This is a genomic window from Gillisella vitis (assembly GCF_001541345.2).
Lineage (GTDB): Bacteria > Pseudomonadota > Alphaproteobacteria > Rhizobiales > Rhizobiaceae > Allorhizobium > Allorhizobium vitis.
This window is the reverse complement of record NZ_LMVL02000005.1, coordinates 343,792-400,662: the sequence shown is the minus strand read 5'-3', so window position 1 is coordinate 400,662 and position 56,871 is coordinate 343,792. Positions and strand designations below refer to the sequence as shown.

Below are 56,871 nucleotides of genomic sequence, written 5' to 3'. Positions count from 1 at the left end.
GCAAGGGCGATCTGGACAAGCCGAGCACGCCGGTAGCCCAGCAGAACAAGGCGGACGCGCCAACCCAGACCAAGGTGCCGGAGAAGAAATTCTTCCTCGATCCACTTCTGTGATAGGTGCATCGTGAACCATTTCCAGTATCGCGATGGCATTCTTCATGCAGAGGATGTGTCCGTTCCAGAGATCGCCAGGGCGGTCGGCACACCCTTCTATTGCTATTCCACCGCAACCCTGGAGCGCCATTACCGGGTGTTTTCCGAGGCCTTCAACGGCGTCGATTCCATGGTCTGTTACGCAGTCAAGGCCAATTCCAACCAGGCAGTGTTGAAAACACTTGGTCAATTGGGCGCGGGCGTCGATGTGGTCTCCGAAGGCGAATTGCGCCGGGCGCTGGCAGCTGGCATTCTCCCCAGCCGCATCCTGTTTTCCGGCGTCGGCAAGACCCCATCGGAAATGGATCTGGGGCTGGAGGTCGGCATTTACTGTTTCAATGTCGAATCTGAGCCTGAACTGGACATTCTCAATCAAAGGGCGCTGAAAGCCGGCAAGACGGCACATGTTTCCTTCCGCATCAACCCGGATGTCGATGCTGGCACCCATGCGAAGATTTCCACCGGTCGGAAAGAGAACAAATTCGGCATTTCCTATGAGCGAGCTCGCGCCGTCTATGCCCGCGCCGCCAGTCTCGAAGGTATCAAGGTCACCGGTATCGACATGCATATCGGCAGCCAGATCACCGATCTCCAGCCGTTCGCCGAGGCCTTCAAGCTGTTGCGCGACCTGGTGACGGCGCTGCGGGCCGAAGGCCATGTCATCGATCACGTCGATGTCGGCGGCGGGCTTGGCATTCCCTACAAAGACGACAACAATCCGCCGCCCGACCCGGCGGCCTATGCAGCGATCGTCAAGCAGCAATTGGCCTCGCTGGACTGCCGGATCGTGGCCGAGCCGGGCCGGCTGATCGTCGGCAATGCCGGTATTCTGGTGACCGAAGTGATCTATGTGAAGGACGGCGGCAACAAGACCTTCGTCATCGTCGACGCGGCCATGAACGACCTGATCCGCCCGACGCTCTATGATGCTCATCACGAGCTTCGCCCGGTGCTGCTGTCTGCGGCCAGCGCCCCGCGCATCCGCGCCGATGTGGTCGGGCCGGTCTGCGAAACCGGCGATTATCTGGCGCTCGACCGCGAAATGAGCATGCCAAGGCCCGGTGACCTGATCGCCATCGGTTCGGTAGGGGCTTATGGCGCCGTGCAATCGAGCACGTATAATACAAGACGGCTTGTTCCCGAAGTGTTGGTCAAGGGCGACCAATTCCACGTGATCCGGCCAAGGCCGAGCTATGAGGATATGATCCGGTTGGACAGCCTGCCCGATTGGCTGGCATCCTGAGTACGCCGTCATTTCGGGAGATCGCGTTCACAATTTACCCGGATGGCTGAAAAAACCACCCCTGCACCGGGCCTGCCCCTCGTCTTCGCCACAAACAATGCTATCCTGACACGTCAATGCTGTCGTGAACCGTATTGGTTGCGCTTCAAGTTTTATGCGTTGAGATGACAGGAAACCGGAGACTGCCCATGACCGCTTCCGGCACGAAAAAGAGCCAAGGGGCTTTGAACAGCGATCAGAAGCTGGCCCGCCGGCTGGCCGTGAACCGCTGGACGGCAAGGCTGGTGCTGTTTTGTGAGCGGTTGCTGCCACTCCTCCTGCTTCCAGCCTCGGTTGCCGCCATTTTCCTGTCGCTGGCCTGGCTCGGCTTTTTCCGCGAGGCACCCAGCTATCTGCGCTGGCCGCTGGTTTTCCTATTGGTCTTTGGCTTTCTCGCCTCGCTTTTGCCTCTGGCCCGTCTGCGCTGGCCACACGTCAGCGAAGCAGACCGGCTGCTGGAAGAGCGCAATCATCTGCCGCATCAACCCATCGGCGTACAGGGTGAGGAACCGGCCTTCGACACGCCTTTCGCCCGCGCTCTCTGGCATGAGCACCAACGGCGTATGGCAGCCCGGATCGCCACGCTCGATGCCGGACGACCAAAGCCTGATATCGCCCGCTTCGACCGCTTCGGCCTGCGCGCCTTGCCAGCGCTGCTTTTGGCGGTGGCCTTTGCCTATTCCGGCTCGAATGGCGCTGGCCGTCTCACCGATGCCTTTCTGCTGCAAGACAGGGACGACAACGCCCCTACCCTGCGCATCGATGCCTGGATCACTCCGCCGGGCTATACGGGCCGTCCCCCTGTTTTCCTGACGGGACGCAATGGCGATGGCACCCAGGATATCGCCATTCCCGCCCAATCGGTGGTCACTGTTCGGTTGACCGGCAGCAGTGGAGACGAACAGGCAGACTTCAAACCGGCATCCGGGGCAACGGCAGTCGCTTTACAGCCGGTCAAGGCCGACCTGGCAAACACGCCCGGCCCCTCGCCCACCGCCTCGTCGGCCACGCCAACACCAGCCCAGACGGACACCAACGCGCAGACGCTGACCCTAACCTTGGGTGAAAGCGGCACGCTAGATCTTGGTAACAGGCAATGGCCGCTGAAGGTCATTCCAGACCACGCCCCGACTATCGCCTTTGACGGCATTCCGAAACGTGCCGTCAACGGGGCACTGGAAATCGGCTTTACCGCTCGCGACGATTACGGCCTGCTGGAAGCCCGCGCCGAAATCGTCCCTGTGGATGCCGACCCGCAGGCCAGCCCGCTCTATCCCCTACCCGAGTTCAAGCTGGACCTGCCGAGCCGCAATGCCCGCGACATCAAGAGCATATCGAGCCGCAACCTGACCGAACATCCACTGGCTGGAAAGAAGGTGCGGATCACGCTGATTGCCAAGGACGGATTGGGCCAGGAGGGACGCAGCCCAGCCCATGAGATGATCCTGCCCGGTCGCAATTTCTCCGAACCGCTGGCCGCTGCCGTGGCCGAACAGCGTCAGGTGTTTGCGCTGGACACGCGGCAGATGCCCCGCGCCGTGGCGCTCAACGAAGCGCTGACGCTGCGCGCCGATGAAACCATTCCGCAGCTTTCCCATTACCTGCTGATTTCCTCGGCCCATGCCCGCATGCAGATGGCGAGCACCACCGAAGCCTTGAAGGACACTGCGGATTATCTCTGGGAAATCGCCCTTGGCATCGATGATGGTGATGTTTCGCTGGCCGAGCGCAAGCTCAGCGAGGCGCAGCAGAAGCTCTCGGAGGCACTGGAGCGCAATGCGCCCGATGCCGAGATCAAGAAGCTGATGGACGAGGTCCGTCAGGCGATGCAGGACTATATGAAGGCTCTTGCAGAACGCCAGCAGCCGCAGAACGGCCAGCAGAACCAGCAGAGCGCTCAGAAAATGCTGACCCAGCGCGATCTGGAAAACATGATGAACCAGATCGAGAACCTGGCCCGTTCCGGCAATAAGGATGCCGCCCGCCAGATGTTGCAGGAAATGCAACGGATGATGAACAATCTCCAGGCCGGACGCCCGCAGCGCTCCAATCCACAGCAGCAACAGCAAACCAGCGAAGCGCGCAAGCAGATCGACAAGCTTGGTCAGATCATGCAGGACCAGCAAAAGCTGATGGATCAGACCTTCAAACTGGACCAGGAATTACAGAGCCGGTCGCAGATGGGCGATGACCTTCAGCCCGAAGACGGTGACGGCATGAGCCAGGACAATCCGCCAACCGGCCCGACGCCTGATGGCCAGCAAAACCAGGGTCGGGGCCAAAACCAGAACCAGAATAAAGACAGCGCCGGCGAAAATCCCTCCTCACCGGATCAGATGACCGCAGAACAATTGCGCGAAGCGCTTAAACAATTGCGCCAGCAGCAGGATGCGCTTGGCAAGCAGTTGAAAGGCGTTCAGGACGGACTTGGCAAGCTCGGTATCAAACCGGGGGAAAATTTCGGCCAGGCAGGCCGGGAAATGCAGGGCGCGGGTGAAGCGCTCGGTAAAAGCCAGGGCGACCGGGCCGTGCAAGGCCAGGGCCGGGCACTGGAAGCCCTGCGCCAAGGGGCACGCGATATGATGAACCAGATGATGCAGGCCATGCAGCCCGGCCAGGGTCAAGGTCAGGGCCAAGGGCAAGGCATGGCCGAAGGCAATCAGGGCGGTCGCGACCCGCTGGGGCGGCCACGGTCGACCACCGGGCCGGATTTTGGCGAACGTGTCAAAGTCCCCGACGAAATCGACGTGCAACGCGCCCGCGAAATCCTCGATGCGATCCGCAACAAGCTGGGCAATAATGCCAGCCCAGAGGTAGAGCGCCGTTATCTGGAGCGCTTGCTGGACATGTAATGGAAGGGCGGGGAGCGGCGCTCGCGCCCTTCACGTCCACGACGCCAAGCGCCGAACGGATCTAAACCCCGTACCGGGCAAACGTCGCAAATCAACCGAAACCCGTCAGGCCGTCAAAGCCTGTGCTACGGCCTTGCGGATATCGGGAAGCGCGAACGGCTTTGGCACGACATCGATGATTTTTTCGAGCAGATCGTCGGCCCGTTCGCGCTGTTCGGCATAGCCGGTCATCAGCAGAATTTTCAGGCCCGGAAAATCCGAATGGGCGCGATGTGCCAGTTCGATGCCATCCATGACCGGCATGCGGATATCCGACAGCAGCAGATCGAAATTGCTGGTGGCCAGCATTTCGAGACCCTCGGCGCCGTCAGCCGCCTCATGGGTCTCATGTCCGTCGAGCCGCAACGCCCGGGCAACGAAGGACCGCAGGGCATCTTCGTCTTCGGTAATCAGTATCTTGGCCATATCCGCATTCCCATCTTGAAGCCTGCCACATCACCATTCGATCGAACCCGATCGACGGCTGTCATCATGCGGCATGTTGTACCAGGGCATGTGAATGCTCACGCATCCACGCCGTTACAGCACCCTCCCCGAATCATAGAGGATGCGTGGCGCTGTCATTACCCAAGCAAATCACCAGTTTTTCCTTTGCGAGAGGTAAACAACCGGCAGCCAAGACGAGAGGATGGTTAACAGTTTCTACCCGACAACCGCGACGCCGTCCCGCTACAGGACGCCAGCCGCAACAAGGCATTCAAACCATAACTAATTGTAATCAATATATTTTATTGCAAATCATGACGTTGCATCGCCGGTAACGACGCCGACAAAAGGCAATTCGCGGAAGGCGTGGGCGACATCCATGCCATAGCCGACGACAAAATAATCCGGGCATTCGAAACCGACATAATCAGCCTCGCACACTTCCTGACGCTTGACCTTCTTGTCGAGCAGCACGGCAATGGTGACATTGGCAGCACCGCGCTCATACATCAGCGTGCGGGCAAACAGCAGGGTTCGCCCCGATTCCAGGATATCGTCGATCAGCAGAACATTGCGGCCACGGACATCGCTGTCGATATCCTTGATGACCTTCACGCCCTGCGACACCGTGCCAGTGCCGTAGCTGGACAGGGTGATGAACTCCACTTCAGGCGCAATGCCGACATGATGCAGCGCCCGGATAAGGTCAGCGGCGAAGATGAACGAGCCTTTCAAGATGGAAATCACCAGAAGATCCTCGGAAGGACCATCGACAATCGCCTTGGCGATCTCGATATTACGAGCGGCGATCTGTTCGGCTGTGAACAAAGGCTCGATATTTTTTCCGCGAACGACAGGCATGGAGTCTCCAGGATTTCGCTGCCGATCTTCAGGCGACAGGTTTTTCTTTCACCCTGCCGATAGCACAATCAGGATTGCGAGGCATCCTTAGGTGCAAAGGAAAGCTTGAGTTCCGGGTTTTTTCCACCAGGATGGCGCAGCCGTGCCGCAATACCGCGACTATGGCCGACACCGATTTCCGCTGCGGGCGGGGTAATCAGCGTGGAGGCAATGAGGCGGCCATCCGAATAGAGATCCGCCCTTATATCCGGCAGGGCCTGCGTCGTCGCGGCATGATTCTCAACAATCGCATTGACCAAGAGGACCGGCATGCCTCCAGCAGTTTGCGGGGTCAGGCTGACATGGGTTATGTCGAGCGGGTTTCTGGCCGGGACCGCCTCCGTGCCGCCAATCAAGCAAAAACCACCGGCGCTGAAGAACATCAGCACGGCAAGGGCTGCAATCAACGAGGTGAAAGACCGTTCCGATAGCTGCCCCAGGCGATTTTCCAACCGGACAACATGCCGGACCGTATAATTGACCAGAGCATGCAGCACGCCCTGCGCTGCCGGCGCCTGTGGTCGGTATGAGGTCTTCATTTCCGCCTGGATTCGGCTTCGTAGCGCGCCGACGGGATCACCGACCGTGACGAATTTTGCATCGCTCACATCTTCCGCCAGCCGGAAGCCGGGGCGCGGCATGGGGCGATAGGGCCGCTCGGGCGGCAAGAGATCGATATCGGGTTCGACATATTTAGGCCGAAAACGGAATGCGTTCATGGAACCCTCGCCACAGCAGGTCCAGACATTGGATGAAAAGAACCAAGTCCGGCTTGCCTTCAACAGAGATAAAGCGCCCTTGATCGACAGCTTCGCACCAGCCAGATGCGATAGAATACGAAGGGGCATTGAAACCAATCCATCCAAGTCGTAAATTCGAATGGTTAATGATTTGTAAAAAATCGCCGGATTGACGCCGTGACAGCGCGGCGTTTACCAAATGGTAACCGGAACCGTTAAGAACTGAGCAGTCGTCAACAGGCTCAAGCCCGGGTTTATCCATTGATCCACTTCGAAAATGTCGGCCTGCGATATGGGATGGGGCCTGAAATCCTCCGCGACCTGACTTTTGACATCCCAAAGCGCTCCTTCCAGTTCCTGACCGGGCCGTCGGGAGCTGGCAAGACCACGCTTTTGCGCCTGCTGTTCATGTCGCTGAAACCGACACGTGGCCTGATTCGCAGTTTCGGCCGTGATATTACCCAGATTCCGCGCAATGAATTGCCTTTGCTGCGCCGCCGGGTCGGCATCGTCTTCCAGGATTTCCAATTGCTCGACCATCTGACGACCTATGAAAATGTCGCCTTGCCGCTGCGGGTGCGCGGCAAGGATGAGGCGAGCTATAAGCAGGATGTGCTGGAACTGTTGAAATGGGTGGGGCTGGGCGAGCGTATCAATGTTTTGCCGCCAATTTTGTCGGGCGGGGAAAAGCAGCGCGTCGCGATTGCCAGAGCGCTGATCGACCGGCCCGAAGTGCTGCTGGCCGACGAGCCGACCGGCAATGTCGATGCACCGATGGCGCGCCGCCTGCTCAGCCTGTTTCTCGAGCTGAACCGGCTTGGCACCGCCGTGGTGATTGCCACCCACGATCTGGCCCTGATGGACCAGGTCGACGCCCGGCGGATGATCCTGACTGAAGGGCGGCTCGATATTTATGAATGATCAAAAGTCCGCGCCGCAGCCGCCGAAAAAAATACCCATGACCCCGCCGCCGGCCAAGAGCCCGCCGCTGGCCAAGACCCCGACGCAGGAAAGAGCCAAGGCGCAAAGGCGGGTGGAAATGCAGGTGCGCCCCACCGGCCCCATCCTGCCGCCCTCCAACATCCAGGGCAATGCACTGATGGTGGTGATTGCCATCATGGCCTTCCTCGCCTGCCTGACGCTCGGCGCGGTGTCGATTGTCCGGGGAACGGCGTCCAGCTGGCAAAGCCAGATCTCCCGCGAGGTGACGATCCAGATCAAGCCGGACGACACTGTCAACATGGATGAGGCCTTGACGAAAGCCAAGGACCTGGCGCTGACCTTCGTCGGCACCAAGAGCGGCCAGATCGTCGATGAGGCCGCGACGGCCCGCCTGCTGGAACCCTGGCTCGGCACCGGACTGGATATCAACGACCTTCCGGTACCTCGGCTGGTCATTGTCACCATTGACGAGAACAATCCGCCTGACTTCGCCGCCATGCGCGATCTTCTGACCTCGCAGATTCCCCAGGCCTCGCTTGATGATCACCGCACCTGGGTGGACCGCCTGGTATCGATGGCCCGCACCACGGTGCTGATTGGCTTTGGCCTGCTGATCCTGGTGTTTACCGCCATGGTGCTGACGGTGATTTTTGCAACGCGCGGTGCCTTGTCAGGCAATCGGCATATTATCGAGGTCCTGCATTTCGTCGGTGCCGAAAGCCTGTTCGTGGCACGGGAATTTCAGAAGCATTTCCTGAAGATCAGCCTGAAGGGCTCTGCCGCCGGCGGGCTTGCCGCAGCTGGCCTGTTCGCGCTGGCCAGCATCTGGCAGGACAATACGCTCGCCACACCGCAAGCCGATCAGGCCACCGCCCTGTTTGGCCGGTTCGAAATCGGCTTTACCGGCTATCTCGGTATTTTCGCCACGATGATCGTTATTGCTCTGCTGACAACGGTCACGGCCAGGTTGACTGTCATGCGCGCCATCTATGAAATCGACCAGATCAGGTCGGACCCCAGCCGCAGTGGCGGGTTGCCACCCGAATGATCTTTTTATACGTCCTCGATGCGAGGATGCACCAGCATTCTCGATGCAGTCCCATTACCCACGAGCAATGATAATGCGCCAAGCAGACCCTGATAAGGATCGAGGCAGCCGGACCGCCAAACTATTCCATCGGCAGGCACCGCTGCGCCGCCTGCTGCGCTATGGCGGCTACGCCATTCTCCTGTTGATGGCCTGTCTTGTCGCTGGCTTCCTGCATTTTGCCGATGACGTCACAGCAATGATGCCGCCTGCTGAGCCCAAGGCTGACGCCATCGTCGTGCTGACGGGGGGCTATCAGCGCATCGACCAGGCTGTCGACCTGTTGCGCAAGGGATCCGGACGGCGGTTGTTGATTTCGGGTGTCCATCCATCCACTTCGCCCGCGACCATCCGCAAAATGACACAAAGCTCACCGGATCTATTTGCCTGCTGCGTGGATATGGGCTACCGCGCCATCGACACCATCGGCAATGCCAATGAAACAGCCCAGTGGATCCATGACAAGGGCTTTTCCTCGGTTCTGGTCGTCACCAGCAATTACCACATGCGCCGCAGCCTGATGGAACTGCGCCGTACAGATCATGAAACCCAGTTCATTCCCTATCCGGTCGTCACCGCCGATTTGCGCACCAGGGCCTGGTATGCTGATCCCAATGCGCTGCGCACGCTGCTGTCGGAATATGCCAAGATCCTGATTGCCTATACCCGTGATCTCGGCGGCTGGGACAATTGGCAGGGGCTTCGCACCCCAGGCAGCACCTCCCAGCAATCCTCCCAAAGCTAAAGCAAAATAATTTCCTCCTTAAACCGCAACCGGTTTAAGGAATTATCCAGCGGCCAAACCTGCGATACCGAACCATCTTCCTCTTATTGGAAAATTCGTATAGGCAGGGCCATCTCTCGGCGGAATATCTTCATGCTTGCTTTGCGGTCCCATGTTTTCAACGTGCTGTTCTATGCCTGCCTGATCCTTTGGATGGTCTTGGCCGCGCCGATCTATTTCATCTTGCCGCGCAAAATTGCCTATTCCGTCCCCAAGACATGGGCACGGTTCAGTCATTGGCTGATGAAAACCGTGGTAGGCACGACATTCGAAATTGAAGGCCTGGAGAATATCCCAGACTCCGGCTACATCCTCGCGCCAAAGCACCAATCCTTCTGGGATACCTATGCGCTTCTGCCCTGGCTGGACGATCCGGTCTATATCCTCAAGCGGGAATTGATGTGGATTCCGTTCTTCGGCTGGTATGCCGCCAAGCAGAACATGATTCCCGTCAATCGCGGTGGACGCGGCAAGGAAATGGTCAAGGTCATGCAACGCGCCGCCGTGGAAGTGCGTAGCGGTCGCCAATTGGTCATCTATCCCGAGGGTACGAGACGCCCGCCCGGCGCCGATCCCGAATACAAATTCGGCATTGCCAGGCTTTACCGCGACCTCAATGTGCCGGTCGTGCCGGTTGCCATGCATGCCGGGCTGTTCTGGCCACGGCGCAGCGTCATGCGCTATCCCGGCCACTACAAGATCCGCATCCTGCCTCCTATCCAACCGGGGATGAAGCCGGATGTTTTTTTTGAAAAACTGACAAGTGAACTGGAGACAGCAAGCGACGCGCTGCTGCGGGAGGCTGCCCAGACCAATCCGGACCTCCCCCTGCCGCAGATTGCAAGACAGCGCCTCGAAACCTTACGGGCGCAGGAACCGGCTCAGAATCCGTCATAAAGCAGGTTTGTTCAGCCCCTTGACCACTTGTTCCAGCCAATGATCGCGGATGCCCATGCTGCGGAGATGTTCCACGGTATTCTCGACATAGGCCCGGTTATCACCCGACTGGCCGCTGGCCTGCGCGGTAACCTGTACCGCCTCCTCAACAGTAATCGCTCCCGCATATTGGCGGTGGTTTCGGTCCACCACATAGCCAACGCCAAGCACCCGGCGCCCATCAGACAATTGCAACCGCAACGCTTTTTCCTGATAGACCATCGTCACCAGTTCCCGCGCTCGCAAATAGTCGAGCGTTTGCGGCCATGACGACGGACTGACACGAAAAGCCACACCATGGCAGGAGCCGCCACGATCCAGCCCCAGAACCAAGCCGGGCGCCTGTTCGGTGCCGCGATGCACGAAGGACCGAACACAAAGCGAGCGGCGAAACCCATGCGCCCTCGCACCCAGCCGTTCTTCATGAACAAAGCCTGGATTCCACATCAAAGATCCGTAGCCAAACACCCAAAATTCGTCCATATCGCTGGTCATAATGCTGGCTCCTGCTGTCTCATGGCCGAATTCTGATAGGTTCGGGTTGAAATTATCCAGCAGAAATGAATTTTTACAGCAGTCTTTGCACTGATAAACGGTGCCGGGCTCTGGTGCCTCAAAAGTCGCCTCGGTGACCGCTGGGCAAAATGGAAGACAATTGGAGAAGCGCATGGCCATGTCGAGCCGGACGAAGAGACCCAGAAAGAGATCGCGAGTTCTCTTGGTGGGCATTGTGCTTGTCCTGCTCGGTATCGTCTACACCGCAGGCTGGTTCGCCGCTGCCAATTACGCCACGACAAAACTCGAACATGCCTTTGACGGCGATAATCCGCTGGCCTCTGCCCTCGATTGCCCCGGAATGCGGATGAGCGGCTTTCCACTGCATATCGGGTTGAATTGCACCAAGGTATCGGTCAACGACAGCCGCAACGGCATTTCCGGCTCGTCAGGCGCTTTCCGGTCATCGGCGGAAATTTTCCGGCCCGGCAAGATCAAATGGGAAATCGACGGGCCAGCCATTCTGCAAACCTCCACCGGGCTTGCTGGTGCTTTTCAGTGGGACAGCTTTCGCTCCACCCTGTCGCTGGGTATGAACGGCGTCGATTCGTCATCAAGCGTGATCCAGAAATTGCAGGCCAATCTGACCGATGCCCTATCCGGCCGGGTTCTGAGGATCGATGCCACTGAGAGCCGGACACGGCTGCAACGCGATGGCGAGGACCTGGTGGGAACCGCGCTGCTGACCGACATGGATTTTGGCCAGGACGACCGCAACCCCGACCTGCCACCCATGGCAGCACAGTTGGATGTGAAATTGCTCGGCCAGGCCGGTGCCCTCGATATAGAACATCCGGAACCCATACAATTGCGAGGTCTAAGCGGCGACATCCGCAATCTGCAGATCGATATGGGCCAGGGCCGCACGATCACCGCCAGCGGACCGATTTCAATCGACAATGCAGGCCTTGCCAACGGTACGCTCAAGCTGGAAATCGGCAAGGTCGATGCCTGGCGCGATCTGGTGATTGCCGCCTATCCCGAAACCAAGGACATCGCCCGGATGGCCGCCAAGGGATTGAAAGCTGTTTTCCTAGGCCAGAATCAGGGCCAGGTGACACTTCAGATCACCAATGGCGTCGTGGTGCTGGGCTTCATCCCGCTTGGCAATATCCCACCAATCTGAACCGGCGGCGAAACGGCCTATCCGTTCGTCTTGCCATCCAGCCCGTGACGGCCGAAATCCGGCACGTCCACATCCTGGCCCGCATCGATGATCGAGCGGCGTATGGTGCGGGTGCGGGTGAACAGCTCAAACAGTTTATCGCCCTCCCCCCAACGGATCGCCCGTTGCAGATAGGCGAGGTCTTCTGAAAACCGCGCCAGCATTTCCAGGATGGCATCCTTGTTGTGCAGGCAGACGTCGCGCCACATGGTGGGATCGGACGCCGCCAGACGGGTAAAATCGCGAAAACCGGAGGCCGAATATTTAATGACTTCCGATTCCGTCACCGCTTCGAGATCGTCCGCCGTGCCAACGATATTATAGGCGATGATATGGGGAAGATGCGAAACAATCGCCAGCACCTTGTCGTGGTGCTGGGGGTCCATTTCATCGACACGCGAGCCCAGCGCTTCCCAAAAGCTCTTGAGCCGGTCTATCGCCTGCTGATCCGTATTCTCCAGCGGTGTGAAAATGCACCAGCGTCCATTGAACAGCCCGACAAAACCGGCATCGGGGCCAGACTTCTCCGTGCCAGCCAGCGGATGGCCCGGAATGAAATGCACATGATCCGGCATATGCGGCGCCATTTGCGCAATAACAGAGGCTTTGGTGGACCCCACGTCTGTGACGATGGCTCCCGGCGCAAGATGCGGCGCGATCTGGATGGCCACCGCTTCGGACGCCCCGACCGGCACCGAAACGATCACCAGATCGGCCCCTGCAACCGCCTCGGCAGCCGACGTCGTATAACGATCCCCAAGCTTCAATTCCTCGGCCCGCCGCAGGGTATCGGCAGACCGGGTTGAGACGACGATCTCGCGCGCCAGACCAAGCGCACGCACGTCACGGGCAATGGAAGAGCCGATCAGGCCGATGCCGATCAGTGCAATCCGATCAAACTGAATGCTGGTCATCACGGCTTGCTCATAAATTCGGTCAGGGCATCCATCACGCCGAGATTGGCCTCGGGCGTGCCGATAGACATGCGCAGGGCATTGGCAAACCCATAACCCTTGACCGCCCGCAGGATAAAGCCACGGCTGGTCAGGAATTCATCCGCCTCGGACGCACGTTTTCCGTCGACATCAGGAAAATGAATGAGCAGGAAATTGGTGACCGACGGCGTGACCTTCAAGCCGAGGCCATCGAAGGCTTCCGTCAGCCGGTCCAGCCACTCGAGATTGAAATCCACCGCCTTATCGGCAAAATCACGATCAAGGATGGCAGCGGCGCCCGCAGAAATCGCCGGAGCATTCATGTTGAACGGCCCGCGCACCCGGTTCAGGGCATCGAGAATGGCAGCCGGACCATACATCCAGCCGATCCTGAGCGCTGCCAGCCCGTGGATTTTCGAGAAGGTGCGGGTCATCACCACATTGCGGTTTTCAGAAACGATTTCCAGCCCGGCTTCGTAATCGTTGCGGCGAACATATTCGGCATAGGCAGCATCCAGCACCAGCAGCACATGTTTCGGCAGGCCGGCGACCAGACGGCGAATATCCGCACCCGGCACATAGGTTCCCGTCGGATTGCCGGGATTGGCGATGAACACCATCCGGGTCTTGTCGGTCACCGCCGCCAGAATGGCATCGACATCGACGCGGCAATCCTGCTCCTTGACCGTAACCGGTGTCGCGCCTGCCGCCATGATCTGGATGCGATAGACCAGGAAGCCATGCTCGGTGATAACAGCCTCATCGCCTGTGCCCAGATAGACATGGCACAGCAGGCCGAGCAACTCGTCCGAACCATTACCGCAAAGAATATTGGCCGGGTTCAACCCGTGCGCACTGGCAATCGCCTCGCGCAGCTTCACGGCCTGGCCATCGGGATAAAGCTCCAGATTGGCGGCACCCGCCTTGAAAGCCTCAATGGCTTTCGGGCTCGGACCGAGCGGCGTTTCGTTCGATGAGAGCTTGAACACTTTTGCAACGCCAGGGGCATGTTCCTTGCCGGGAACATAGGCGGCAATATCGAGGATTCCCGGGCGTGGAACGGGCTGGTTCATGGTGCTGCTCATTGACGCGATTTCCTGATTCTGACCTTGAACCTGATCCGGTTCAAATAATTTACGCAAGTAACCCGGAACCTTTATTTTGTCGAGGGCGGCAAGAGGGTCTGGCGTGTGGTTGGCACGCCTTGCGGGCTCAAAACCGGAGCAAATACTCGCCGCGATGCGCGCATGGCAACCGGCAACCCCTGATAGAGCCGTTTTTGCGCCTCGACAACGATAACACCAGCAAAAGCCGGTGACAGCATGCGTCCGAAGCGCTCGAAAGCGCTATGCATTTTCAACATGGTTCTGAGCTTCGATGGGGGGAAAAACAATGCCTCGGTGCTGGCACCAGGGGTAAAATTGGTCTCGCGCAGCAATGCCGTCAATTGGCCCCGGGAATAGGGGCGACCGGAGCCGAAAGGCGTATGCTCCATCCGCGCCCAGACCCCACGACGATTGGGTACCACCATGACCAACCGCCCGCCCGGCGCCAGAACCCGCCAGATTTCCTTGAGCGTTTCGCGTGGATTCTCGGCAAACTCCAGGGAGTGAACCATCAGAACCCGGTCGATGGAACTGTCCGGCAGCGGCAATTCCTCATCGAACACCAGCGACGTGGCCGAAAGCTCACCCGGAGGCCAGTTCACGGCACCTTGTCCGGCTGGCATGAAGGCGAATGTGCGTTCGGTATCGGCCCGAAACCGATCCAGGTACGGCACCGAATAGCCCAGCCCCACCAGCCGCTCCTCCGGCAGCCGCGCCCAGAGCGACGACAGCGCCATGGTAATGGATTGCTCGGCAGCATGGCCAAGCATGGTGTGATAGAACTGACGAAGATCGACTATATCCACATGCATGGCACAATTGTTAGCAGCAGGCTGTTGGACATCAAGGCCCCAGGCACTAGATTCTCCTCAAATCGCCTTGCAATCGCCACTGCCAAGCCCCTGTAATCGCCACCGCCAAGCCAAAGGGTCACCCCGATGAAAAGCCCGGATATCGAAATCTTCCCGTGCCGCACCGACAATTACGGCGTGCTGGTCCATTGCCCTGAGACAGGATTGACCGCATCCATCGATGCACCGGAGGAAGGTCCGATCGTGGCCGCTGCCGAAAAACGCGGCTGGCAGATCAGCCATATCTTCACCACCCATCACCACAATGATCATGTCGAGGCCAATCTGGCGCTCAAGCAAAGATATGGCTGTGAGATCATCGGTCCAGTCAACGAGGCTGTCGCCATTCCGGGTCTGGACCGGTCTGCGTATGATGGGGAAGAGTTTTTATTCGGACCGCACCGGGTCCAGGTGATTGAAACGCCAGGCCACACGGCAGGCCATGTCTGCTATCACTTTCCAGACGCCAAACTGCTGTTTGCCGCCGACACACTGTTTGCGCTAGGCTGCGGACGGCTGTTCGAACGCCCTGCTGCCGACATGTGGCATTCCCTGCAAAAGCTGGCAGTGCTGCCGGATGAAACCGCCATCTATTTCGGCCATGAATACACGCTTGCCAATGCCCGCTTCGCCCTGACCATCGACCCGGACAATGAGCGGCTGCAAGCCCGTGCCAGCGACATCGAGGCGATGCGGGCGCAAGGGCAGTTCACCATTCCCACCACCATGTCTCTGGAAAAGGAAACCAATCCCTTCCTGCGGGTGGCCGATCCAAAAATCCGCCGCAACCTGGTGATGGAAAGCAAGAGCAATGAAGAGGTGTTTGCCGAAATCCGCAAGCGCAAGGACAATTTCTGATGGCCGGTGCCGATGAGATCATCGCAGCGCTGGCCATGCAGCCCCATCCAGAAGGTGGCTGGTACAGCGAAACCTTCCGCGACAGCAAGGGTGGCGGCCAGCGTGGACATTCCACAGCCATCTACTATCTGCTGCAAGCGGGTCAACGCTCCCATTGGCACCGGGTCAAGGACGCTGCCGAGGTCTGGCATTATTATGCGGGCGCGCCGTTGGCGCTCTATCGCTGCGACGATGGCATGACGGTGGAAACGTTGGTTCTGGGCACGGACCTTGTGCGCGGCGAGCGCCCCCAGGCCGTCATTCCAGCGCTCAGTTGGCAGGCGGCGGAAAGCCTTGGGGATTATACTCTGGTGGGCTGCACCGTCGCGCCTGGCTTTACCTTCGACACTTTCGAAATGGCGCCTTCAGGCTGGAAACCGGGTCAGCCGCTTCGATAACCAGGCATACCGGTGGGCTTCAGGCGCCTGTCAGCATAAAACGTTTTGTTGCGCTGCAAAATCCGATTTTTTGGAGTGGCACCATGACGATGAATACACCTTTTGACGAGACCGTCCGGCGCGGGACGCGCTATAATAGCGGCATAATCTGGCTGCATTGGGCAACCGCGCTGCTGGCGCTCACCCTGTTTCTCTCGGCGGAAATCTGGGAATTTACGGAAAAAGGCGGTGCGCTGCGCAATGGCCTGAAGGCTGTGCATTATGGTGCTGGCATTACACTTTTCGCTGTGTTTGTGCTGCGGCTCATCTGGCGCATCGCCAGTCTCAAAACCCTGCCGGAAGAAGAAAAAGGCGTTTTGGGCCTGATGGGCAAAGCGGTGCATTATTTGCTCTATTTCGGGCTTGCCGCGCAGATTTCCCTCGGCTTTCTATGGCGCTGGTCGCAGGGCAAGCCCGTGGACTTCTTCGGGCTGTTTTCCATTCCCGATCTCATCGGTATATCGCCTGACTATCGCCATCTGCTCGGTGACATGCATTCTCTCCTCGCCTGGATCATCATCGGCGCTGCCACGCTTCATGCCGTTGCGGCGATTTTCCATCACATCGTGCTGAAGGACGGTGTGTTGATGAAGATGATGCCCGGCAGGTAGCCGTCAAGCCGCGTCTTCGATGGCTGTCTTGCGGCGAAACATGCCGCTTGCAGCTAGCGCCGCACCACCCGTGATCAGCACGCAAGCGCCAAGAATGCGCAGGTTTGCCTCACCAAAACCGAAAACCAGCAGTACCAGCGTCGATAGCAGCGGGGCGGCGTAGGACGCTGCCCCCAGAATCTGGATATCGCCGTTCTTGACGCCGTAATCCCAGGCGTAGAAGGCCGCACCGACCGGCAACAGCCCAAGACCCGCCACAGCAAGCCACTGGCTGGCGCTATCCGGCCAGACAGACGTTTCCAGCCAGAGGTGACACACGAGCGACAGCAGTGCCGTGGCAAGGCAGAAGCCGGTCACCACATCGGTGGACACCGCATCGAACCGGCGCGTCACCAGCGAGTAGCTGGACCACGTCAAGGCGCACAGCAGGGCCGCCCCATAGCCCATCGCATAGGCTGGATCGAAGGACAGGCCGTTTTTGCCGATGATCAGCACGGTGCCGCATAGCCCGGCAATTGCACCCGCCATATGATACCAGCGCAGCTTTTCCCCCGGCAGCAGCGCCGATCCAAACACGATCAACAGCGGCCAGAGATAGGCAATCAGCCCGGCTTCCACGGCAGGCGCATTTCTCAGTGCCGTGAAATAGAGGAAATGGTAGCCAAACAGGCCGGCAATCCCGACCACCCAGACCTTGGCCGGTTGTTTCAGCAGTTTCAGCCGCTCCGGCCTGACAATAAAGGTGGCAATGCCGGGAAGACTGCCGATGGCAAAGCAGACGGCCGAGAGCTGAAAGGGCGGCATGGTTCCAGACGCTGCCGTAAACAGCGCCAGAAAAGACCACATCAGGATGGCCGAAAACCCGATCAGCGTTGCCCGAACCTTCATCCGCCCCTCAATTATTTAACTGCTGATCAGGCGCCAAACCGGGTCGCAGTGATCGACAGCGTTCCCACCCGCGTTGGCACCCGCGCATAGACAGGGGCATATAAGGACATGGTTCCGGTCTTGGCAAACCAGATTTCCATATCGTTGGCGCTGCGCAGATATTCGATATCGCTGCGGCCCTTGTTAAAGCCGGATTTCGGCACATAGCGCACGGAGCAGACGATCGCCTCGCCGGAAACATTGCCCGCGGTAAACTTGTTCCTGCCCTTTGGCGACATCACCAGGTCCAACCGGCTTTCACCATCGAAAATCGGCAGGGTCCGGGAGCAGATCTTGCCATCGTCGGGCAGGGTCAGGCCGCCGACCGGATCGAGCACGGAGCGCAGATCCCCGGCACTCACAGGTATCCAGCGGTCCTTGTTGCGGTTCGGCTCAGGGGTGATGGTCGTGGAGACCACATTGCCGCCCGCATAGCGCACATCATAGACCCGCGTCCGTTTGCCCCGCGTATAGACCAGATTGTAATTGCTGGCCTGCAAATGCTTGTCATCGGCCACCTGTCCCGTCACCTTGGTCTTTGCATCGAGGCTGGTGAAGACATTGGCAATGCCCGCCGACGAAATCGTGCCGGTAATGGTGTAGCCAGGACGGGTGACCTCGGTAACGAAGGTGGCACGGGCGACAGGCAGACCAAGCAGGGTGACGCGGTATTCGTTGCGATAGGTCTCCCCTGCAAAGGCAGAGCCACTGGCGCAGACCAGCGTAGCGCCTAGCACGACAGGGGCGACCAGCAGAAAAGACAGTTTACGAACAAGCTTAAAACGCATTGCGACACCATGGCTCCAATGTCTGTTACCCCTTCATTTATGACGTTCACTATGGCAAGACCATAGCCGAAGCGTCGATAAATCCGCCCTTTTGCCAAGGTTTGTCTTGACGGGGCGGCTTCAGCTGACTATAGAACCGCAACTTTCCAATCAGACCGCGTTGGATTGCGCCCTGGGTTATTGCCCGGAAAGCTCTCTGACTGCCAATAAGAATAGGTGCATCATGTCCCGCAGTTGCGAATTGACCGGCAAGGGCGTCCAGTCGGGTAATAATGTAAGCCATGCCAACAACAAGACCCGCCGCAAGTTCCTTCCGAACCTGTGCGACGTCACGCTGATTTCCGATGCCCTCGGCCAGCGTTACCGTCTGCGCGTCTCTGCTGCTGCTCTTCGTTCCGTCGAGCATCGCGGTGGCCTGGATGCCTTCCTGTTGAAGGCAAATGAAACCGAACTGAGCATGCGCGCTCGTCTGCTGCGCCGCCAGATCGTCAAGAAGACCGCAGTCGCCGCCTGATATCAGGCAGCCGCAGCAATGACATACCGAATGGGCTTGAACGGTAAAACGTTCGAGCCTTTTCGCTTGCGCCGTTTCTCGCCAAAGTCTTTGGCTTGAGCGGCACATATCGACCCTTTCTTGTTATGGCCGGTCCGACTGTGGGCTGAGCTATAGCTGGTGGCATCTCCCAGGATAAAAAAATGCGGATCACACGTCACATCTTCGTCTACAGCATGCTCATGACCCTGGTCGTGGTTGCCTCCAACATCCTCGTGCAGTTTCCACTGTCAGGGCAAGTGGCGGGCGTGCAACTCGGTGACCTCTTGACCTATGGCGCCTTTACCTATCCGGTCGCCTTTCTGGTCACGGATCTCACCAATCGCCAGTTCGGCCCCTCCACGGCCCGCAAAGTGGTGTTTGTCGGCTTTCTGGTGGGCGTGGCGCTGTCCTTCGTCACCGGACAACCACGCATCGCCGTTGCCTCAGGCACCGCCTATCTGGTCGGGCAATTGCTTGATATCAGCGTCTTCAACCGGCTGCGCCAGCAGGACTGGTGGAAAGCACCGCTGGCCGGTTCGCTGTTTGGCTCGATACTCGATACGGTGATTTTCTTCTCACTGTCCTTTGCGCCGGTCTTCGGCTTTATCGGAGCAAATGATGATTTCGCGATAAGCTGGGCGCCGCTGCTTGGGGCGTTTTCCCCTGAAATCCCACGCTGGATCTCCTGGGCCATCGGTGATTTTACCGTGAAAATGCTGGTCGGACTGATTATGTTGCTGCCCTATGGGGCATTGATGAACAGGCTGAAGCCCTACCAGCTTGCGCGGGTTTGACCCCTGCTGCCTTACGGCAGCAGCCGGAACTCCAGCATCAGCGTCCGTTGCAGCATGAAGTGGTTGTCGTCGGAGACCAGGATCAGGCGAAGATCGCCATTGCCCATATCCACCACATCCAGGCCTTCCATATTGTCGATCTGGAAGCTTTGATCGGCGTCCAGCAGGATCTCACCATCCACCAGCGCGCCCGGCTTGATGCTGTCGCCCTTGACGCGCACGATGCGCATTCCTAGCCCGCTTGGAAACCGGAACCGGCGCTCCAATAGTAGCAGATCGCCATCCGGCAGCCATGCGCCATCTGTCACGTCGAAGTCGTCACGGCGCACCAGCTTGAAGCCGCCCGGATGCGGACCATCGACCACGCCAGCATAGAGATTGCCCTTGGCGTCCAGGCTCTCCTCAGTGATCGTCACCAGGCCACCGGCAAGCGGTCCTTGCGCGGGAGATGCCGTCAGCATTTCCAGGCTGCGATTGCTCTCCAGGACCTTTTTGGGAAAGGGCAATGGCAGGCTTTTTTCCGGCTTGGCCGTTTCAAATCCGTCGAGTGGGTATTGATCGATCCGATGGCGTTGCTCAAAGCCAACATAGATCTTGTCGCCACGGATCGCTAGGCTCTCGGCGTCCATCGCCCGTTTCGACACATGGCCGCGACCGTCGCGGTCGAGCATCGGTGCGAGTGAGACAGTGTTTATACCGGCAAGACGCCCCTTTTCATCTCTGACGATCTCACCCGAAATCCAGTCGCCCGTATCGAGGACACCGATGAAACGCTTGCCATCCGGTCGAAACCGGATCGAGGACCAAGCGCCGAACAGAGTGTCTGACGATGTCAGGTCCAGCCCACCAAGAAATTCCAGCTTGCCGAACACGGTCTGGTCCGAAGCCGGATTGAAATGCTCAATTCTCCGGCTAACAATCGTCGCGGACTCGCCTACGGCAGGGGATGCGGCCAAAACCAACATCGAGCCGCAGAAGAAAGCAGCCAAGGCTTTGCGGGAGGTCAGCAAAGGATCACGCGCACTCAGCTTGCCCGGCGGAACGAACCGCCACGCGCGCCCTTGGCAGGCTTGTCTTCAAAGAGGCCAGCCAATTGCTCGGTCATCGCACCGGCCAATTCATCCGCATCGACAATGGTCACGGCCCGGCGGTAGTAGCGGGTTACATCATGGCCTATCCCGATGGCCAGCAATTCGACCGGAGAGCGGGTCTCGATCTGTTCGATGACGGCGCGCAAATGCCGTTCCAGATAATTGCCGGGATTGACCGAAAGGGTCGAATCGTCCACCGGCGCGCCATCGGAAATCATCATCATGATCTTGCGCTGTTCGCGCCGCGCCAACAGCCGGTTATGCGCCCATATCAGCGCTTCGCCGTCGATATTTTCCTTGAGCAGGCCCTCGCGCATCATCAGGCCGAGATTACGCCGTGCCCGCCGCCACGGCGCATCCGCCGATTTATAAACGATATGGCGCAGGTCGTTGAGGCGGCCCGGCGTTGGCGGCTTGCCGCTTGCCAGCCATTGCTCACGGCTCTGGCCACCTTTCCAGGCCTTGGTGGTAAAGCCGAGGATTTCCACCTTGACGCCGCAGCGCTCCAGTGTGCGGGCCAGAATATCGGCACAGGTGGCGGCAACCGTAATCGGACGCCCCCGCATCGAACCGGAATTGTCGATCACCAGCGTCACCACCGTATCGCGGAACTGGGTGTCCTTCTCCCGCTTGAACGACAGCGGCTGCATCGGATCGATGATCAGCCGGGTCAACCGGGCCGGATCGAGATAACCCTCTTCCAGATCGAAATCCCAGGACCGGTTCTGCTGCGCCATCAACCGGCGCTGCAACCGGTTGGCCAGCCGACCGACCGCGCCCTGAAGATGGGCAAGCTGCTTGTCGAGAAAGGCGCGCAACCGGTCAAGTTCGGCCTCGTCGCACAATTCTTCCGCCGAGGTCTCTTCATCAAAGGCCTCGGTAAAGACTTTGTAATCGACCTTTTCATTGAAATCATCGAACGGGCTGGCCGGACGGCGCATTTCACCGGGTGTCTCGCTGTCCTCGTCGCCTTCCTCGGACATGTCGTCGTCGGAAATCTCCGCGCCGTCCATCTCGCCATCGTCCATCTGCTCTTCGGCAGATTCGCTTTCATCGGCGGGCGCGCTTTCAGATCCGGCGTCCTCCTCGGAGTTCTCCTGTTCTTCCTCGCCGCTGCGCTGCTGGTCTTCTTCGGATGTTTCTTCCTGCTCGGCCTGCTCCGGGTCCTCGCCGAAATCCTCGGCCATTTCCATGGATGACAGCATGTGCCGCACGACGCGGGCAAAAGCCTGCTGGTCCTCGATCACATTGGCCAGATTGGAAAAATCGCTGCTGGCCTTTTCCTCGATGAAGGAGCGCCACAGATCCAGCACCTTACCGGCACTTTCCGGTGGCTTTTGACCGGTCAACGCCTCGCGGACCATCATCACCACCGCTTCAGACAGCGGCGCATCCTCGCGCCGCTCGATGCCGGAAAAATTGGCCTTGGCATATTTTTCCGAGGTCATCGATTTCAGGTTGGCGGCAACGCCGGTCATCCGCAAGGCACCGATCGATTCCACCCGGGCCTGTTCAACCGCATCGAACACCGAGCGGGCATCCTGCCCCTCAGGTGCCATCGAGGCGTGGACTTTTTGGTCATGGCAGGCAAGCCGCAGCGCCATCGAATCGCCAAGACCTCGCGTCACCGCCAGTTCGTGGGCGGTCGGTCGCTTGGAAATTTCCGGCAGACGAATGCGCTCACCGGCAATACCCGGGCGATCATTGGCAAAAGCCACTTCAACGCTGGCATCGCCCGCAATCGAGCGCACGCAACCGGTAATCGCCCGGCGCAACGGTTCGGTATCGACCGCCGTGCCGGGTTTCGCCTGGGAATTATCGCCGCGACCTGCCATGTTCCTTAAGTCTCTTTTCAGGCGCCAAGAACGATATTGGCAGCACTTTCCTTGAGTTCGATGCCAAAGGCGCGCTGGTATTGCTCGGCCACCAGGGTCCGTTCCAGTTCGTCGCATTTGTTGAGGAAGGTGACGCGGAAGGCAAAGCCGATATCACCGAAGATCTCGGCATTTTCGGCCCAGGTGATCACAGTACGCGGGCTCATCACGGTCGAAAGATCGCCATTGATGAAAGCAGACCGGGTGAGATCCGCCAGACGCACCATCTTGGCCACATTATCGGGACCGTTCGGGGTGGCGGCAAAGCCCTTGACCTTGGCCAGGACGATATCGACTTCCTTTTGATGCGGCAGATAGTTCAACGTGGTGACGATGGACCAGCGGTCCATCTGTGCCTGGTTGATCTGCTGGGTGCCGTGGTAAAGGCCGGTCGTGTCGCCAAGTCCAACCGTATTGGCAGTCGCAAACAGCCGGAAAGCAGGGTGTGGGCGAATGACGCGGCTCTGGTCGAGCAATGTCAGGCGGCCAGAGGATTCCAGCACCCGCTGGATAACGAACATCACGTCCGGGCGACCGGCATCGTATTCGTCAAACACCAGCGCCACATTGTGCTGATAGGCCCAGGGCAGGATGCCGTCCTTGAATTCAGTGATCTGCTTGCCGTCCTTCAGGACGATGGCGTCCTTGCCGACCAGGTCGATACGGCTGACATGGCTGTCGAGGTTGACGCGCACGCAGGGCCAATTCAGCCGGGCAGCGACCTGCTCGATATGGGTGGATTTGCCCGTACCGTGAAAACCGGACACCATGACGCGGCGGTTGTGAGCAAAACCGGCAAGGATGGCCAGCGTGGTTTCCCGGTCGAACAGATAGTCGGGATCGAGATCCGGTACATAGGCATCGCCCTTCGTATAGGCTGGCACGCGAATGTCGCTGTCGATGCCGAACACCTCCCGGACGGAAACTGTCGTGTCGGGCAGGTTGGCGATATCAAGGTCAATTTTGCTCATCGTCTCTCCAAGCCGGGCGGCATCTCCCAGCGCATACAATCAAGGTCGCATACAATCAGGTCGCATACGCAATCGGATATTGTCTTCGATTAACAGAAACCCGCCTGCTTTAACAATTGATAGGCCTGAATAACAGCCCGAAAACGCTCTTCAGAACCTCTGTCTCCGCCATTTGCATCTGGATGGTGTTTTTTGACAAGCTCTTTATAGCGCCTCTTGATATCTTGGGCGGTGGCAGCCCCCGTCAACCCCAGGGCATCGAAGGCTTTTGCTTCCAGGGTCTTCAGTTTTCGCGCCTGCGGCTCAAACCGCGACGCATTGCCGCGCCCTTGCGAGACAAAGCCGAAAGGGTCCCTCATCCGCGCCTGCGCCGTGGCCGAGCCGGAGCGCTGGGTGGAGTGAATGGGCGATCCCTTGGCGGCCTTGTTGACGCCAACCGTCCAGGTGGGGCGATGGCCGGTGATCGCTTCCTTCTGGTAGCGGGCAATCTCGCTGTCGGAAAGACCGGAGAAGTAATTGTAACCCTTATTATATTCCTTCACATGCTCGAAGCAGAACAGGAAAAACTGGCCTTCGGCATTGCGCCCCACCGGCGCCCGATGCGCACCCGGCCGCTCGCAGCCATCCCACTGGCAGGTGGTGACGGGCGGTTCCGGTTCCGCACCTTTCTTGCGGCGCGTGCGGATCTTGTCGAAATATTTTGAGTCGAGTTTCATTGGCAAATTATGAGGCTTTCCCCATCTCACAACAAGAATTGACAAATCATATTGTTCTTGGCCATTTGGAGGCTTTTCTCAAAACGCCCGAATTGGTCAGCAGAATTGGACGCCACCGCATGCAGAGCCACCAGATGTCACTTCGCCAGACGATAGAGCAGAAATTGACACAGGCCTTCCAGCCCGAGCGCCTGCTGGTGATCGATGAAAGCCACCACCATGCCGGCCATCAACCTGATATAACCGGCACGGGAGAAACCCATATGCGGGTGCGCATCGTCTCAGGCAGTTTTACCGGCCTCAGCCGCCTGGCCCGGCACCGGGCTGTCACCGACCTGCTAAAGCCGGAACTGGATGCCGGCCTGCATGCGCTCGCCATTGAACCATCAGCGCCCGGTGAGGTAACGCGCTGGTAGAGATCAGCCGGGTAGATTTTCGTTCAGAAAGCCCAGCACTTCCGAAGATGGCACATCGTCGGCGACGAAAGACTGTCCGATACCGTGGGTGAGAATGAATGTCAGTTGACCGCCCTTGACCTTCTTGTCCTGAGCGATGGCATTTATCAGCGTTTCGGCAGGCGGCATATCGCCTGGAATGTCGCTGATATGGGTCGGCAGGCCGACCTCTGTCAAGTGATGCTCGACCCGCTTTGCATCGTCGGGGCTGGCCAGATTGAGCCGGGCCGAGAATTCATGGGCCAGCACCATGCCGATGGCGACGCCTTCTCCATGCACGAGGCGGCGACTGTCATAACCCGTGGCCGCCTCCAGGGCGTGGCCGAAGGTGTGGCCGAGATTGAGCAGGGCCCGGCGGCCATGTTCGCGCTCATCGGCCACGACCACATCGGCCTTTGCCTGGCAGGACAGCGCAATCGCCTGGGTGCGGGCCGCTCCACCGGCAAAGACCTCACGCCAGTTGCGCTCCAGCCAGTCGAAAAACTCCGGCTTGTCGATCAGGCCATATTTCGCCACTTCGGCATAGCCAGCGCGAAACTCTCTTTCGCTCAACGTATTGAGCACGGCGGTGTCGGCCAAAACCAGATCCGGCTGGTTAAAAATGCCGACCAGATTCTTGCCCTGCCTGGCATTGATACCGGTCTTGCCGCCAACGGAACTATCGACCTGCGACAAAAGCGAGGTCGGGATCTGCACGAACCGCACCCCGCGCCGGACGATGCCCGCCGCAAAGCCGGTGAGATCACCGATAACGCCGCCGCCAAGGGCGATCACCACGTCATTGCGCTCGATACGCGCTTCCAGCAGCACGTCGCAAACCTTGGTCAGGTGCTCAAAGCTCTTAGTCTTTTCACCGGCAGGAAGGGTCAGCGACACGGCTTCAAAGCCATCCGCCTCCAGGCTGTCCATCAGCGCGCCGTGGTAAAGCGCCCCGACATTTTCGTCGGTGACGATGGCTGCCTTGCGGCCCTTGATACGGGTGGAAATCTCCCCGCCCGCCCGTCCGAGCAAGCCGTCGCCGATCAGGATATCATAGGCGCGGTCGCCAAGCGGTACATGGACAAGACACTCTGAGGATTCGGGCCGTTCGGATACCTGTTCTCTGCTCATCGCTTGCTCCTGCCTTTGCTGACATAGGCGATCACCGCGTCCATGACATCAGCGGAAATGGCTTCCTTGCGCCCATCGCGCGACAATACGGTAATATCGGCACGCTGGTAGATCGGATAGCGCTCCAGCATCAGCTTTTCCAGCGTCTGTTTCGGGTGTTCGGTTTTCAACAACGGGCGATGATCGCGCTTGTTGACCCGCTCCCACAGCACATCCAGATCGGCTTTCAGCCAGATGGAAATGCCACCACGCTCGATCTGCCTACGGGTCCTGTCATTGATGAAGGCGCCGCCGCCGGTTGAGACGACTTTCGGCCCGGACCTGAGCAGCCGCCGGATCACCCGGGTTTCCAGCGCCCGGAATTCCGTCTCACCATAGGCCGCGAACAATTCGCTGATCGTCATGCGCGACACACGCTCGATCTCGGTATCGGTATCGATGAACGGCAGGTTCAGCTGCTGGGCCACGAGACGCCCGATCGCGGATTTTCCAGCCCCCATCAGACCGACGAAAATCAGGTTTCGACGCCCGAGCACCGAGCGGGTCCGCTCAGCAAGAGGTAGAACAGCATGGGGCATCGAGTGGGTCATCAGCCTTTTCGCAACAGGTTTACCAACCCTATTGACAAATGCCGGGGCCACGTCAAGCACTTGCCGCACATGCCGACAAGAAACAATCACCTGCATGCCCCGTGACCTCCCTTAAGTGCCAGGGGTTTAGGGTGTTATCAAGCAAAACCTGCCATGTTCGATCTTGAAACAGGAACGGCTCCAGCCGATATTGCTGATGTGTGTTGCAATGAGGGAAAAGCAGAACTGATCTTTCCCGAAGAGATAAACGACATCCAGAGAACCCAAAGTGTTACAGTAACCTCGACTGCTTCTTCTGGGAGGCACGGCACTGTACACCATGCCTTTTAAGGCAGGAGGCCGTCATCATGCCCACCTTATTCCGCTTCCTGTTCGTCATCGCCACCGTAGCGGCCATGATCTATGCGGCGATGTGGGCTCTGGTTATCTTCGTAGAACCAGGCCAGCGGGAGATCACCGCAACCATTCCCGCCGCGCAAATCAAGCCCCAGCAGCCATCACCGTAATGGCACAGACACCAAACGATAGAAACGACAGCATCCATGGTTGATCTCGGCCACGCCCGCATCGAAGCTTTCCTTGAAATGATGAGTGCCGAGCGCGGTGCAGCGGGCAACACACTCTCTTCCTATGAACGGGATCTGGAAGATCTGCATGGCTTCCTGGCCACGCGCCAAGTCAGCGTCATGGCCGCCACCGGCGACGACCTTTCCGCTTATATGGCCGATCTCAGCCATCGCGGTTTCGAAGCCTCGTCCCAGGCCCGCCGTCTGTCGGCGCTTCGGCAATTCTACAAGTTTCTCTATGCCGAAGGACTGCGCGGCGACGATCCGACCTCGATCCTCGATACCCCGAAAAAGGGCCGACCTCTGCCCAAGACCCTGTCGATTGCCGATGTCGACAAGCTCCTATCACTGGCCCAGGCCGAGGCGGAGCTGGAAGGCCCCGACCGCCTGCAAAGGCTGCGGCGTCTGGCGCTGCTGGAACTTCTCTATGCGACGGGCATGCGTGTCAGCGAACTGGTCTCGCTTCCGGCCAATGTGCTTGCACAAGAGGGCAGGTTCCTGGTGATCCGCGGCAAGGGCAACAAGGAACGGCTGGTGCCGCTGTCGCGCTCGGCCATCGCCGCCATGCAGGCTTATGCGCAGGTCAAGGAAATCGAACAGGCAGAAAAACCACCATCGAAAAAAACAGCGTCGAAACAAACAGCATCGAAACTGGGAAAATCATCGGGCATTGGCTTTCTGTTTCCCGCCGCCAGCCGCGAAGGCTATCTGCCCAGGCAGATTTTCGCGCGGGAATTGAAGGATCTTGCCATTCGTGCCGGTCTCAGTGGCGATGCGGTGTCCCCACATGTGCTCAGGCATGCTTTTGCCAGCCATTTGCTTGAAAACGGCGCAGATCTACGGGTTGTGCAAGAATTACTGGGACATAGCGACATTTCGACGACGCAAATCTACACGCATGTGCTCGAAGAAAGGCTCCAGATTCTGGTTGAGACACATCACCCTCTTGCAAAACATAGGAAAAACCACGATTAGAAGCCCGGCTAGGCGATGTGCTAAGCCCCTTTGGTTGGCACACAAATTGTCTGCAAGACAGACATGCGGCCAAGCATTGCGAAGACATTTACGGTTTCACTCCATCAAGGATGGGTGGTGAGATCAGGCACTATAGTCAAGGATTACGATGGTCGCCGCTCAGCCAACATCGTAAAGCAGGATAGAGTAACGGATCGGAACGGACCTGATGATCAACTATCTCGATTTCGAAAAGCCTATTTCCGACCTCGAAGGCAAGATTCACGAGTTGAAGAAGCTGAAGGGTGAGGATGAAAGCATCGACACCTCGGAAGAGATCGGTCGTCTGGAAGTCCGCGTGCGCGAAGCCATGGAAGAGATTTATTCCAAGCTGAATGCCTGGCAGAAAACCCAGGTCGCCCGCCATCCGCAGCGTCCGCATTTCGTCGATTACGCCTCGCGCCTGTTTACCGATTTCACGCCGCTGGCTGGCGACCGCAAATTTGCCGAGGACGCAGCCATTCAGGCTGGCCTCGCCCGGTTTCGGGGTGTCCCGGTGGCGATTATCGGCCAGGAAAAAGGCAGCGACACCAAGTCACGCCTGAAACACAATTTTGGCAGTCCCCGGCCTGAAGGGTATCGCAAGGCAATCCGCGTCATGGAAATGGCCGACCGTTTTGGCCTGCCGGTGATTTCGCTGGTCGATACCGCCGGCGCCTATCCGGGCGTCGGTGCTGAAGAGCGCGGCCAGGCCGAAGCCATCGCCCGCTCGACGGAAATGTGCCTTAACCTGAAAGCCCCGTTGATATCAGTGGTCATCGGCGAAGGCGGCTCCGGCGGCGCCATCGCCATTGCCACCGGCAACCGCGTCTACATGCTGCAACACGCGATCTATTCGGTGATTTCGCCTGAGGGTGCGGCCTCGATTCTATGGCGCGACAGCACCCGCGCCAAGGAAGCCGCCACCAACATGAAGATCACTGCGGAAGATCTGAAGGGTTTCGGCATTATCGACGATATCATTCCCGAACCGGTTGGCGGCGCCCATCGCAATCCCGAAACGGTGATCGACCGCACCGGGGAAACCATCGCGGCGGCACTGAAGGATATGTCTGGCCAAAGCGGGGCGGAACTGCGCGCAGCGCGGCGCCAGAAATTCCTCGATATCGGTCGCAACCTGTAACCGTCGAGAACGCTGCACCTTTCATGACCGTAGAATCTAGCGGGTGATGTGCCGCATAAATGTTTCAATTAAGTCTTAGAGCGACAGTCATAACCAAGGGCTGTCGCTCTAAGCTTTTTGGATACTCCAACCTTCGTGATTCAGGCGAGGCAGGAAGTGTCCACCATAGGCAATCGGCACCCATTCACACTTTAGAAACCATATTCAGGCAAGGATCGAGACTGGATCGGCAGGCTCCGACTTGATATGGTCCCGCCTGGATGATCAATGCTTCGTCGTCCCATGATAAGGACATGCTCACGCATCCTTGTTCTGACATAATGCCTTCGCCCCAATGAGACCCAGTTGAGCTCGACAATGCGCATTTCAAACGCCGCCCTGCTGATCGCCACCACCCTGCTTCTGGCAGGGTGCAACGACACCTTGGATAGCGTCAGCGAAAAGAAGATGCCGGACAATGTGTCCAACAAGGTAGAGCAGCCGTTGCCGCCTGAAATCCTCGCCTCGATGAAGGCGAAGGGCATGGAGCGCAATTCGCCAATCGCCATCCGGATTTTCAAGGAAGAAGGCGTTCTGGAAATCTGGAAGGCCAAGACTGACGGGCGTTTCGAGAAAATTGCCGACTACCAGATTTGCGCCTGGTCCGGGAAACTGGGACCGAAAGAGAAGGAAGGCGACCGGCAGGCACCGGAGGGTTTCTATGCCCTGACGCCCGCCAATCTCAATCCCTATTCAAAATATTACCTGGCGATCAACACCGGCTTTCCCAACAAATACGATGCCGTCAACAATCGCACCGGCACCAATCTGATGATCCATGGGGCCTGCTCGTCATCCGGCTGCTATTCGATGACGGATGCCCAGATCCTGGAGATCTATGCCTTTGCGCGCGATGCGTTTCGCGGCGGCCAGCAGACTGTACAATTGCAAGCCTTCCCGTTCCGCATGACTGCCGAAAACATGGCCCGGCATCGCTACAGCACCCACATGCCCTTCTGGCAGATGCTGAAGGCTGGCTATGACCAGTTCGAAGTTACCAAACAACCGCCGCAGGTTGGGGTTTGCGACAAGAAATATGTCTTCAACCAGCAGGTCGAAGCAGGCAAAAGCCTGAACGCGGCTGGTGCCTGCCCACCGATGAGCACACCACCGCAATTGTCTGCGGCGCTTGCCTCCTATAATTCTGCCTATAGCCGCGACTATGCCAAGGCCATGAAGAAATATGAGGACAAGGTCTGGTACGATCCAAGCGAAGCCGAACGCAAGGCTCTGGTTGCCGACCTGAAGAAAGGCCGCGATCTGGCCTATGCGCCGACAGGCTCGGCACTGAAGGCTGGCAAGCTGTTGAAATTGTCCGAGGTTGCCGATCCGGCCAATCCGGTCATCAGCCCACGGAAAACCGCAGCGACAGCCGCCCCGCTGTTCGCATCGCTGGACAATTCCGCCAAGACCGGTCGCTATGGCGCGCCAAGCGATCCGCAGACGGCAAGCACTGTGAACTCTGGCACTGGGAGTGCTGGTGCTGTGAGTCCTGGCGCTCCGGCCACCATCGATCCAACCCAGACGGCAACTGTCGCCCTCCCGGCCACCGGCCCGGTTCCCGTACCAAACCCGGTCGCGCCGCCGCCGCAGTCCAGCATGGTGGCTATGGATGCAGCCTCTGAGCCAGCGGCAAAACCCTTCTGGAAATTCTGGGCCGCCCGTTGACTCCGGAGCCCGAAGATATCCTGGACCTCAAAGGGCTGAAATGTCCGCTTCCCGTGCTGAAATCGCGAAAGCGTCTGTCTGGAATGGCAGTCGGTAGCCGGCTCATTGTCGAAACCACAGATCCTCTGGCGATCATCGACATCCCGCATTTCTGCCGGGAAGACGGATATATCCTGCTGTCCAGCGAGGCATCCGCGACCGGTCACCGCTTTGTGATCGGCAAACCGGACCAGATGCCCGCCCGATAAAGCAGCGTCCGAGATAACCGCCGATCAAAAGGTCATGCCCGGCACTGCCAGGGGATTATCTTCAAGAGCCTTCCGATCCGGCCGATCGATCGCCACTTTACCTGTGAAGGCATCAAACAGGTCCCGCACATAGGCTTCGTCCAGCCCATCAGTAATCATCACCAGCCGGCTCCGGCGATCGGAGGGGTCTGGCCAAGCTGCCAGCCGGTGCGGCGGATGAAAGATCGATTGCACACCATGAATGACGACCGGACGCTCCGGATCATCCTTCAGCCCGACCACCGCCTTCATCCGCAGCATTTTTTCGCCATGAGCCGACCGCAGCAGGTCGATGAACATATGAAGAGCCGCCGGATCAACCGGATCGTCATGCAGGATGGAGAAAGAGCGGATCGTCGCACCGTGACGTGTGACATCATCATGGTGATGGTGGGAATGATGATGGTCGTGGTCGTGGTCGTGGTCGTGGTCGTGGTCGTGGTCGTGGTGACGATGATCCTCGGCCTGTTGTTCTTCCTGCAACCACCGCGCCACGTCAGGCGTTTTTGTCGTCGGATCATAAAGACCATTGTTCAGGATGACCGCTTCTCCGGCAGCCGATGTTTCCGCATCGACAACGACCGCCCGTGGGTTCAGCCCGGCAATCCGGCTTTTCAACCTTGCGACGGCACCGTCATCAGCAAGGCTGGCCTTGGTCATCACCAGCCGGTCGGCCACCGCCACCTGCCGCACAGCTTCGCTGTAACTGTCCAGCGTCCTCTCGCCATTGACGGCATCAATCACGGTGACCAGCCCCTCCAGCTGAAAAGACTGCGACAGGACAGGATGCCCCATCACCGACTGCATCACCGGCGCGGGATCCGCCAATCCTGTGGTTTCGATCACCACCCGCGACAAGGCCTTGATTCGCCCGGTCTGCAAGGCATCGACCAGTTCGGCCAGTGTATCGAGCAATTCACCACGCACCGTGCAGCACAGGCAACCATCCGAAAGCTGGACGATGGAATCACTGGAGGCCTCGACCAAGAGGTGATCGATCCCCACTTCTCCGAACTCATTGATGATCACCGCCGCGTCGCGCATGGCGGGATCTTTCAGCAGCCGGTTCAGCAGCGTGGATTTGCCAGCACCAAGAAAGCCGGTCAGAATCGAAACAGGAATGCGGTCGGCAAGGGCAACCATGGTCATGACCTCATCTTATGCCAAGGCTCGAAGATGCTCAGGCATCTCGCCTTGGAAGAATTTCGAATGTCAAAATGCATCAAAGGCTTGAGATATTAAAGAAAACACGGACCGCCACGGTCCATGGCTCTCCCTATTACATTTGCGGGCGCGGCGTGGGGCGCGGAACCTCGCCCATCTGCTGCTGTTTCGCACCCGAAGCAGCCGGCGGCGGATCCGGCGGCTCGCTGCCGGGGATGAGGCCAGCAAAGACTGGCACCGGCGGCGCGGACATTTCATGGATATAGGGCGATTGCAGCTTCATCCGTCCGGTCTCGTCGCGGGTTTCGCTGCGCCGCTTGCGGGCCTCAGTGGAGCACATTTCGGCAGACACGTCATTTACAGCGTTCAAACCGTCAACGCTGTCAGGCCCTAGTGCCGAAAGGCGCGAGCCCTGTGCATTGGGTCGATCGAAATATTTCTGGAGCAGATTGGCGGAAATATCGGCGCGTGCCGCCAGGCTGTCAGCGCCCATCACCACGGTGATCAGCGTACGGCCATTGCGGGTCGCAGAGGTGATCTGATTGAACCCGGACGCGCAGATATAACCGGTCTTCATACCATCGACCCCATCGAAACGACCAACCAGCATGTTGACATTGGGATAGATCTTCTTGCCGGTATCAATCGCTTCGATCTTGAAATAGCCTGCATATTCAGGAAATTCGCGGCGAATGGTCACGGCTAGTACCGCAAGATCGCGGGCTGTGGAATATTGGCCGGGAGCGGGCAATCCATTCGGATTGACGAAATGGCTGGATGTCATCCCGAGACGAGCGGCCTCGGCATTCATCCGGGCAACAAACGCCGCCTGGCTGCCGCCGACATTTTCTGCCACGGCCATGGCGATGTCATTGGCGGATTTCACCAGCATCATCTTCAGGGCATCGTCCAGCGTCATTTTCGAGCCGGGCTTGAAAAACATTTTGCTCGGCGCTTGCGACGCTGCAAAGGCGCTCAGTGTCACCACGCTGTCCAGACGCACTTCACCGGCTCTTAGCGCCCTGAACGTCGTATAGGCCGTCATCAGCTTGGTTAGCGAGGCCGGATACCATTTCTTGAAACTATCCTGATGCTCCAGCACTGTCAGGGAGTTGACATCGACCACCAGCACAGGGTTGGCGGCGACCGTAGACGGCAGCATGACGGCACACAAAGCAGCGGCAACAAATGCGCGCCGGATCTGGCGAGGCAGCACGGACAATGACTTCTCCTTCCGGAAACTGGACAGGCCACCCTGAATGTCTCTCGCATCGGGCAACCATATGTCCTATATGTCGAACCAATGGCAAAGCCCATCAGCAACGTCAATTGCAACCGAGTGATAAATGAGCCGGACCTGCCCGGTTCAAACGCATGTGATCAGGAAAACCGATGCCAATCTTGAACCGCGCCGCAGAACTGGAAGCCGATGTCCGGCAATGGCGCCATCATCTGCACCAGAATCCGGAAATTCTGTATGACGTCCATGAGACGGCTGCCTTTGTCACAGAAAAACTGAAGGAATTCGGCGTCGACGAGGTGGTGACGGGATTAGGACGCACCGGCGTCGTTGGCCTGATCAAGGGACGCGGCGATGGTAGCCGGGTGATCGGCCTGCGCGCCGACATGGACGCGCTCCCCCTACAGGAAATCACCGGAAAACCATGGGCCTCGAAAACCGATGGCCGCATGCATGCCTGCGGCCATGACGGCCATACCGCCATGCTGCTGGGTGCTGCGAAATATCTGGCCGAGAACCGCAATTTCAACGGCTCTGTCGCCGTGATTTTCCAGCCCGCCGAAGAAGGCGGCGCAGGCGCGCTTGCCATGGTGGAGGACGGCCTGATGGAGCGCTTCGACATCGCCGAAGTCTATGGCATGCACAACATGCCCGGCATGCCGGTAGGCACCTTCGCGATCCGCAAGGGTGGAATCATGGCGGCTCCAGACAAATTCTTCATTACCATCAAGGGCCGTGGCGGCCACGCTGCCGAACCGCACCGCGCCATCGATCCGATTGCCATCGGCGCCCAGATCGTCACCAACCTGCAAATGATCGCGGCGCGCAGCGCCAATCCGGTGCGCTCGGTCGTCGTATCCGTCACCCGTTTTCAGGCGGGAACGACCCACAATATCATTCCCGAACAGGCCGAACTGACCGGTACCGTTCGCACCCATGACGACGAAACGCAGGACATGGCAGAGCGCCGGATCCGCGAAATCGTTGCTGGCATCGCCAGCGCCCATGGAGCAGACGCAGATGTGATCTATGAGCGCCCCTGCCCGGTCACGGCCAATCATCCTGAAGAAACCGACAATGCTGCCCGCGCCGCTATCGATATCGTCGGCGAAAGCAATGTTAACACCGACGTTGACCCCTCCATGGCAGGCGAAGACTTCGCCTTCATGTTGAAAGCCAGACCCGGCGCCTATATCATGATCGGCAATGGCAATACGGCGGGCCTTCACAATCCGGCCTATGATTTCAACGACGAGGCCATCGCCTACGGCATGTCCTACTGGGTCAGGCTTGCCGAACAACGGTTGGCGGATTGAACCGCTAGGAAAAGGCTTGGCTTCATCGACGGCTTTTTGTATGGAGATAAACAGTGGTTCCGTAGCTCAGCAGGATAGAGCATCAGATTCCTAATCTGAGGGTCACGCGTTCGAATCGCGTCGGAATCACCATTTTTAAGCCAAAAGCGAAATAAACGATATTTTGCAGTATGGCCGCCATATTTTCACAAGCTTTTTGGAATTAGGAACTACTATCGGTCGACCGGGCGCGGACCTGCGTCGGCTCATGCTGAAGTTATCATGCTTCAGAGGGGCTTTTGGACTTCGGAGTGTACAGGTGACCGTGAGAACTGCGAAAAACGATAGCGTCGTGACACCGCCCGCCGTTCCTGTACGTCGTGCTGCCGCAGAGCGCTATGCGCTGGTTGCCCCAACCTCGGCGGCGCGCTGGCTGTTGCTGGCCGTTTTGATGGCCAGCGCTTATTTTTTCTACGGTTTCATCGTGCCGTTGCTGGCCGCCATGGTGATCGGCTTTGCAAGCTGGCCGATCTATCGACGCATTCTGGGCCTCGCCGGTGGCAATAGGACCATTGGTGCGACGATTGCCATTATTCTTGTGGTCTCCTTCATTGTCGTTCCCATCTCGCTGGCGGGTATCTATGCCGTCGATGAGGTGAAAAGCTGGGGCGTCTGGGCCTTGAGGGCCAATGAAGTGGGCGCGCCGGTACCGCAATGGTTAATTCAGGTTCCCCTGGCCGGTTCCTGGCTTTCCGAGCATTGGGATCAATATGTCGGCCATCCCGGTGCGCTTGGCGAATTGGTGCAACTGATCAGCGGCGCCAATATCGGCACGATTTACCGTGGCCTGCTGGTGGTCGGCTCCTCGGCCTTCCACAGCTTTCTCACCTTGCTCTTCATGCTGATCGCCCTGTTTTTCGTCTATCGCGACGGGGAGCGTATTGTTGCGCAGGTGGATATTGTTGGCGAGCGGATCCTGCCCGGGCGCTGGGAACGGGTGTCGCGTCTGGTTCCGCTGACCATCAGTTCCACGGTGACCGGCATGACGATCATTGCGGTCGGTGAAGGCATCGTGCTTGGCCTCGCCTATTGGATCGCAGGCGTGCCTTCCCCTGTCACGCTGGGCATTATCACCGGCTTCATGGCGCTCATTCCCGGTGGCGCCCCCCTTTCCTTCACCCTGGTCTCGATCTATCTGGTTGCCAGTGGCTCGACCATTGCAGGGGTCGGATTGCTGGCCTGGGGAACCGTCGAGCTTTTCATTGTCGACAAGACATTACGGCCAAGACTGGTGGGCGGACCGATCAAACTCCCCTTCCTGCCAACATTTTTCGGCCTGATCGGCGGCGTCAAGACCATGGGCATGCTCGGCCTGTTCGTCGGCCCGGTGCTGATGGCGATCCTGGTGGCCATCTGGCGCGAATGGCTCCTGGAAGCCAAACAGCCCGAGTGATTGCGCTTCGGTAGCGCGTTTCGCGAAACCGTTCCGGAATTTCCGCCAGACAAAGAAGCCGATAGGGAAATCTATTTAGAAACTCAGTTGATATAGCCGAGCCTGATAGCCTTGGCGATTGCCTGGATACGGTTGACCGAATCAAGCTTGATCGTCGCCGAGCCCAGGTAAGCATTGACGGTATGGACCGAAAGTCCGAGATTTTCGGCAATTTCTTCGCTGATCCGCCCATCGCCCGCCAATTGCAAGCAGGCGATTTCCCGGTCGCTCAACGCCTCGGACGGCGCTACTTTTCGCTCGCTCAGGGATAGAATATCCATCATCAGCTTGCAGCTGCGATTATGCATGTCGATCATCACATCGCTGTCGAGATCCTCAGATCCGTTTAATGCGAAGATGACATAGCCATTGCCGACAGCGCCCAGCCGGACCGGAAAAGCAACACCCGAAAACGGCAGATTGCCAGCAGGCAGGCGCGATACGAAAGCGCCAAACTCACTGCTGATACAGAATGTGGCGTTGTCCTTGGCATTCCACATCAAAGGCAGCAGCAAATCATCGATATGGCTCAGCAGAAGTTCGCCGTAGCAGGACACAAATGCATCGCTATAGCTGCCAACCATGCCGTTTGCCGCCCAGCTCTCACATTCGCATTGCAACATGCGTTTGCGCGGCAAGCCTGAACCCGCCACCCGAAACACGGCAAAGCTGCGGGCGTTGATCGCCTTCTGCATCGCAATCAGCCGGGGGAAAATATCCCCCCGGTTCGCAGCCAGCCGGGCTTTCAGATCTGCCGCCGATCCTGTCCTGCCGCTCGACATGTCTGCATTGAATGCCATGGCTGCCTTTCATACCAACGCTTGAAGATGCCAACGCATCCCCGCCTTGAAGTGGTTTTGGATGTCTCAAGACATCAAAGACTTGAGATATCCTGAAATAGAATGCCAACCGTCACCTTGAAAGGCAGTCGGCGTTAGACCAGATTGTTGCGAACCGCGTAGGCAATCGCTTCAGAGCGAGTTTTCGTAGCAGTCTTGCGCATCACACTGGTGATGTAATTATTGATCGTATTGCGGGAAATACCAAGAATCGTGGCAATTTCATCGCTTGTCTTGCCTTCGGCAATCCAAAACAGGCATTCCAATTCGCGTTCCGTCAGCTCGAAGTCACGATCCGCTTTCTGCGACCGTCCCGTCGACAGGCTGACGCAATAGGCCGCCAACAAACCCACATCCCGCAACCGGTCCGGCGAAATTACGAATCCGTCCGGAAGAAGCATAACCAGGGCCAGCCGTGTACGACCGACATTAAACATCACTGAGCAATATTGACGGCTGGCCCCTAGGGGCAGTTCCAGGTCGTCAGGCAGGAGCACGAATTTTGCTTGCAGCAGGCCCAGGCATTTTTCAAGCTCGGTGGCCCGCGAACAGGCCGCCGACAATTCCGTGGCAACCCCACGCGCCAGATCGAACGGCCAGTCCGCCGTCACCACGAAATCCAGCCCATGTTCCTGAATAAGGTCGTAACGGGCCAGGAGATAGTGCGAAGCTCCGGCATAATCCGTCAGGATATGCATGGCGACCCGAAGCTTTCCTGCGGACGCAGCAGAGGAAAGCTGCCGGATCATCGCATCACGCAGTCTAGGGCCCTCAGGCCTGTTCGCCGTCTTCTGGCTACGGATCCCTTGATAGCCCCCAGGCTCAAGGAGTTCGACACTCATAAGGCTCCCCTTTCAAGGGACGAACGGCGACATCTCTATATGCTTTGCCACGGAAGCCGCCCATTCCGTGGTTAAGCGCGTCATTCGAAACATGCCGAATCACCATAATGTTATTGTATGTAAATAACTTCTAAACGCTACGGGGTTTAGCACAGAAGGTGTGGCTTATCCGCACCATACAAAAATGCTGCGCCGACTTTCGCTGGCGCAGCACTGTTATTGACCATGATTGAAGGATCAGGCTGCGTTTTCGACCGCCCATTTGCGTAGGATCTTGGCAGCGCGCTCTTCCGAGATTTCCACCATACGCGCCAGGCGCCGTTCCGGTCCTTCCTTGACGCGGCGGTTAAAGCCGCCATTCGGGTCATTGTCGAGGGCAAGGACATCATCGGCGCTATCGAAGCCGAAGTCAGAACCAAAGCCATCCATCAGCCCGCCGCCGGCACCAGCATCAAGACCGGGCGAGAAGTCGGGCAGTTCCAGTCCGGCAACAGCGTCGCTGCCACCCTCAAGCGCCGCAGACCCACCGCCGCCCATCGAGCGTACCATCGGCCGAATGCCCATCCAGACAACAAGGAAGGCAACGGCGAGGAAGGCAAGCGAGTTGATAATACCCGCCATGTTGCGGCTGAGGATTTCCATGACACCGGGTCCGGTTGGAGCCTCGCTCAGCAGCTGGTTCTCCAGGAAGTCCATCGCCGTCAGCGTCACCACGTCGCCGCGCTTGTCATCCAGCCCGGCAGCCGATTTGACGATTTTCTGCATTTCCGCCAGATAGGCATCGATCTTGGCCTGATCGACAGGCTCGCCGACCATGGTGGCGATACGCTGCTTGTTGACCACAACGGCCACGGACAGTTTGTCCAGCGTATAGCCGTTCTTGACGGTGGCAATCGTCTTGCTGTTGATTTCGTAGTTGGTCTGCTCTTCCTTCTTGTCCTGCTGGTCGGACGATTCAGGACCGGCACCCCCCGCTTGTGGCGCTGCCTGCGGAATATTCTGCTCCACGGTCGCTGCGGTATCGGATTGCCGCTGCTGCGACTTCTGTGCTTCCTTGGTGGTGCGGGTCGAGCGTTCGACCTTGGATTCGGGATCGTAAACCGTTTCCTGGATCTGCTGCTGGTCGGTATTCAACTGCGCCGTCACGCTGGAACGGAAATTGTCCATACCGAGAAAAGGTGCGAGAGCCTTGTCGATATTCGATTCGATTTCCTGCTGAACCGACTGGGCAACGCCGAGATTCCGGTTTGCAGTGCCGCCCGTCTCATCGCCCGATGCCAGCAACTGGCCGGTCGAATCCAGAATGGTGACATCATCGACTTCAAGACCTGGCACAGCCGAAGCCACCAGATGGCGGATCGAAGCCGCAGATTTGCGACCGGCATCGGAACCGGCTCTGATCATCACCGAGGCCGTTGGCTTTTGCGCGCCGCGCCGGAAATTCCCGACATCCGGCATGACGATATGCACGCGTGCTGCCGCAATACCGTTGATCTGCTGGATCGTCCTGGCAATCTCGCCCTCAAGGGCGCGCACCCGGGTCACTTCCTGCATGAAGGATGTCAGACCTAGGGAGCCGACATTATCGAACAGTTCGTAGCCAGCATTGGTGCTATTGGGCAGGCCGCGTTCGGCCAGCAGCAAACGGGCCTTGCCGGTCATACCGGCCTGGACCTGAATGCTCTTGCCATCGGCGCCAGTCTGGAAACCGACGCCCGCTTCAGCCAGGGCAATACTGATTTGATTGACGTCTGTCGCTTCGAGGCCGACGTAGAGGGTCTCAAAGGCAGGCTTATTGATAAAAAACGCCGCACCGATAACCAGCGCCACCGAAACGACGCCAACACCCGCAAGGGTCCATAGTTTTGTAGGTCCCAAGGACGAAAGGTTCTTGAAGACCTGGAGTAGTTGATTGAACAGATTCATTCTGTCTCGCACCGTCAAACATGAGGTTACGGCTTTTGGCCTAGCGTCACCCTAGGACGCGAAGCTTGTGCGAGCGTTTCCTGAAGCCTGCAAACCAAGCCCGATGTGCGGAAACGGATGTCCCAAAACGAAGATCGCCCCACAAAGGAGCGATCAGAACACTTTGCTATATGGATTTACGGAATTACAAAAAGTCTTTCTGTTTATTTTTACGCCTTTGCGGGCACAAACCGCCTCGCACTTTTGCTTGAAATGCTCTCTCCGGGCTGGCAGCGATCAGAAAAAATCGAAATCGCCCGCCGCTTTGCTGAGCGGCTGCGAATGACCATGACGCAGGCCATCGCCCAGTGCCTTCTGCATTTCGGCCAGCTTGACGAGGCTGAGCGCCGTCGTCATGTCCACTTTCCAGTCGTCGGACACATCCGCCGTAATGGTATCGATAAATTCAGCCAACCCGCGCGATTTCTGCACGGCAAGGTCGATACCTTGCAAGACCTTGAGCGTCTCAGCCGATTCCAACGCCTTTGATCCCCCCAGCTCCAGCAATTGCGGCTCGACTCGCTCGATCAGATAGGCAACGTCGTGAAGTTCCGTCACAACACGCATCAGAATTTCAGGTAGTGATTCTTGCACGCTCGTGGCCTCCAATACTGACTCAGGCTTCGCAGTTCTGTTCTCCCGGAACCCACCACAGACAAAATCCGCACGGCACGCTCCATTTATGCTTTTTATTCAGTCCCGCCCTGAGCTTGTATAAACGAGCGAGGGGTTGTCCGTTCCGCTCACCCGAAACCGCAGACAGGGTTCGGATGGTCATCCATTTCATACCAGCCTTGCTCGAATACATCGCGCCGCCAGCCGCATCACATACCTTAGATTGTCCTTAAAAATAGTTACGCAACCTTCATCAATATGGACTGCCCGAAAAAGAACGGAACCGTTAGAAAAACTCGATGGAGCTTTCCACCGGCTTTTGCACTTTGACCGGCCGCTGTTCCATGGCCACGGTCTTTTGCGTTTCCGCTCCTGTCAGAGGATACTGGCGGGCACGACCGCTGATCGGCCAGAATTCCAGCTTGCGGCCATGCTCGCCGCCCGTGGAAGAGCCAACCACCTTGATGCCTTCGTCTTTCAGAAACTGCGCAGCAAAGGCAGCATTCTGTTCGCCGACATTCGAGAACGTCGCAATCGTCTTGGCGCCTCCGAAAATCTTGGCTTCCAGACGATCGCGCCGCGCGCCCTTTTTCAAGAGGCCGTTGATCAGCAATTCCATCAGATGGACGCCATAGCGCGTGGCATCCCCGCCTCCCATGCCGGGATTGGCAGAGCCCGGCAGGAGGAAATGGTTCATACCGCCGACGCCGGCAATGGGATCACGTATGCATGCAGCCACGCAGGAACCCAGGATAGTTGAAAGCACCACATTCGGGTCGCTGACAACCTTGTATTCACCTTGAATAATATGGACCCTGCGAGCCGCAGCTTCGTCACTCATTTTAATGCTCCGAAAACAGCTTCAATGGCCGCCTTCATCTTTTCGATGGTAAACGGCTTGGCGAGGACGTTATTGGCACCCAATTGCGCCGCCTTCTGCACCAGCGCCCGATCCCCTTGCGCAGTGAGAATGATGAACGCTGCCTTCTTGGTGGCAGGATTGGCGCGAACAGCCTGGAGAAGACCGAGACCGTCCATCTTGGGCATGTTGAAATCAGAGATCACCAGATGATGAGGCTGTTGAGCCATGATCTTCATCCCCTGCTCACCGTCGCCGGCAGCCGTGATCTGCTTGAAACCAAGCTGAGTCAGCGCATCGCTTAAAAGCAAGCGGCTGGTCACCTGGTCGTCCACTATCAGGACCTTAATTTTTTCAGCTATTGACATTATTCATAACCTTCTTTCCGTGCGGCCGTGAGTTTGAGAATTTCTTCGCCGATTGAGCCAAGCGGCAATTGATGCTCGACGGCACCCAGTTCATGGGCAACGCGAGGCATACCATAGACCACACAGGTCTTTTCGTTCTGCCCAATGGTCCGTGCGCCTGCACTTCGCATTTTGAGCAATCCAGACGCTCCATCGCGCCCCATACCTGTCAGTATGACGCCAACGGCATTGCGTCCAGCCAATTCCGCCACCGAATCAAAGAGAACATCGACCGATGGCCGATGCCCGTTGACCGGGGGCGTGTCCAGCAAACGGCAACTGGGCGCGGATGCGTTCACCACTTGCAGATGCCGTTCTCCACCAGGGGCCAGATAGATCTTGCCAATCTGCAATCTGGCACCGTCAGTTGCTTCTTCTACCACCGGAGCGCAGAGCCGGTTCAGCCGCTCCGCAAAACTCTTGGTAAACGTCGGCGGCATATGTTGGGTAATCACCGTTGGCGGGCAATTAGGTGGAAACTTCTGCAACACGGCTATCAGCGCTTCAACACCCCCTGTCGAAGAACCGATCGCCACGATCTTGCGACCCACCCGAAAATCGGCCGCAGGCGTGGCAACCGGCGCCGCGTGCATGATCTGCCGACGCTGGGAGCGGGCCGCCGCCTTGACCTTCTCGGCAAGATCGCCGAACGGACGAGCCTCACCCGGCATCGGCTTGCCGACACAGTCGAATGCGCCAATTTCCAAGGCAGCCAGCGTCGCTTCAGCTCCGCGATGGGTCATGGTGGAGACCATGATGACAGGCATTGGCCGCAGCCGCATGATCTTTTCGAGAAATTCCAAACCATTCATGTTTGGCATTTCAATATCGAGCGTCACCACATCCGGGTTTAGCTGCTTGATGGCGGCGCGGGCCTCCATGGCATCCTTGGCCTGGCCAATGACGCTGACTTCCGGATCGGAATTGAGAACGGCGGTGATCAGTCCCCGCATGGTCGGGCTGTCATCGACGACGAGAACGCGAGCGGCAGCTATCATACTTTGCGCCCTCCGGTCTTGCCGGTATATTTGTAGGTGGTGATACCGATATTATCGAACAGGTTCTTCGGATCGCCCGACACCCGCTCGGAGTGGCCTATATAAAGATGGCCGCCCTCCGGCAGCAGCCCGGCAAACCGCGACCAGATCTTCACCTGGGTTGGCTCGTCGAAATAGATCACCACATTACGGCAGAAGATCACGTCGAACGGTCCTTTGATCGGCCATTGCGCCATCAAATTCAGCTCATTGAAGGTGATCAGCTTCTTGACCCGGTCATCGACCTGGAATTTCCGGCGCCCGCCGACATCGACATCGCGGAACCATTGCTTGCGCATGGCCGGGCTCACGGTTTCCAGCGCCGTTTCGTCATAGGCTCCGGCCCGGGCCAGCGCCAGTATCTTCGGATCGATATCCGTTGCCAATATCCTGAAATCGTAATCGGCGGCATTCGGCATCAAGGACAGGACCGTCAGGGCGATGGAATATGGCTCCTGCCCATCAGAACAGGCGGCAGACCAGATCCGCACGCGACCGCCGGCCTTGGCGCGATTGATCAAGCCCGGCAGAACCTCGGTGCGCAAATGATCGAAGTGATGGTTCTCGCGAAAGAACCGGGTGAAATTCGTTGTCAGATGCGACAACATTTCACGTCGCGCGCCGGCCCCTTCCTGGGAAGAGACAAGCGCACAATATTCACGAAATCCACGCAATCCAAGATTGCGAATATGCTTCGACAGTCTTGAATAGACAAGGGACGCCTTGGAATCGTTCAGCGCAATCCCGGCATCGGCATAGATCATCGCAGCAATTTCGTTGAGATCGCGGCGGGTCAACGGGTATTCACCACTGGCCATGATCTCGTCGTCCGATTGCCGGCTATGCGCAGAAAAGGTCGATGTCATGCCGCTTCGCTTTCAGTTTCAGAGAAAAGGCCCGCCAGCTCAATCAAACAGATCATCCGTTTGTCAATGGCGAGGATGCCTCTTGCATATTGACGCTCGAGATCAGACGAGACCTCAGGCGTCGGTTGGATCGTCTCATCTGTCACGCTCAGGACGTCGGACACGGCATCCACCAGCAGGCCGACGACCTTGGTCCTGATCTGGACCACGATAATCACATGCCGAACGGTCGGTTCTGTCCGCTTCAGCCCGAGCCGGATCGCCAGATCGACGATCGGCAGCACAGCACCACGCAGGTTGATCACGCCCATCACGTAATGAGGAGACTGTGGCAACGGCGTTGCGGGGGTCCATCCACGGATTTCCCGCACCTGCATGATGTTGACACAAAACTCCTGATTACCGACACGGAACGCGATCAACTCGCGATTTCCCTGAACCAGATTTTCGACCGCATTCGACATAGAACTATCCTGCGACGGCTAACGACATTTCCTGCTTGAGAGACTGACCGCGCGAGGCAGCGACGACAGCATCCACATCCAGGATCAGAGCCACGCGGCCATCGCCCAGAATGGTTGCCGCAGCGATGCCGGGCACATGCGTATAGTTAGCCTCGAGACTCTTGATGACCACCTGACGCTGACCCTGGATGGCATCGACCATCAAAGCGCGCTGACCGCCACCTTCCGATTCGACCAGCAGAGCAACGCCATCGATCGGGTTGGCCTGGACTGACCGGAAATTCAGGATCCGGCCGACATCCACCAACGGGCAGAAGCTGTTGCGGATCGAAATCAGCCGCTGGTTGGCGCCGAAGGAATGGATATTCTGGGCTTCCGGCTGCAAGGTTTCAACGATGGCCGTCAACGGAACGACAAGCGTCTGGCCAGCAACGGTAACGACCATGCCATCCAGAACCGCCAGTGTCAGGGGCAAGCTCATGGTGAAGGTCGAGCCCTGACCGGGCCGCGAGCTGATCGAAATGCGTCCGCCCAATGCCTGGATGGACCGCTTGACCACGTCCATGCCGACGCCACGGCCGGAAATGTCGGAAATCTTGTCCGCCGTGGAAAAGCCGGGCATGAAAATCAGATTGTCGATTTCCTCGTCCGACAAATTGGCATCGGCAGCGATAATATCGTTGTCGATTGCCTTCTGGCGGACCCGTTCGCGGTTGATACCGGCGCCATCGTCGACCAGTTCGATCACGATGCGGCCAGACCGATGCTTTGCCGTCAGCTTGACCGTGCCTTCCGGGTTCTTGCCGGCGGCAGTCCGCTTTTCGGGGGTTTCGATACCATGGTCAACGGCATTACGGATCATGTGGGTCAGCGGCTCGGCCAGCTTGTCGATGACCGTCTTGTCCACTTCGGTGTTTTCACCTTCGGTGACCAGACGGATCGATTTGCCAACCATATCAGCGACTTCTCGCACGATACGCGACATGCGCTGGAACACCGGCTTGACCGGCTGGGCGCGGATCGCCATGACCGAATCCTGGATCTCGCGGGTGAGCTGTTGCAGCTCTTCGAGACCCATATTGATCGACGACGTGCCGTTGGTGTCATTTTCGATGACGCTCTGCGACAGCATGGCCTGGTTGATGACAAGCTCGCCCACCAGGTTGATCAGGCGGTCGACGCGATCGAGATCGACGCGGATCGTTTGCCCGGCAGCCGAAGCAGCAGACTGGTTTTGCGCGGCGGCTGCGGCAGCGGCAGCAGCAGCGGCTGGAGATTCTCTCTTCTCCCTGACGGCACTGACCACTTTGGTTGCGGTATCGGCGGCTTCCACGGCCTCGGCGATCAAGTCGACGGCGCTATCGTCAACTTCTTCAGCGGCGCTATCGTCATCCAGCGCGGACAGATCGAACGGCACCGGTACCATCGGCAGCTCATCGCTCCCTTCAGCAACAGTCGCTTCCTGTTCCTTGATTTCCAGTTCGCAATCCCATTCGGCAAACTCGAAAACAGTCCGAACACCTTCTTCGCCTTTGTCGCTCTTCACCAGGATTTTCCAGGAGAAGTAGGCCTCCTCGGGATCCATGGATTCCAGCGTCGGAACGGCGCTTACATTGCAGTTCAGGCTGACTTCGCCGATGCGCGACAGATCACGCAGCAAAAGCGTGGCGTCATTGCCCTTGGCATAGAGATCCCGACGCGGCTTGAAGCTCACTTCAAGCGGAGGAGACACAATAGGAGGCTCTTCGTCGGCAAAATCGTCAAAGGAGAATGGCACGGGAGCAAAACCGCTGTCATCCGTCGCTGCTGGCGCAGGTGCAGGTGCAGGCTTGGCAACCGCCTTTGGCGCAGGTGCCGGTGCTGTGGCGGATGACGAAGGCATTTCACCCTTGGCAAGCGCTTCCAATTCCTTGACAAGGCCGCTTGAACGCGACGGATCGACGCTGCCGCCGTCACGAGAAGCATTGGTCAGGTCGGCGAGCACGTCGGCCGACTTGAGCATGACCTTCATCACTTCAATGCCCGGTTCCAGCTTATTGGATCGAACGCAATCAAGGGTGGTCTCAAAAACGTGAGCGAAGGCAACGAGATCGTCGAGACCGAACGCGCCTGCGCCTCCTTTGATGGAATGAACAGCTCGGAAAACAGCATTCACCGTCTCCGGGTCACGATCCCCATCGTTCATTTTCAGAAGACCGGATTCCAGTTCTGCGAGCTGTTCCTCGCATTCCTGGAAAAAGATCTCTTTGATTTCGTTCATATCCATCGAAGTCAGACCCCGTTAGGCGGTTACACGTTCAATCGCATCGATCAGTTTCGTCGGATCGAATGGCTTGACGATCCAGCCGGTAGCGCCAGCCTGGCGCGCACGGTTCTTCTTCTCAGCATCACTTTCGGTCGTCAGAACGAGGATCGGAACGGCGCGGTATTTTTCATTGCGGCGCACACCCTCGATAAAACCAAAACCGTCAAGACGCGGCATGTTGATATCGGTGACGATCACGTCGGGATTGCACTCTTCAAGCACTTCAAGACCTTCGACGCCGTCTTCGGCCTGGATGGTCTCAAAACCCGCATTGTTGAGGGTGACGAGAAGCATGTTGCGGATGGTTCTGGAATCATCCACGGTTAATACTTTTTTCTTCATTGCCGGATCTCCGCGATCAGTTGATCGTTGTTCAAGCCCAAGAGCTGTATGGTTTTGGTGAAAGCGTCTGACGCCTTCTTTATCGAGAAGGTTTTCTGGTCTTCTTCCCAGGTTTTCGCGCCCGAGACGAGCACCTGGGCGCAAAGCGCTCCCATCCGCTCGACACCGGATGCGTCGATTTCAATTGCTCCTCCCCGCATGGACAGAAGCTTGTCCTTGAGCTGAGACGCTTCATTCAAGTCGAGCACCGATGCCAGCTTAAGCTGCGCCGATGCGCCTTTCTTGCTCGCCATAGACTGTTTCCCTACCGTTTCTATCGACCGCCCCATAAGGGTACGAGAGTTCAAAACCTAAGCGCTTCTCCGGCACGAAAAGCTGTTTTCATCCCGAACCTTCCTCCGTTGTATAAGAGGTAGGTAAATAAACCGCTCACATCGAAAGGCCTCCTGCCCGAATCGGCACTAAAAAATCATGCCCCCCGAAGTCCTCGGGAAAAGCCGCCATCGGCAGCTCTGCCGCTTGCGCTGCTGGCACAGGGTAACCGTTCGATGGATTGGTCTGGCTGCCACGATAGTGCGTGCGCTCAATGGTGAATTGCCGCACGGTCTTGCCAAGCTCGACGATCACCGTATGCAGATCGGCACTGTCATCCGCAGCCTGGCGTGACAATTGCGCGCTTGCACGCGATGTTTCGCCCTGGGCTTCGAGCACGCACGCGACGCTATCCAGGGCTGCGGCCTGCTTGGCCGTTTCACCAGCCATCACCGAGACCGATCGATTGATATCGACAACCTGCGTCACGATGCTGGAAATCGCATCCTGGGTACGATTGACCATCTGCACCCCGGCTTCGACCTGATGCTTTGTGGCTGCAACCAGGGCCTTGATTTCCCGCGCACTGTCGGCGGAACGCTGCGCCAAAGCCCGCACTTCCTGGGCAACGACGGCAAAGCCCCGACCGGAATCACCGGCGCGGGCCGCCTCGATGCCGGCGTTCAAGGCCAGAAGGTTGGTCTGGAAGGCAATTTCATCGATGGAGCCGATAATATGGCCGATCTGCTCGGCGGAGGTTTCGATATCCGCCATGGCGGCGATGGCCTTACCGACCACCTCGCCGCTCGCCTCGACCGCCTTGACGGTCATCTCGACAGCCTGCTCGGTGAGTTTCGACTGCGCGGCGTTATGGCTGACTGTTTCGGTTACCTGCCGCAGGCTGGCACTTGCCGCATCAAGGCCCGCTGCGGCCTCATCGGCCCGCACCCCTAGCGCGGATCCTTGCTCACCAAGGGCAGCGCTGACGTCTTCCGCCGTACGGCGGCTGGCGTCCATCACGGAAACCGCAGCGCAAATGCTGTCCATCGCGCCATTGAAACTCGACACGAGATCCTGATATTCCTCCGGGACATCGGTGTTCAGCCGGCTGGACAGATCGCCCTGCGACAGCGCCATGAATGCGCCCTGGAACAAATCCGTGACGCTGGCGCGCTCCTTGCGGCGCAGATCAGCCATGTCGCGATGATGCTTGAGGCGCAATTCGTTGAAGCGCAGGGACACGGCAATCTCGACATCCACCATGACCAGGCGAATGAGCGCGCTGACCAGCGCCTGCAATTCGGCTGCCCGCTTGCGGGAGGACGGCATGAAGCCGCGATTGGCAAGATCGGCGAAGACGGAACTGACCAAGCCCTCCAGAACAACGGCATGGCCGGCAATCTGCCAACGGGGATCAAGCCCCATTCGGCTCTGGCTATCGGCCAGCACCTTGACGCGCTCGGCATAGAGAGCATCAAAACGCGCGTCGGTCATCACGTCCCAGTGGGAAACATAGAGATCATGGAGGCGGTCGATCTGCCTCTCTCCGGTAAACTGACGGGCCGCATCGGGTGCCGTCTGCAACTTGCGGAAAAACGCCCGCAGCCCCGTTTCCACCTCAGGCTCCAGCCCGACCCGATGGCGGCGCAAAAGATTGCAGGCATCCTGATCCAGTCCGGCAAAATTCAGCCGGTCCCGCAAGCTGCCCGCCTGCGATCCACCCGTCCGTTCTGCCTCACCGTGCTGAACCAATTGCCAATCCCCGCGGGGTCGGCCCTGTCGAACCAGGAACTGACCGCCATCACCTGTTAAATCGTCCGCATGGATGCGCTATACGCCGCATAACCTGGAGAACCGCTCTGTACTGGAGATACCGGATCGAAACCGGTACGGTGGGACTGGCATCATGCCGAGTGGGACGCGCAACGCGCCCATTCCTCCGTGTCCTACAATCTTTATGGTTAATTCGTTGATTGGAGGTTAATGTTTATTCGCTGCTCAACTTTACTGCCAAATTCTTAAAATTTGAATCGATTTGTGAAGGCGTAAACGTTAAATCAAGCTTGGAGCAAGGTTAAGTTGTGTTAATGTGGCACCAAGCGGCATGAAGGTCGAAAAGGTGGGCAATGATTGTTCTAGGAATAGGGGCTGCGCTGATTGCAGCAAGCACGATAGTGGTCGTATCGCTGAATGAGCGAAGCAAGTTGGCCGTCGCGACAAAGCCGACATTCTGACATATCGTGCGTTTAATCCACGCATGAAGAGCAGCTAACCTCGTAAAACTGCTGATTTTATCGTCTCCAATCGAAATATTGCCCAGATGTCTGGTCCATATCCTTGTAAAGATAGGTACGGACGGGATGTGCCATGGCAAACCGCCCGAAGTCTTCAAGGGGGCCTTTCACGGTCCACCAACGTATGCCATCGGCTTGAAGCTTGCCGCCCTGCCCATTCCCCTGTAGACGCATGGGGAACAGGTGCAATTGCCGGATATATCTATGAATACCGCCACGTCCCAGCCCCGCCGCCTCACCATTCTGGGGTCGACCGGCTCTATCGGAACCAACACGCTTGACGTGATCAGACAAATGGGCGGACGCGATCGCTTCGACATCATGGCTCTGACAGGACATGGAAATGTCGCTCTTCTGGCGGAGCAGGCACTGGTGACAGGCGCAAGGCTGGCAGTTACCTCCGATGAAAATCAATATATTGCCTTGAAAGACATGTTGTCGGGTAGCGACATTGATGTTGCAGCTGGCAGCAGCGGGTTGCATGAAGCGGCATCCCTTGAGGCCGACTGGGTGATGGCCGCCATTGTCGGCACCGCCGGTTTGCAGCCGACCTTGACCGCCGCCGCACGCGGCGCCGATATCGCGCTGGCCAATAAGGAATGCCTTGTTTCGGCAGGCGAATTGTTCATCGAGACGGTGCGCAAGGGCGGCGGCAAGATTATCCCCGTCGATAGTGAGCATTCGGCGATTTTCCAATGCCTGGATGAAAATCACCGTGACACGCTGGAGCGGATCGTGCTGACGGCCTCAGGCGGGCCGTTTCGTACCTTCACCCGCCAACAGATGGCCGATGTCAGTGTTCAAACCGCCCGCGCCCATCCGAATTGGTCCATGGGACTGAAGGTGTCGATTGGCAGCGCCTCTATGTTCAACAAGGCGCTGGAGATGATCGAAGCCAAGCACCTGTTCGATCTGACACCCGACCAGATCGAGGTTATCGTCCATCCCCAGTCGATCGTTCACTCCATGGTGGGTTATCGTGACGGCTCGGTACTGGCCCAGCTTGGCGTGCCGGATATGCGCACCGCCATTGGTTATGCGCTGAGCTATCCGAAACGCGCGGCGCTGGATGTGGACCGCTTGGATTTTACCAAGCTGGCGCGGCTGGATTTCGAAGCGCCGGACCTGGACCGCTTTCCGGCCATCCGTCTCGCCCGGACCGCCCTTGAGCGCGGCGGCTTGCAAGGCGCCGTGCTGAACGCCGCCGAAGAATGTGCCTTTGAGGCTTTTGTCGAGGAAAAGATCGGTTTTCTCGCCATGGCCGATGTGGTCGAGGATGTGATGGACCATCTATCGGGCTTGGCACCAGCGACCGTGATTGCCGATGTCTTTGCCGCCGATGCGCAAGCACGCCGCCGCGCCCAGGAGGTCATCCTGAACCAAGGCTGCACGGGTTAATCCAGAATGCTGCAACTCTTCAAATCTGCTGGATAATCTTTCTTGAGCCGATTCCGGCTTCAGGAATTAAGCAGCCACGCATACCGCAGCACGCAAGCGCTCGACATACGCGCCATCACAGCCTTCCAATGCCGTATTGCTCAGGCTGACCACGGTCAAACCGGCTTCGGGAACGATGAACCAGGTATTGCCATAGACACCTCCCCATTGCACAGCACCTGGTGGCAGGGCCGTTGCCGCTGCTGCGGAATCGGTGATGACAGCGCCGAGAAAGCTGAAACGCTTGCCAGGAAGCCCCATGGGGAGATCACCGATCTGGTTGGAGAGACACATCTGCGCAAGCTCGGGTGACATCAGTCCACCGCCACCGGTACGAATGGTTTCGAGCAGCGTCAGAACATCCAGCGCCGTACCGGCCATTCCACCACCACCGGACTGGAAAGCACGGGGATTGAAAATCCGCGAGGGGGAAAAAGCCGGACCTTCGCCGCCCGATGGAGCGGTCGCCTGCCATCGCTCCTCCATTCGCTCAGCCCGCTGTTCGCCGTCCCGGTACGGAACTGCCAACCGCGCCATATCCGTAACATGGAACCGGGCATCCTTCAGCCGCATGGGTTCACAAACATGCTCGACCACCGCCGTCTCCAGCAGGTTTCTGCCTTCGATAGAACCGAAATACTGGGCGAATGGCGTCCTGCTTGTTGTGCCTTGAACAGGAGCGACAGCCCCGCTGTCCTCGTCCTGCTTCCCTGCACAGTTCTCACCATGCACTTTGGCCACCACGGCACCGAGCAAATCGGTGCTAATCGAATAGCCCCAACGCTCGCCAGGCGCAAAAGCCAGCGGAATGGCATTATGGCGGCTGAAATTTTCCTCAACCGTCAGATCCGTATCGAGAAGACCAAGATTGATGGCCCGCTCACGCGGCAGCCTTTGCAGCGCCGGATCATAAGTCAGACCCGATGTGTGGGTGAGCAGATGACGCACCGTGATGGCGGCAAACGTGCCGGCTGGCGTCTTGGGCCGGAACCAGGGAAGATGATCGGCCACCAGATCATCAAGACCCAGCAATCCCTTGTCGATCAGAGTGAGCGCCGTGACCGCGACAAATGGTTTTGTGACGGATGCGAAACGAAAAATCCTATCGAACTGCATTGGAATACGCGCTTCCCGATCCGCATAGCCAATCGCCCGTCGCAGCAGGGGCTGTCCGTGCCTGAACACGATGACCACCGCCCCGACCAGAGCCTCGCTTGACACAGCCTCTTCCAACACACGGTTGACGCGCTCGATGATCGACATCCCATCCCTCCCCTAAAACAAAATGCGGGCCATGTGACCATGACCCGCACAACCTGCGCAAGAGTGAAATGGAAAAATCAGGCGACAGCCCGCGCCAGCGCGCAACGCGACCAGAGTTGATGCAGGGCGCCGACCAGATGATCGACATCGGCATCGCTATGCAACGGCGTCGGGGTGATGCGCAGGCGCTCGGTTTTCTTCGGCACCGTCGGATAATTGATCGGCTGCACATAGATATTGAAATTGTCGAGCAGAATATCGGAGATCCATTTGCATTTGGCGGCGTCGCCAACCAGGACCGGCACGATATGGCTGGGATTGGGCATATGAGGAATGCCGCGCGCATCCAGAAGCGACCGCAACCGGCGTACCCGTTCCTGATGGGCGAAACGCTCGATCTGGCTGGACTTCAAATGCCGGATAGAAGCAACTGCACCGGCAGCCAGCGACGGTGGCAAAGCTGTCGTGAAGATAAAACCTGACGCAAAGGAACGGACGAAATCACACAAGGCGGTCGAAGCGGTGATATAGCCACCCATCACCCCGAACGCCTTGCCCAGCGTGCCTTCAATGATCGTCAGACGGTCCATGATGCCTTCACGCTCGGCAACGCCGCCGCCGCGCGGCCCATACATGCCGACCGCATGCACTTCGTCCAGATAGGTCATGGCGCCGTAGCGATCGGCCAGATCGCAAATTTCCCTGATCGGCGCGATATCGCCATCCATCGAATAGACGCTCTCAAAGGCGATCAGCTTCGGCGCCTTAGGATCGGCGGCCTTCAGCTTGGCTTCCAGATCCTTGACATCGTTATGCTTCCAGATCACCCGTTCGCATTTCGCATAGCGGATGCCCTCGATCATCGAGGCATGGTTCAGGGCATCGGAAAAAATGATCAGGCCGGGGATTTTCTGCCCGAGCGTACCGAGCGTCGCCCAGTTGGAAATATAGCCGGACGTGAAGATCAGCGCCTGCTCCTTGCCATGCAAGTCGGCCAGTTCCTGCTCCAGCAGAACATGATAGTGATTGGTACCGGAAATATTGCGGGTGCCTCCAGCACCCGCGCCACAGTGATCGATGGCGTTTTTCATCGCCTCGACGACCTGTTCGTTCTGGCCCATGCCCAGGTAGTCGTTCGAACACCAGACGGTCACGTCGTGCTGACCGTTTTCCGTGTAGCGGGTGGCACGTGGAAAATTGCCGCGCTGGCGCTCAAGATCGGCAAAAACCCGGTAACGGCCTTCATCGTGCAGGCCATCCAGTTCGCTCTTGAAAAACGCTTCAAAATCCATTGCGCCTGCTCCAATCTTCCTGGATCTCTTTTGAGATCGTTCGGGGCAGCGGTCAACCCCTTAAAGTGATTCTAAACTGCGACAAAAGGCACCGGCACTAATGTGCGGTCCGATAACCATTGCCACCATCGCCGCCCGACGATCGATCTCTCCAATCGATACGAGCCGCATGGTCATTCAGTAGCCGACACAGATCCAAACAGACTTGATCTGTGTCAAGCTTGACGGCGCGCACAGCAAAAGTGATCCTGAACACATCAGACATTTATTATAGAATAAACTAAAACAAAATAACTTTAATAGGGGTTACCAACCATCCTCCTCGTCACTGCGTCAAATTGCAATTTAGCGGCATTCACAACCGGAATAGGAGCGGCTTTCTTCATTGATCATTGTTGTAAATCGCCTACCCTGAAAAAAAATCGTCCATGCTGACAATCTCTTTGAGACACACCTTAAAAAACAGAGCGTTTCCGGTGGACATTCGCCGCTCTCGCTATATGTTTTGGCAATGTTGGGATTCCAGCAATTGGCCAGCAATGGACAACAATCGGCAGGAAATGCGTCAAAAGACGACAAATAATGCTGCATAACAAAATATCAGCGCAGGGGCGGACACGCCGGAAGACCCAAATCTGTCCAGGAAAACAACGATCGGCGAGACCTGGGTATCCGGATAAATCCAATACGGAGATGGACATGAAAAAAGCAATTATACTTATTCTGGCAGGCTTGGCAGTCGCCGGTTGCACGGAAACCGAAAAGGGCGCCGGCATTGGCGCCGCATCGGGTGCCATCATCGGCGGCGTCGCCACTGGCAATGTCCGCGGTGCGGCGGTTGGTGCTGCCGTGGGCGGCGTAGCAGGCGCCATCATCGGTCGCGTCAACGAGCAGCCGGGCCAGTGCTACTATCGTGACCGCTACGGCCGTCGCTACGTCGACAATTGCCCACGCGGCTACTGACATCCAGCCACCGCCGGATCCAGCCGTTCTCGGCCTGGTCCGGCGGTGGCCATACAATACCGGAAAAGTTCACCGAGGAACTGTTTCGGCTATAATCGCAGATGGGAATAGCGATTTCGGAGCAAGGGGTGCGGGATGGTTTTGCTCCGGCCAGATTGAGGACTTCAGACACTGTTTATACCGAGTAGGGTGACATTGCCGAATGTCAGTAAAGCGTTTCGGAAGTCAGGCACCGCTCTGGCATGTGTCGTCGTGGGTGCGGCGGCTTTGTCGTTTCCAGTTGACGCCTATGCCTTCAAGATTTTCGGGATAACCCTGTGGGGCCGCGATGAAGGTAAAGCGGATGTTGTCGATCCCGTGCGTTATTCGGTCGATTTCCAGTCGAAAGAGGCTTCCGGCACTCCCGATGAGAAAGATGCATCCAGCGATCTGAAAGACGCGCTGGAAAAAAGCTCGCAGCTGATACAGGAGAAGGACAAGCCGGTCTCCGGCGATCTTGGCGTGGTCATCAAGGCTCGCGAGGACCGGGAGCGGCTCCTGGCCACACTTTACGAACACTCCTATTACGGCGGCATCATTACCATGACGGTCAATGGCACGCCCCTGGATAGCCTGCCGCCCAATCCCGAATTTCCCCACACGAAGCCGGTGCCGGTTAAAATAGAGGTCGAGCCCGGCCCGGTCTTTACGCTCGGCAAGGTGACGCTGACCGGCGATGCCGCGACACTTGACCCAAATGCCTATGATCTTGTGGCAGGCAAACCCGCCGGCTCCCTGGCAATTATCAAGGCCGCCAACAAGATGGCCGATGATCTGAAGGCGCAAAGCCGTCCTCTCGCCCGCATTTCCGAGCGGCAGGTGGTCGCGGACCATCAAAGTAACCGGGTGGATGTGACCATTGGTGTGTCCGCAGGGCCAGTCGCGCCGCTGGGTCCGGTTGCAGTCTCCGGCACCAAGGCCGTCGATCCCGGTTTCGTGCAGAAATATTCGAGGCTGAATGCCGGTCAGCCCTATTCGCCGGAAGATCTGCGCAAAGCATCCGACCGCTTGCGCAAGCTTAACGTCTTCTCCAGCGTGACCGTCACCCAAGCCGATAAACTCAACTCGCAGGGCGCCATTCCGCTGAATATCACGGTGTCGGAAGGCAAATTCCGCTATTTCGGAGCGGGCGCCACCTATGACACCATCGACGGTGCTGGATTGCAGGGCTATTGGGGCCACCGTAATCTGTTTGGCCAGGCCGAATCCCTACGGATCGAAGGCACGGTCAGCGGCATCGGCGAGAAAACCGATGCAACGGATTTCGATTATTCCGCTGGGATCACCTTTACCAAGCCGGGTTTTCTGCTGCCCTCAGGCACATTGGAAGCCTCGATCAAGGCGGCAACGCTCAGCACCGATTCCTATGATGCCGACACCATCACCGGCAAGCTCGGCTATGCCTACGAATTGAACGATTATGACACGGTCTCGGCGGCCACCGCACTGGAATATGCCCGGATAGACGATGCCTTTGGCCGAAACGATTATCTGACCTTTTCCGTGCCTCTCGATTATGTGCGCGATACCCGCGACAACAAGATGAACCCGACCACTGGCTACCGCGCCACGCTCAGCGCAGCACCAAGCTATGAATTCCTCGGCAGTACTGTATTTTCCAATTTCGAAGGGTCGATTTCCGGCTATCACGGACTTGGCGCGGAAGACAAGGTGGTGCTGGCGGGCAAGCTTGCGGTGGGCACCTTATTCAGCACGGGTGGCCTTGCCGATATTCCGGCGACGAGACGGTTCTTCGCTGGCGGCGGTGGTTCGGTGCGCGGCTATGGCTATCAAAGCATTTCGCCCAGAAACAGCGCGGATGACGCCACCGGCGGCCTGTCCTACATGACGGCATCACTGGAAACGCGCATCAGCATTACCGAAACGATTGGCCTGGTGCCGTTCTTCGATGTCGGGACCGTGTCCAGCGGGCATGTGCCTGATTTCTCCGATATCAAGGCAGGCGCAGGCATCGGTCTACGCTATGCGACGCCGTTCGGCCCGATCCGTCTGGATGTGGCCGTGCCGCTCAATCCCTATCCCGACGGCGACAAATACGGCATATATGTCGGTATTGGACAAAGTTTCTGACGCAGAAGCAGCCTTTCGGGACAGAAGAAGGTCGGAACAGACAGTGAGCGCACTTAAAACCCTATTCTCAGGCCTTGGCCGCATCCTCGCCTATGGTTTGCTGGTGCTGGCCGCGATGCTGGTCGTGGCGCTGACGCTGATCGGCACGACGCAATTCGGCAGCCGGTTCATCGGCGATTTCG

58 protein-coding genes and 1 tRNA gene (2 of these 59 cut by a window edge) are annotated in these 56,871 nt (G+C 58.1%); 26 read left to right on the top strand and 33 right to left on the bottom strand.

Annotated elements, in window-relative coordinates; genetic code table 11:
* The 3 genes from lptM to ASB66_RS19185 form a co-directional block, all read left to right on the top strand.
* A protein-coding gene (gene lptM / locus ASB66_RS19195) for an LPS translocon maturation chaperone LptM (protein WP_060718615.1) crosses the window boundary here: on the top strand, positions 1–113 show its 3' portion. It extends 79 nt beyond the left edge of the window; only the last 113 of its 192 coding nucleotides appear in the window; the start codon falls outside the window, past its left edge; the stop codon is at positions 111–113.
* A 10-nt stretch (positions 114–123) separates the two neighbouring features.
* The gene (gene lysA / locus ASB66_RS19190) at positions 124–1,395 is read left to right on the top strand and encodes a diaminopimelate decarboxylase (RefSeq protein ID WP_060718616.1); all 1,272 of its coding nucleotides are present in this window, start codon (positions 124–126) and stop codon (positions 1,393–1,395) included.
* Positions 1,396–1,583: 188 nt separating this feature from the next.
* Positions 1,584–4,286 (top strand): TIGR02302 family protein, encoded by a 2,703-nt coding sequence (locus tag ASB66_RS19185; RefSeq protein ID WP_060718617.1) that lies wholly within the window; start codon positions 1,584–1,586, stop codon positions 4,284–4,286.
* Positions 4,287–4,391: 105 nt separating this feature from the next.
* Here ASB66_RS19185 and ASB66_RS19180 read toward each other — a convergent pair whose 3' ends face one another.
* The 4 genes from ASB66_RS19180 to ASB66_RS26095 all read right to left on the bottom strand — a co-directional run bounded on the left by ASB66_RS19180 (position 4,392) and on the right by ASB66_RS26095 (position 6,674).
* The gene (locus tag ASB66_RS19180) at positions 4,392–4,751 is read right to left on the bottom strand and encodes a response regulator (RefSeq protein WP_015917316.1); all 360 of its coding nucleotides are present in this window, start codon (positions 4,749–4,751) and stop codon (positions 4,392–4,394) included.
* Positions 4,752–5,084: 333 nt separating this feature from the next.
* Positions 5,085–5,633, bottom strand: a complete 549-nt coding sequence (gene hpt, locus ASB66_RS19175) for a hypoxanthine phosphoribosyltransferase (protein WP_060718618.1) — start codon at positions 5,631–5,633, stop codon at positions 5,085–5,087.
* A 68-nt stretch (positions 5,634–5,701) separates the two neighbouring features.
* Positions 5,702–6,391, bottom strand: coding sequence for a hypothetical protein (locus tag ASB66_RS19170; RefSeq protein WP_081089101.1), 690 nt, complete (start codon positions 6,389–6,391; stop codon positions 5,702–5,704).
* Complete coding sequence (locus ASB66_RS26095) at positions 6,366–6,674, bottom strand: hypothetical protein (protein ID WP_147274056.1); 309 nt, start codon at positions 6,672–6,674, stop codon at positions 6,366–6,368. The genes ASB66_RS19170 and ASB66_RS26095 overlap by 26 nt, the downstream gene beginning before the upstream one ends.
* Between ASB66_RS26095 and ftsE the strand changes: the two genes are divergently transcribed.
* The 4 genes from ftsE to ASB66_RS19150 all read left to right on the top strand — a co-directional run bounded on the left by ftsE (position 6,674) and on the right by ASB66_RS19150 (position 10,122).
* Entirely contained in the window at positions 6,674–7,333 is a 660-nt protein-coding gene (gene ftsE / locus ASB66_RS19165; RefSeq protein WP_060718620.1) for a cell division ATP-binding protein FtsE, read from the top strand. The genes ASB66_RS26095 and ftsE overlap by 1 nt on opposite strands.
* 37 nt (positions 7,334–7,370) lie before the next feature.
* Complete coding sequence (locus tag ASB66_RS19160) at positions 7,371–8,402, top strand: cell division protein FtsX (protein ID WP_060718871.1); 1,032 nt, start codon at positions 7,371–7,373, stop codon at positions 8,400–8,402.
* A gap of 73 nt (positions 8,403–8,475) precedes the next feature.
* Positions 8,476–9,186: a YdcF family protein gene (locus tag ASB66_RS19155; protein WP_060718621.1), complete on the top strand. Its 711-nt coding sequence runs from the start codon at positions 8,476–8,478 to the stop codon at positions 9,184–9,186.
* Positions 9,187–9,318: 132 nt separating this feature from the next.
* The gene (locus ASB66_RS19150) at positions 9,319–10,122 is read left to right on the top strand and encodes a lysophospholipid acyltransferase family protein (RefSeq protein WP_060718622.1); all 804 of its coding nucleotides are present in this window, start codon (positions 9,319–9,321) and stop codon (positions 10,120–10,122) included.
* On the opposite strand, the gene ASB66_RS19145 is transcribed toward ASB66_RS19150, so the two are convergent.
* Entirely contained in the window at positions 10,117–10,656 is a 540-nt protein-coding gene (locus ASB66_RS19145; RefSeq protein WP_060718872.1) for a gamma-glutamylcyclotransferase, read from the bottom strand. The two genes, ASB66_RS19150 and ASB66_RS19145, sit on opposite strands and share 6 nt — an antisense overlap.
* A 226-nt stretch (positions 10,657–10,882) precedes the next feature.
* Between ASB66_RS19145 and ASB66_RS19140 the strand changes: the two genes are divergently transcribed.
* Positions 10,883–11,842, top strand: a complete 960-nt coding sequence (locus ASB66_RS19140; protein ID WP_060718623.1) for a DUF2125 domain-containing protein — start codon at positions 10,883–10,885, stop codon at positions 11,840–11,842.
* Between the two features lie 17 nt (positions 11,843–11,859).
* On the opposite strand, the gene ASB66_RS19135 is transcribed toward ASB66_RS19140, so the two are convergent.
* From ASB66_RS19135 to ASB66_RS19125, 3 genes are all read right to left on the bottom strand, one after another.
* Positions 11,860–12,795 (bottom strand): prephenate/arogenate dehydrogenase family protein, encoded by a 936-nt coding sequence (locus ASB66_RS19135; RefSeq protein WP_060718624.1) that lies wholly within the window; start codon positions 12,793–12,795, stop codon positions 11,860–11,862.
* A complete protein-coding gene (hisC, locus tag ASB66_RS19130; protein ID WP_060718625.1) occupies positions 12,795–13,901 on the bottom strand; it encodes a histidinol-phosphate transaminase in 1,107 nt (368 codons plus the stop codon). The genes ASB66_RS19135 and hisC overlap by 1 nt, the downstream gene beginning before the upstream one ends.
* A 71-nt stretch (positions 13,902–13,972) precedes the next feature.
* Positions 13,973–14,734 (bottom strand): class I SAM-dependent methyltransferase, encoded by a 762-nt coding sequence (locus ASB66_RS19125; RefSeq protein WP_015917327.1) that lies wholly within the window; start codon positions 14,732–14,734, stop codon positions 13,973–13,975.
* Positions 14,735–14,860: 126 nt separating this feature from the next.
* Between ASB66_RS19125 and gloB the strand changes: the two genes are divergently transcribed.
* The 3 genes from gloB to ASB66_RS19110 all read left to right on the top strand — a co-directional run bounded on the left by gloB (position 14,861) and on the right by ASB66_RS19110 (position 16,718).
* Positions 14,861–15,631 carry a hydroxyacylglutathione hydrolase gene (gene gloB, locus ASB66_RS19120; RefSeq protein ID WP_060718626.1) on the top strand — a complete coding sequence of 257 codons (771 nt, stop codon included), beginning with the start codon at positions 14,861–14,863 and terminating at the stop codon, positions 15,629–15,631.
* Positions 15,631–16,068: a cupin domain-containing protein gene (locus ASB66_RS19115; RefSeq protein ID WP_060718627.1), complete on the top strand. Its 438-nt coding sequence runs from the start codon at positions 15,631–15,633 to the stop codon at positions 16,066–16,068. The genes gloB and ASB66_RS19115 overlap by 1 nt, the downstream gene beginning before the upstream one ends.
* A gap of 83 nt (positions 16,069–16,151) precedes the next feature.
* Positions 16,152–16,718, top strand: a complete 567-nt coding sequence (locus ASB66_RS19110; RefSeq protein WP_060718628.1) for a cytochrome b — start codon at positions 16,152–16,154, stop codon at positions 16,716–16,718.
* 3 nt (positions 16,719–16,721) lie between these two features.
* Here ASB66_RS19110 and yddG read toward each other — a convergent pair whose 3' ends face one another.
* Complete coding sequence (gene yddG / locus ASB66_RS19105; protein WP_060718629.1) at positions 16,722–17,606, bottom strand: aromatic amino acid exporter YddG; 885 nt, start codon at positions 17,604–17,606, stop codon at positions 16,722–16,724.
* A gap of 26 nt (positions 17,607–17,632) precedes the next feature.
* Positions 17,633–18,433 carry a DUF3108 domain-containing protein gene (locus ASB66_RS19100; RefSeq protein WP_060718630.1) on the bottom strand — a complete coding sequence of 267 codons (801 nt, stop codon included), beginning with the start codon at positions 18,431–18,433 and terminating at the stop codon, positions 17,633–17,635.
* Positions 18,434–18,656: 223 nt separating this feature from the next.
* Between ASB66_RS19100 and rpmB the strand changes: the two genes are divergently transcribed.
* Positions 18,657–18,947: a 50S ribosomal protein L28 gene (gene rpmB, locus ASB66_RS19095; protein ID WP_015917333.1), complete on the top strand. Its 291-nt coding sequence runs from the start codon at positions 18,657–18,659 to the stop codon at positions 18,945–18,947.
* Between the two features lie 182 nt (positions 18,948–19,129).
* A complete protein-coding gene (locus ASB66_RS19090) occupies positions 19,130–19,762 on the top strand; it encodes a queuosine precursor transporter (protein ID WP_060718631.1) in 633 nt (210 codons plus the stop codon).
* Positions 19,763–19,773: 11 nt separating this feature from the next.
* Here the strand turns inward: ASB66_RS19090 and ASB66_RS19085 are convergent, their stop codons facing one another.
* The 4 genes from ASB66_RS19085 to ASB66_RS19070 all read right to left on the bottom strand — a co-directional run bounded on the left by ASB66_RS19085 (position 19,774) and on the right by ASB66_RS19070 (position 24,414).
* A complete protein-coding gene (locus ASB66_RS19085; RefSeq protein WP_411910082.1) occupies positions 19,774–20,751 on the bottom strand; it encodes an esterase-like activity of phytase family protein in 978 nt (325 codons plus the stop codon).
* Positions 20,752–20,786: 35 nt separating this feature from the next.
* On the bottom strand, positions 20,787–22,688 hold the full coding sequence (gene cobT, locus ASB66_RS19080; RefSeq protein WP_060718632.1) for a cobaltochelatase subunit CobT: 1,902 nt from the start codon (positions 22,686–22,688) through the stop codon (positions 20,787–20,789).
* Positions 22,689–22,705: 17 nt separating this feature from the next.
* Positions 22,706–23,698 carry a cobaltochelatase subunit CobS gene (gene cobS, locus ASB66_RS19075; protein ID WP_060718633.1) on the bottom strand — a complete coding sequence of 331 codons (993 nt, stop codon included), beginning with the start codon at positions 23,696–23,698 and terminating at the stop codon, positions 22,706–22,708.
* Between the two features lie 89 nt (positions 23,699–23,787).
* Positions 23,788–24,414: a J domain-containing protein gene (locus tag ASB66_RS19070; RefSeq protein ID WP_060718634.1), complete on the bottom strand. Its 627-nt coding sequence runs from the start codon at positions 24,412–24,414 to the stop codon at positions 23,788–23,790.
* A gap of 134 nt (positions 24,415–24,548) precedes the next feature.
* On the opposite strand from ASB66_RS19070, the gene ASB66_RS19065 reads away from it, so the two are divergent.
* Entirely contained in the window at positions 24,549–24,830 is a 282-nt protein-coding gene (locus ASB66_RS19065) for a BolA family protein (RefSeq protein ID WP_060718874.1), read from the top strand.
* A 3-nt stretch (positions 24,831–24,833) separates the two neighbouring features.
* Here ASB66_RS19065 and aroB read toward each other — a convergent pair whose 3' ends face one another.
* On the bottom strand, positions 24,834–25,979 hold the full coding sequence (aroB, locus tag ASB66_RS19060) for a 3-dehydroquinate synthase (protein ID WP_060718635.1): 1,146 nt from the start codon (positions 25,977–25,979) through the stop codon (positions 24,834–24,836).
* Positions 25,976–26,569 (bottom strand): shikimate kinase, encoded by a 594-nt coding sequence (locus tag ASB66_RS19055; RefSeq protein ID WP_060718875.1) that lies wholly within the window; start codon positions 26,567–26,569, stop codon positions 25,976–25,978. Before ASB66_RS19055 ends, aroB begins: the two co-directional genes overlap by 4 nt.
* A 347-nt stretch (positions 26,570–26,916) precedes the next feature.
* On the opposite strand from ASB66_RS19055, the gene ASB66_RS26495 reads away from it, so the two are divergent.
* From ASB66_RS26495 to ASB66_RS19035, 5 genes are all read left to right on the top strand, one after another.
* On the top strand, positions 26,917–27,075 hold the full coding sequence (locus ASB66_RS26495) for a hypothetical protein (protein WP_171431006.1): 159 nt from the start codon (positions 26,917–26,919) through the stop codon (positions 27,073–27,075).
* A gap of 36 nt (positions 27,076–27,111) precedes the next feature.
* On the top strand, positions 27,112–28,110 hold the full coding sequence (locus tag ASB66_RS19050; protein ID WP_060718636.1) for a site-specific tyrosine recombinase XerD: 999 nt from the start codon (positions 27,112–27,114) through the stop codon (positions 28,108–28,110).
* Positions 28,111–28,318: 208 nt separating this feature from the next.
* Positions 28,319–29,272 (top strand): acetyl-CoA carboxylase carboxyltransferase subunit alpha, encoded by a 954-nt coding sequence (locus ASB66_RS19045; protein ID WP_060718637.1) that lies wholly within the window; start codon positions 28,319–28,321, stop codon positions 29,270–29,272.
* A 357-nt stretch (positions 29,273–29,629) separates the two neighbouring features.
* On the top strand, positions 29,630–30,979 hold the full coding sequence (locus tag ASB66_RS19040; RefSeq protein WP_060718638.1) for a L,D-transpeptidase family protein: 1,350 nt from the start codon (positions 29,630–29,632) through the stop codon (positions 30,977–30,979).
* A complete protein-coding gene (locus ASB66_RS19035) occupies positions 30,955–31,227 on the top strand; it encodes a sulfurtransferase TusA family protein (protein ID WP_081089087.1) in 273 nt (90 codons plus the stop codon). Before ASB66_RS19040 ends, ASB66_RS19035 begins: the two co-directional genes overlap by 25 nt.
* Positions 31,228–31,251: 24 nt before the next feature.
* Here ASB66_RS19035 and ASB66_RS19030 read toward each other — a convergent pair whose 3' ends face one another.
* On the bottom strand, positions 31,252–32,409 hold the full coding sequence (locus ASB66_RS19030) for a CobW family GTP-binding protein (RefSeq protein ID WP_060718876.1): 1,158 nt from the start codon (positions 32,407–32,409) through the stop codon (positions 31,252–31,254).
* A 136-nt stretch (positions 32,410–32,545) separates the two neighbouring features.
* Positions 32,546–33,592 carry a D-alanyl-D-alanine carboxypeptidase family protein gene (locus ASB66_RS19025; protein ID WP_156544740.1) on the bottom strand — a complete coding sequence of 349 codons (1,047 nt, stop codon included), beginning with the start codon at positions 33,590–33,592 and terminating at the stop codon, positions 32,546–32,548.
* A 230-nt stretch (positions 33,593–33,822) separates the two neighbouring features.
* On the opposite strand from ASB66_RS19025, the gene ASB66_RS19020 reads away from it, so the two are divergent.
* The 3 genes from ASB66_RS19020 to ASB66_RS19010 all read left to right on the top strand — a co-directional run bounded on the left by ASB66_RS19020 (position 33,823) and on the right by ASB66_RS19010 (position 36,418).
* Entirely contained in the window at positions 33,823–34,986 is a 1,164-nt protein-coding gene (locus ASB66_RS19020; RefSeq protein ID WP_060718640.1) for a M20 aminoacylase family protein, read from the top strand.
* A 55-nt stretch (positions 34,987–35,041) separates the two neighbouring features.
* Positions 35,042–35,118, top strand: a tRNA-Arg gene (locus tag ASB66_RS19015).
* 166 nt (positions 35,119–35,284) lie between these two features.
* Entirely contained in the window at positions 35,285–36,418 is a 1,134-nt protein-coding gene (locus tag ASB66_RS19010; protein ID WP_411910080.1) for an AI-2E family transporter, read from the top strand.
* An 83-nt stretch (positions 36,419–36,501) separates the two neighbouring features.
* On the opposite strand, the gene visR is transcribed toward ASB66_RS19010, so the two are convergent.
* The 13 genes from visR to ASB66_RS18945 form a co-directional block, all read right to left on the bottom strand.
* Entirely contained in the window at positions 36,502–37,257 is a 756-nt protein-coding gene (visR, locus tag ASB66_RS19005) for a transcriptional regulator VisR (protein WP_060718641.1), read from the bottom strand.
* 134 nt (positions 37,258–37,391) lie between these two features.
* The gene (gene visN, locus ASB66_RS19000) at positions 37,392–38,138 is read right to left on the bottom strand and encodes a transcriptional regulator VisN (RefSeq protein WP_060718642.1); all 747 of its coding nucleotides are present in this window, start codon (positions 38,136–38,138) and stop codon (positions 37,392–37,394) included.
* Between the two features lie 237 nt (positions 38,139–38,375).
* Positions 38,376–40,064, bottom strand: coding sequence for a flagellar basal-body MS-ring/collar protein FliF (gene fliF, locus ASB66_RS18995; protein WP_060718643.1), 1,689 nt, complete (start codon positions 40,062–40,064; stop codon positions 38,376–38,378).
* Between the two features lie 276 nt (positions 40,065–40,340).
* Positions 40,341–40,712 carry a chemotaxis protein CheT gene (cheT, locus tag ASB66_RS18990; RefSeq protein ID WP_413463581.1) on the bottom strand — a complete coding sequence of 124 codons (372 nt, stop codon included), beginning with the start codon at positions 40,710–40,712 and terminating at the stop codon, positions 40,341–40,343.
* A 292-nt stretch (positions 40,713–41,004) separates the two neighbouring features.
* Positions 41,005–41,559: a chemoreceptor glutamine deamidase CheD gene (cheD, locus tag ASB66_RS18985; RefSeq protein ID WP_015917355.1), complete on the bottom strand. Its 555-nt coding sequence runs from the start codon at positions 41,557–41,559 to the stop codon at positions 41,005–41,007.
* The gene (locus tag ASB66_RS18980; protein WP_015917356.1) at positions 41,556–41,945 is read right to left on the bottom strand and encodes a response regulator; all 390 of its coding nucleotides are present in this window, start codon (positions 41,943–41,945) and stop codon (positions 41,556–41,558) included. Before ASB66_RS18980 ends, cheD begins: the two co-directional genes overlap by 4 nt.
* Positions 41,945–42,982: a protein-glutamate O-methylesterase CheB gene (gene cheB, locus ASB66_RS18975; RefSeq protein ID WP_060718644.1), complete on the bottom strand. Its 1,038-nt coding sequence runs from the start codon at positions 42,980–42,982 to the stop codon at positions 41,945–41,947. Before cheB ends, ASB66_RS18980 begins: the two co-directional genes overlap by 1 nt.
* Positions 42,979–43,887, bottom strand: coding sequence for a protein-glutamate O-methyltransferase CheR (gene cheR / locus ASB66_RS18970; protein WP_060718645.1), 909 nt, complete (start codon positions 43,885–43,887; stop codon positions 42,979–42,981). The genes cheB and cheR overlap by 4 nt, the downstream gene beginning before the upstream one ends.
* On the bottom strand, positions 43,884–44,351 hold the full coding sequence (locus tag ASB66_RS18965; protein WP_060718646.1) for a chemotaxis protein CheW: 468 nt from the start codon (positions 44,349–44,351) through the stop codon (positions 43,884–43,886). Before ASB66_RS18965 ends, cheR begins: the two co-directional genes overlap by 4 nt.
* A gap of 4 nt (positions 44,352–44,355) precedes the next feature.
* Positions 44,356–46,617 (bottom strand): chemotaxis protein CheA, encoded by a 2,262-nt coding sequence (locus ASB66_RS18960; protein ID WP_060718647.1) that lies wholly within the window; start codon positions 46,615–46,617, stop codon positions 44,356–44,358.
* Between the two features lie 15 nt (positions 46,618–46,632).
* The gene (cheY1, locus tag ASB66_RS18955; protein ID WP_006726298.1) at positions 46,633–46,998 is read right to left on the bottom strand and encodes a chemotaxis response regulator CheY1; all 366 of its coding nucleotides are present in this window, start codon (positions 46,996–46,998) and stop codon (positions 46,633–46,635) included.
* Positions 46,995–47,291: an STAS domain-containing protein gene (locus ASB66_RS18950; protein WP_041698243.1), complete on the bottom strand. Its 297-nt coding sequence runs from the start codon at positions 47,289–47,291 to the stop codon at positions 46,995–46,997. Before ASB66_RS18950 ends, cheY1 begins: the two co-directional genes overlap by 4 nt.
* A gap of 136 nt (positions 47,292–47,427) precedes the next feature.
* A complete protein-coding gene (locus ASB66_RS18945) occupies positions 47,428–49,062 on the bottom strand; it encodes a globin-coupled sensor protein (RefSeq protein ID WP_234613150.1) in 1,635 nt (544 codons plus the stop codon).
* Positions 49,063–49,808: 746 nt separating this feature from the next.
* On the opposite strand from ASB66_RS18945, the gene dxr reads away from it, so the two are divergent.
* On the top strand, positions 49,809–51,002 hold the full coding sequence (dxr, locus tag ASB66_RS18940) for a 1-deoxy-D-xylulose-5-phosphate reductoisomerase (RefSeq protein WP_060718649.1): 1,194 nt from the start codon (positions 49,809–49,811) through the stop codon (positions 51,000–51,002).
* A 66-nt stretch (positions 51,003–51,068) separates the two neighbouring features.
* Here dxr and ASB66_RS18935 read toward each other — a convergent pair whose 3' ends face one another.
* Positions 51,069–52,304, bottom strand: a complete 1,236-nt coding sequence (locus ASB66_RS18935) for a serine hydrolase domain-containing protein (protein ID WP_060718650.1) — start codon at positions 52,302–52,304, stop codon at positions 51,069–51,071.
* 77 nt (positions 52,305–52,381) lie between these two features.
* A complete protein-coding gene (hemA, locus tag ASB66_RS18930) occupies positions 52,382–53,596 on the bottom strand; it encodes a 5-aminolevulinate synthase (RefSeq protein WP_060718651.1) in 1,215 nt (404 codons plus the stop codon).
* Positions 53,597–54,295: 699 nt separating this feature from the next.
* Here hemA and ASB66_RS18925 point away from each other — a divergent pair.
* From ASB66_RS18925 to ASB66_RS18915, 3 genes are all read left to right on the top strand, one after another.
* A complete protein-coding gene (locus ASB66_RS18925) occupies positions 54,296–54,559 on the top strand; it encodes a glycine zipper domain-containing protein (protein WP_015917366.1) in 264 nt (87 codons plus the stop codon).
* Positions 54,560–54,736: 177 nt separating this feature from the next.
* The gene (locus ASB66_RS18920) at positions 54,737–56,689 is read left to right on the top strand and encodes an autotransporter assembly complex protein TamA (protein ID WP_445153044.1); all 1,953 of its coding nucleotides are present in this window, start codon (positions 54,737–54,739) and stop codon (positions 56,687–56,689) included.
* A gap of 43 nt (positions 56,690–56,732) precedes the next feature.
* A protein-coding gene (locus tag ASB66_RS18915) for a translocation/assembly module TamB domain-containing protein (protein ID WP_158544226.1) crosses the window boundary here: on the top strand, positions 56,733–56,871 show its start. The gene runs 4,076 nt beyond the window's last position; only the first 139 of its 4,215 coding nucleotides appear in the window; the start codon lies at positions 56,733–56,735; the stop codon falls past the right edge of the window.

Bases quoted from the DNA above. Each gene is read 5' to 3' on its own strand.
- ASB66_RS19180 (WP_015917316.1), bottom strand. From the start codon at position 4,751: ATGGCCAAGATACTGATTACCGAAGACGAAGATGCCCTGCGGTCCTTC.
- ASB66_RS26495 (WP_171431006.1), top strand. From the start codon at position 26,917: ATGCCCACCTTATTCCGCTTCCTGTTCGTCATCGCCACCGTAGCGGCC.
- cheD (WP_015917355.1), bottom strand. From the start codon at position 41,559: ATGAGTGACGAAGCTGCGGCTCGCAGGGTCCATATTATTCAAGGTGAA.
- ASB66_RS18950 (WP_041698243.1), bottom strand. From the start codon at position 47,291: ATGGCGAGCAAGAAAGGCGCATCGGCGCAGCTTAAGCTGGCATCGGTG.
- ASB66_RS19065 (WP_060718874.1), top strand. From the start codon at position 24,549: ATGTCACTTCGCCAGACGATAGAGCAGAAATTGACACAGGCCTTCCAG.
- fliF (WP_060718643.1), bottom strand. From the start codon at position 40,064: ATGAATCTGTTCAATCAACTACTCCAGGTCTTCAAGAACCTTTCGTCC.
- ASB66_RS19040 (WP_060718638.1), top strand. From the start codon at position 29,630: ATGCGCATTTCAAACGCCGCCCTGCTGATCGCCACCACCCTGCTTCTG.
- ASB66_RS19030 (WP_060718876.1), bottom strand. From the start codon at position 32,409: ATGGTTGCCCTTGCCGACCGCATTCCTGTTTCGATTCTGACCGGCTTT.
- aroB (WP_060718635.1), bottom strand. From the start codon at position 25,979: ATGAGCAGAGAACAGGTATCCGAACGGCCCGAATCCTCAGAGTGTCTT.
- ASB66_RS19150 (WP_060718622.1), top strand. From the start codon at position 9,319: ATGCTTGCTTTGCGGTCCCATGTTTTCAACGTGCTGTTCTATGCCTGC.
- hisC (WP_060718625.1), bottom strand. From the start codon at position 13,901: ATGAGCAGCACCATGAACCAGCCCGTTCCACGCCCGGGAATCCTCGAT.
- cheR (WP_060718645.1), bottom strand. From the start codon at position 43,887: ATGACATCGACCTTTTCTGCGCATAGCCGGCAATCGGACGACGAGATC.
- ASB66_RS26095 (WP_147274056.1), bottom strand. From the start codon at position 6,674: ATGGATAAACCCGGGCTTGAGCCTGTTGACGACTGCTCAGTTCTTAAC.
- cheY1 (WP_006726298.1), bottom strand. From the start codon at position 46,998: ATGAAGAAAAAAGTATTAACCGTGGATGATTCCAGAACCATCCGCAAC.
- ASB66_RS19045 (WP_060718637.1), top strand. From the start codon at position 28,319: ATGATCAACTATCTCGATTTCGAAAAGCCTATTTCCGACCTCGAAGGC.
- cheB (WP_060718644.1), bottom strand. From the start codon at position 42,982: ATGATAGCTGCCGCTCGCGTTCTCGTCGTCGATGACAGCCCGACCATG.
- gloB (WP_060718626.1), top strand. From the start codon at position 14,861: ATGAAAAGCCCGGATATCGAAATCTTCCCGTGCCGCACCGACAATTAC.
- ASB66_RS19050 (WP_060718636.1), top strand. From the start codon at position 27,112: ATGGTTGATCTCGGCCACGCCCGCATCGAAGCTTTCCTTGAAATGATG.
- ASB66_RS19145 (WP_060718872.1), bottom strand. From the start codon at position 10,656: ATGACCAGCGATATGGACGAATTTTGGGTGTTTGGCTACGGATCTTTG.
- hpt (WP_060718618.1), bottom strand. From the start codon at position 5,633: ATGCCTGTCGTTCGCGGAAAAAATATCGAGCCTTTGTTCACAGCCGAA.
- dxr (WP_060718649.1), top strand. From the start codon at position 49,809: ATGAATACCGCCACGTCCCAGCCCCGCCGCCTCACCATTCTGGGGTCG.
- hemA (WP_060718651.1), bottom strand. From the start codon at position 53,596: ATGGATTTTGAAGCGTTTTTCAAGAGCGAACTGGATGGCCTGCACGAT.
- ASB66_RS19110 (WP_060718628.1), top strand. From the start codon at position 16,152: ATGACGATGAATACACCTTTTGACGAGACCGTCCGGCGCGGGACGCGC.
- ASB66_RS18980 (WP_015917356.1), bottom strand. From the start codon at position 41,945: ATGTCAATAGCTGAAAAAATTAAGGTCCTGATAGTGGACGACCAGGTG.
- ASB66_RS18925 (WP_015917366.1), top strand. From the start codon at position 54,296: ATGAAAAAAGCAATTATACTTATTCTGGCAGGCTTGGCAGTCGCCGGT.
- yddG (WP_060718629.1), bottom strand. From the start codon at position 17,606: ATGAAGGTTCGGGCAACGCTGATCGGGTTTTCGGCCATCCTGATGTGG.
- ASB66_RS19160 (WP_060718871.1), top strand. From the start codon at position 7,371: ATGACCCCGCCGCCGGCCAAGAGCCCGCCGCTGGCCAAGACCCCGACG.
- rpmB (WP_015917333.1), top strand. From the start codon at position 18,657: ATGTCCCGCAGTTGCGAATTGACCGGCAAGGGCGTCCAGTCGGGTAAT.
- ASB66_RS18965 (WP_060718646.1), bottom strand. From the start codon at position 44,351: ATGTCGAATGCGGTCGAAAATCTGGTTCAGGGAAATCGCGAGTTGATC.
- ASB66_RS19055 (WP_060718875.1), bottom strand. From the start codon at position 26,569: ATGACCCACTCGATGCCCCATGCTGTTCTACCTCTTGCTGAGCGGACC.
- cobT (WP_060718632.1), bottom strand. From the start codon at position 22,688: ATGGCAGGTCGCGGCGATAATTCCCAGGCGAAACCCGGCACGGCGGTC.
- ASB66_RS19090 (WP_060718631.1), top strand. From the start codon at position 19,130: ATGCGGATCACACGTCACATCTTCGTCTACAGCATGCTCATGACCCTG.
- ASB66_RS19115 (WP_060718627.1), top strand. From the start codon at position 15,631: ATGGCCGGTGCCGATGAGATCATCGCAGCGCTGGCCATGCAGCCCCAT.
- ASB66_RS19070 (WP_060718634.1), bottom strand. From the start codon at position 24,414: ATGAAACTCGACTCAAAATATTTCGACAAGATCCGCACGCGCCGCAAG.
- ASB66_RS18960 (WP_060718647.1), bottom strand. From the start codon at position 46,617: ATGGATATGAACGAAATCAAAGAGATCTTTTTCCAGGAATGCGAGGAA.
- ASB66_RS19100 (WP_060718630.1), bottom strand. From the start codon at position 18,433: ATGCGTTTTAAGCTTGTTCGTAAACTGTCTTTTCTGCTGGTCGCCCCT.
- ASB66_RS19025 (WP_156544740.1), bottom strand. From the start codon at position 33,592: ATGCTGCCGTCTACGGTCGCCGCCAACCCTGTGCTGGTGGTCGATGTC.
- ASB66_RS19185 (WP_060718617.1), top strand. From the start codon at position 1,584: ATGACCGCTTCCGGCACGAAAAAGAGCCAAGGGGCTTTGAACAGCGAT.
- visR (WP_060718641.1), bottom strand. From the start codon at position 37,257: ATGGCATTCAATGCAGACATGTCGAGCGGCAGGACAGGATCGGCGGCA.
- visN (WP_060718642.1), bottom strand. From the start codon at position 38,138: ATGAGTGTCGAACTCCTTGAGCCTGGGGGCTATCAAGGGATCCGTAGC.
- ASB66_RS19155 (WP_060718621.1), top strand. From the start codon at position 8,476: ATGCGCCAAGCAGACCCTGATAAGGATCGAGGCAGCCGGACCGCCAAA.
- ASB66_RS19125 (WP_015917327.1), bottom strand. From the start codon at position 14,734: ATGCATGTGGATATAGTCGATCTTCGTCAGTTCTATCACACCATGCTT.
- ASB66_RS18935 (WP_060718650.1), bottom strand. From the start codon at position 52,304: ATGTCGATCATCGAGCGCGTCAACCGTGTGTTGGAAGAGGCTGTGTCA.
- cobS (WP_060718633.1), bottom strand. From the start codon at position 23,698: ATGAGCAAAATTGACCTTGATATCGCCAACCTGCCCGACACGACAGTT.
- ASB66_RS19135 (WP_060718624.1), bottom strand. From the start codon at position 12,795: ATGACCAGCATTCAGTTTGATCGGATTGCACTGATCGGCATCGGCCTG.
- ASB66_RS19170 (WP_081089101.1), bottom strand. From the start codon at position 6,391: ATGAACGCATTCCGTTTTCGGCCTAAATATGTCGAACCCGATATCGAT.
- ASB66_RS19020 (WP_060718640.1), top strand. From the start codon at position 33,823: ATGCCAATCTTGAACCGCGCCGCAGAACTGGAAGCCGATGTCCGGCAA.